This is a genomic window from Kitasatospora sp. NEAU-69 (genome assembly GCF_057158765.1).
Map to the genome: position 1 here is coordinate 82,452 of NZ_JBWXUE010000011.1, position 55,778 is coordinate 138,229.

Below are 55,778 nucleotides of genomic sequence, written 5' to 3' on the forward strand. Positions count from 1 at the left end.
CTTTCAGCAATCGGCCTCTCAACCGCCGAGAAGGTGGTTTGTTGTGTTGCCTCCGAACGGGGCCGCCCCCGCCGCGGACCCGCGCAGAGCGGGTCCGCGGCGGGGACCGGGATGGTGGCCTGGCGGCGGTCGGTGTCCATGGCCTTATTCTCCCTCGTCAGGCTCAGGCGCCGGTGGACCGGGCCGGTTGCTGGGCGGGCACCGACGCGTCCGCAGGGCGGCCGTCCGCCGGGGCGGCGCCGCCGGCACCGGCACCGGGAGCGCCGGGGGCGCCGGGGGCGGCGATCTTGCCGGGCAGGAAGAACCAGGCCAGCAGCGCACCGGCCAGCGTCACGCAAGCCGACAGTCCGGCGACCACGTGCATCGCGTGGATGAACGACTCGTACGCCGGCTGCACCAGCGCCGCGCCCTTCGGGCCGGCCTGGCCCGCGATGGCCAGGGTCGACTCCAGCGACTCGCCGGCCTTCTCGCCCAGGCCGTTCGGCAGCGCGGACAGCTTGTCGTGCATCCCGTTGCGGTAGACGGTCGAGAGCACCGCGCCGAGCACCGCGACCCCGAGCGAGCCGCCGACCTGGCGGAAGGTGTTGTTGATCGCCGAGCCCGCGCCGGCCTTCTCACGCGGCAGCGAACCCATGATCGCGACCGTGACCGGCGGCATCACGTGGGCCATGCCGGCGCCCATCACGAAGCCGATCACCTCCAGCACGATGATCGGGGTGTGCTGGCCGAGCAGCAGGTAGCCGGCGAAGGCGAGCGCGATCAGCAGCATGCCGCCGGCGCAGGTCGCCCGCACACCCAGCTTGTCCACCACGAGCCGGGCCCGCGGCGCGAAGAGCATCTGCGCCACGGCGAGCGGCAGCATCAGCGCGCCCGCGGCCAGCGCGCTGTAGCCGCGCACGCCCTGGGTGTAGAAGACGCCGAAGAACGAGACGCCCATCAGCGCGAAGAAGACCAGGCCGATCACCGAGACCGAGGTGGCGAAGACCTTGCTGCGGAACCAGGTGACGTCCAGCGCCGGGTGGCTGACCCGCTTCTCGTAGACCACGAACGCGGCCAGCGAGAGCACGCCGATCAGCACCGGCACCCAGGCCTCGGCGCTGCTGAAGTCGGCCAGCTCGCCGCCCTTGATGATGCCGTAGATGAGTGCGACCAGGCCGACGATCGAGAGCAGCACGCCAACGGGGTCGAGCTTGCCGGGCTTGGGATCCTTCGAGTCCGGGACCAGCAGGAACATCGCCACCAGCGCGACGGCCACGATCGGCACGTTGATCAGGAAGACCGAGCCCCACCAGAAGTGCTCGATCAGCAGGCCACCGGTGATCGGGCCGATCGCGATCGCCAGGCCGACCGCGCCGGCCCAGATGCCGATCGCCTTCGGCTGCTCGTGCCGCTCGAAGACGTTCATGATGATCGCCAGCGTCGCGGGCATCACGAACGCGCCGCCCAGGCCCATCACGGCCCGGAAGGTGATCAGCTGGCCGGGGCTGGACGCCAGCGCGGAGAGCAGCGAGCCGATGCCGAACACCACCATGCCGCCGAGCAGCGCCTTCTTGCGCCCGAACCGGTCGCCGAGCAGGCCGGAGGTGAAGAGCAGCCCGGCGAAGACCAGCGTGTAGGAGTTGATCGCCCACTCGAGGTCGCTCTGGGTGGCGCCGAGGCCGACCGGCGCCGGGGTCGCGATCGTCTTCATCGCGACGTTCAGGATCGAGTTGTCGAGGACGACGACGAGCAACGCCAGGATCAGCGTGCCGAGTATCGCCCAGCGGCGGCGGTGGATGGCTTCCGGCACGCGTGGCGCGGCGCCGGCGACTGCTGTGGTCATGCGAGTGTCCCCGTCCGTACAGAGGTGAGCTTCGTGCTGGCGGGAGCCCTCTAACGAGACGGAGTCGTCTCGTAACCCCCTCGGATCAATGTACCCCTTTTTTCGATACGAGACGTACTCGTATTTCGGCCCTCGGCCGACTGCGTGCACTCCAGCCATGCGTGCACTCCAGCCATGCGTGCACTCCAGCCAATCGTGTGCACCCCAGGCACATCCGCCCCCGACCCTTTGCGCCGCGTTCAGGCCGTGCAAGCATGGAGGCAATCCGGGGACGCCGTACGGCGCCACGAGACCACAACCCATCGGGAGCCTGTTCCATGAACGCTTCTCCGCTTTCGCCTGCCCAGACGCCAGCCGTGGCGCCGACCGGCGGGCGTTCCCTCTACGGCGGTGTCACCAACCGCCGTGTCACCGTCCGCGACCTGGCCGCGGCCAAGCAGCGCGGAGAGCGGTGGGCCATGCTCACCGCCTACGACGCCCTGACCGCCGGCACCTTCGACGAGGCCGGCATCCCGGTCCTGCTGGTCGGCGACTCGGCCGGCAACTGTGCGCTCGGGTACGAGACCACGGTGCCGGTGACCATGGACGAGATGGTCATGCTCTCCGCCGCGGTGGTGCGCGGCACCAAGCGCGCGATGGTCGTCGCCGACCTGCCGTTCGGCTCGTACCAGGAGTCCCCGGCCCAGGCGATGCGCAACGCGGCGCGGCTGATGAAGGAGGCCGGCGTCGGCGCGGTCAAGCTGGAGGGTGGCGAGCGCAGCGCCCGCACCATCGAGCTGCTGGTCGAGGCGGGTGTGCCGGTGATGGCGCACGTCGGCCTGACCCCGCAGTCGGTGCACGCGCTCGGCGGCTACCCGGTGCAGGGCCGCGGCGACGAGGCGGCGCACAAGCTGCAGCGCGACGCCAAGGCGGTGCAGCAGGCCGGCGCGTTCGCGGTGGTCCTGGAGGCGGTGCCGGCCGAGCTTGCCGCCCAGGTCACCGAGACGCTGACCGTGCCGACGGTGGGCATCGGGGCCGGGGTCGGCTGCGACGCCCAGGTGCTGGTCTGGACCGACATGGCCGGCATGTCCGCCGGCCGGGTGCCGAGCTTCGTCAAGCAGTACGCCAACCTGCGCAGCGTGCTCGGCGACGCGGCCCGCGAGTTCGCCGCCGAGGTGCGCGGCGGCAGCTTCCCGGCGCCGGAGCACACGTTCCACTGACGCAGGGATCCGAAGAACGGGCCGTCACCCCACCGGGTGGCGGCCCGTTCTCCGTGCCCCCGCTCGTGCGCTCCGATGGCGGTGACTGCGGGGCCGACAGCGGGCTGACAGTGGTGTGACAGCGGCGGTGGCCGCCCGACCGCGGCATGGCAGTGGGCCGACAGCGGCGGCGGACAACCTGGAGGCATGACAACGCAGATCGACACCGCCCCGACCGACCAGGGGCACCTCAGCGCAGTACCGGCCCACGCGGCACCGGCCCACAGGGCACCGGCCGGCGCCGGATCGGGCGCAGCGCCGGGCAGCCGGGCGGCGGCCATCGAAGTCCGCGGCATCGTCAAGCACTTCGGCACCACGAAGGCACTGGACGGCGTGGACCTGACGGTCCGCGAGGGCACCGTGCTCGGCGTGCTCGGCCCGAACGGCGCCGGCAAGACCACGCTGATCCGGGTGCTCTCCACGCTGATCAAGCCGGACGCCGGCACCGCCGTGGTCGGCGGCTACGACGTGGTGCGCCAGCCCCGGCAGCTGCGCCGCACGATCGGCCTGACCGGGCAGTACGCCTCGGTCGACGAGCTGCTCTCCGGCTACGAGAACCTCTACCTGATCGGCCGGCTGCTCGACCTCTCCCGCCGGGACGCCAAGGCCCGCGCGACCGAGCTGCTGGAGCGCTTCTCGCTCACCGAGGCCGCCAAGCGCGAGGCCAAGACCTACTCCGGCGGCATGCGCCGCCGGCTCGACCTGGCGGCGAGCATGATCGGCAACCCCCGGGTGCTCTACCTGGACGAGCCGACCACCGGCCTGGACCCGCGCACCCGCGGCGAGGTCTGGGACGAGGTGCAGCGGATGGTCGCCGAGGGCACCACCGTGCTGCTCACCACGCAGTACATGGAGGAGGCCGAGCAGCTGGCCTCCGACCTGACCGTGATCGACCGCGGCCGGGTGATCGCGAACGGCTCGGTCGAGGGCCTGAAGAACCAGGTCGGCGACCGGACGCTGCGGGTCCGGCCGACCCACCCGGGCGACCTGCCGCTGATGGCCCGCTGCCTGGCCGAGGCCGGCCTGCTGCCCGCCTCGATCGCGGCGCTGCCGGCCGACGCGGCGCTCGCCGCCGTCGCCACCGGGGACGGCCTGCTGAGCGTGCCGATCGGCAGCGAGGAGCAGCTGACCGCCGTGATCGGCATGCTCGGCGCCCGCGGCTTCGGCATCGCGGCCATCGACACCAAGTTGCCCAGCCTGGACGAGGTCTTCCTCGCCATCACCGGCAAGCCCGGCACCGCCGACACCACCAGCACCGAGCCCGCGACCGCGACCGCGACCGCCGAGGAGACCCAGCGATGAGCACCCTGACCGCCCCCGCACCCCCTGCCGCCCCGGCACCGGCCGCCACCGCCGCCGCCACCCGCCTCGCCGAGGACCGCCGGATCAGCCTGCGCGGCCACCTGCGCCACATCGGCGCACTGACCCGACGCAACCTGATGCGGATCAAGGCCGACCCGGAGTCGATGTTCGACGCCGTCCTGATGCCGATCATCTTCACGCTGCTCTTCGTCTACGTCTTCGGCGGCGCCGTCTCCGGCAACCAGCAGACCTACAAGCAGTACCTGATCCCCGGTCTGCTCGGCACCACCGGCATGAACCTCGCGATGGCGGTCGGCACCGGGCTGAACACCGACTTCAAGACCGGTGTGATGGACCGGTTCCGGACGCTGCCGATCGGCCGCTCCTCGGTGCTGATCGGCAAGCTGATGGCCGAGGCGTTCCGCTCGCTGGTCTCCTTCACCGTGCTGATCACCTTCGCGCTGATCCTCGGACTGCAGCTGAAGACCGGGCCGCTGGGCGTGCTCGGTGCGGTCGGGCTCTCCCTGCTCTTCGGCATGTCGCTGGTGTGGGTGTCGATGCTGCTGGGCCTGATGATGCGCAGTGCCCAGGCCGTCCAGGGCGTGACCATGCTGGTGCTGATGCCGCTGCAGTTCGGCAGCTCGATCTTCGCGCCGACCGGGACCATGCCGGGCTGGCTGCGCGCCTTCACCAAGTACAACCCGCTCTCCAGCCTGGCCGACGCCTGCCGCAGCCTGATCAACGGCGGGCCGCTGACCCACTCGGTGACCACGGTGCTGATCTGGTCGATCGGCCTGACGGCGGTGACGGCGCCGCTCGCGGTCGCCAAGTTCCGCAAGAAGGCCTGATCGAACGGGACGCGACGGTGCGTCAGTTCATCGCCGCGAGATGTTCCAGCAGGGCCGTGGTCTCCTCCACCGGGAGACCGCGGCCCTCGTCGCAGAGCAGCTCGAACTCGGCCCGGCCGAGCAGCTCGACCATCGTCTCCTCCCGCCTGGCCCGCTGCCAGCGCTCCAGGAACGAGCCCCGCAGGCCCAACCGCCCGCCGTACGAGCCGAACAGCCGGGCGCAGCCACGTGCGAGCTCGATGTCCCGGTCGTGCTCGGCGCGCAGCACCAGGATGCCGACCGCGACCGGGAGCATCAGCAGCCTGACGTGCTGGGCGAAGACCACGGCCGCCGGCGGGGTCTGGCCGAGCGAGCGCAGGCCGGCCCGCAGCAGCACCATCGCCTCGTCCAGCTCCCCGCAGTGGGCCAGCACCAGGCCCTCCGAGTACTGGACCATGCCGTCGAAGATCCCCGGCACGACCGTGCCGAGCTTCGCCTGCGCGATCCGCAGCAGCACCAGCTCCTGGCGCGCCGCGTCGTACTCGCCGCGCTGGACGTGCAGACCGCTCAGCAGCATGTGACCGAACATCACCGTCCCCTCGGCGTGCTGGCCGCTCTCCCCGGCGAGTTCGAGGCCCTGCCGGACCAGCCGCTCACCCTCCGCCTCGTCGCTCTCCATCAGCGCCTCGCCGAGCCGCACCTGGAGCATCGGGATCTCCTGCGGGGCACCGAGTTCCAGCGCGAGCTCGATCGCCCTGCGGTACGCGGCGACCGCGGCCGCCGCGTCGCCGGAGTTGCCGGCCGTCTCCGCCTGCGCCGCGAGCGCTTCGGACATGCCCCAGATGTGGCCGAGGCGCTCGTATATGGCCATCGCCTCGTCGCCGTCGCGACGGGCCTGCTCCAGGCTGTCGTACCGGTCGTTCAGCATCTTGGCCCGCAGTTGCAGCGACCAGGCCAGCTCGCTCTGCCTGCCGAACCGCCGGCAGCCGTCCACCGCCTGGTCCAGCAGGCCGAGCAGCGCGTCCGCCTCACCGGTCAGGAAGCTCGCGAAGATCCGCAGCAGCGGCGGGTAGGAGTACGCCTGCGGCAGGTCGGGGGTGTACGCGGCGAGGATCCGCGGGGCCCGAGCCAGCAGCTCGGGGTCGCCGATCACGTCCATGGTGCCCTCGAAGGTGGAGACCAGCTGGTAGATCCAGGCATGCCGACGGGCCTCCGCGAGCATCGCCGGCGGCCACGGCAACGGGTGCTGCAGCGGGCCGAGTTCGAGCGGCTCGGGCGGCGGGGCACCGGGGGCGAACGGGTCACCGGCCAGCGCGCAGACCTCCCCGATCCACTGCCGGGCCTCGGCGCGGTAGTCGCGCAGCAGCCAGAACCAGTGCATGCCGAGCACCAGCAGCAGCGCCTCCTGCTCGGCACCGGCGTCCAGCGCCCGGCGCGTGGCGGCCCGGATGTTGTCCTGCTCGTGCTCCAGCACGCCGAGCCACTCGACCTGCTCGGGCCCCTCCAGATGCCGGTCTACCTGCTGCACCAGGTCGCGGAAGCACGCCAGGTGACGGTCCAGCACCTGCGGCTCACCGGCCTCGGCGAGCCGCTCGGCGGCGTACTCGTGGATCGTCTCCAGCAGCCAGTAGCGCGGCGGGCCCTGCCGGTTGAGGCCGGCCACCACGAGCGACTTGTCGACCAGCGAGAAGAGCAGCTCGGCGACCTGCTCCGGGCGGACCGACTCGCCGTCGGCGCAGACCCGTTCGGCGTCCTCCAGGGTGCAGCCGCCGGCGAACGCGGAGAGCCGGCGCAGCACCGCCCGCTCGCGCTGGCCCAGCAGCTCCCAGCTCCAGTCGACCACCGCGCGCAGCGTCTGCTGCCGGGGCAGCAGCGTCCGGCTGCCGCCGGTGAGCAGCGCGAAGCGGCTGTCCAGCCGGTCGGCGAGCTGCCGGGGCGTCATGCTGCGCAGCCGGGCGGCGGCCAGTTCGATCGCCAGCGGCAGGCCGTCCAGCCGCCGGCAGACCTCGGCGCAGGCCGCCGGGTCCTGCTCCGGGTCGAAGCCGGGCCGGGCCGCCGCGCCGCGCTCGGCGAGCAGCCGGACGGCTATCGGGTCGGGCAGCGGCTCGACCGGCAGCAGCACCTCGCCGGGCACGCCGAGCGGCTCGCGACTGGTCGCCAGCACGGTCAGCCCCGGGCACTCGGCGAGCAGCTGGTCGGCCAGCTCGGCTGCGGCGGTGATCAGGTGCTCGCAGTTGTCCAGCACCAGCAGCATCCGGGAGCGGCCGCAGTGCTCGACGATCCGCCGGGTCGGATCGTCCACCCGGGTGGCTTCGGACATCGTGTGGAGCAGCTTGGTGCCGCGCAGGCCGAGCGCCGAGAGCACCGCGCCGGGGACGGCGGACGGGCTGTCCAGCGGCGCGAGCTCGGCCTGCCAGACGCCGTCCGGCCAGGCCGTGGCGGCCTGCGCGGAGCGGCCCGCCTCGACCGAGAGGCGGGTCTTGCCGGAGCCGCCGGGGCCGATCAGCGTGACCAGGCGGGCGGTGCCGAGCAGGCCGGCGAGCGTGTCGAGGTCCTGTTCGCGGCCGACGAAGCTGGTCAGCCGGGGGCGCAGGTTGCCGCGCGGGGCAGGGTCGGCGGCGCTGGGCGCGACGGGCGCGGGGGTGAGAGCGACGGCGGCGGTGGGCACGGGCGCGGGGGCAGGCAAGGCGGCCAGTGCCGGGCCGTCGGCGGCCGCGAGCAGTTCGCCGTGCAGTGCGCGCAGCTCCGCGCCCGGGTCGGCGCCGAGCCGGTCGGCGAGCGTGCGGCGCAGCTCCTCGTAGCGCTCCAGCGCCTCGGCGGTGCGCCCGGCCCGGTGCAGCGCGCGCAGGCGCAGCACGTGCAGCGGCTCGTCCAGCGGGTGGTCGGCGCAGAGCCCGGCGAGCTCGGCCAGCAGTTCGGCGGCCCGGCCGAGCTCCAGGTCGGCGGCGATCCGCTGCAGCCGCACCTCGGCCCGCTGCGCCTCCAGCCGCACCGCGCTGCCCGCCCGGTCGGGCAGGTCGGCCAGCGCAGGGCCGCGCCAGAGCGCGAGCGCCGCGTGCAGCTCGTCGGCGGCCGTCCGCGCGTCGCCAGCCGCGAGGGCCGCGCGGCCGCGCTCGGCCAGCTGCTGGAACCGGCCCAGGTCGGTGTCGCTGCCGGTCAGCCAGTAGCCACCGGGCCCCGAGCCGACCTCGTCCCGGCCGATGGTGCGCCGCAGCCGTCCGACCAGTGTCTGCAGCGCGGCGCTGGAGTCCTGCGGCGTCTCCGCGTCCCAGACCTCGTCCACCAGCAGCTCGGGCGGCACCGGGCGGCCCTGCCGCAGCACCAGTGCCGCGAGCAGCGCGCGCAGTCTGGCACCGCCGAGTGGCACGGGGGTGCCGTCGTTGTGATGGACCGTGGTGGTGCCGAGGATGCCATAGTGCACCCGACCATTCTGCGGCCTGCGCCGGGCGGCCCCGAGCGCGCGCCCCGGCCGGTGCGGGACGGGCCGCCGGACGAGCCGCCGGCCGGGCCGCGGAACGAGCCGCCGGCCGTGGACGTTCACCCGGCGTCGCTTGTCCGCGGCGCATCCCGCCCGGCATGATCGGACCCCAGCGCTCCCCCGTCCATCCCCCGTCCATCGGAGACCCGCCGCAATGAGCTTTGCCGACACGCGCCGCCCGAACAGCGAGGAGCGCCGGATCAGCCCGGTGTTCTGGGTGCTGCTGGCGATACTGGGCACCTCGGGATGGGCGGTGTGGACCGGTTACGGGACGTCCGGTTTCGGCGTCTTCCTCTTCGTGGTCGCGGGCTGGATGGTCTCGCTCTGCCTGCACGAGTACGCGCACGCCCGCACCGCGCTGCACGGCGGCGACATCACGGTCGGCGGCAAGGGCTACCTGACGCTCAACCCGTTCAAGTACACGAACGCGCTCTTCAGCTTCGTCCTGCCGGTGATCTTCGTGGTGCTCGGCGGCATCGGCCTGCCCGGCGGCGCGGTCTTCATCGAGCGGCACCGGATCCAGGGCCGGCTGAAGCACAGCCTGATCTCGGCCGCCGGACCGCTGGTCAACCTGCTCTTCGCGGCGGTGCTGCTGATCCCGGTCGGTGCGGGCTGGCTGGACAACCTGCCGGGCACCACCCAGATCGGATCGTTCGAGGTGAGCACGTTCCCGGCCGCGCTGGCCTTCCTGGGCCTGCTCCAGGTGAGCGCCGCGCTGCTCAACCTGCTCCCGATCCCCGGGCTGGACGGCTACGGGATCATCGAGCCCTGGCTGTCGCTGAAGACCCGGCGCGCGGTGGAGCCGTTCCGGCCGTACGGGATGCTCGCCGTCTTCGTGATCTTCTGGCAGTCCCAGGTCAACCAGTACTTCTTCGACCTGGTGCACTCGATCATGAACGGCTTCGGGGTCCAGGACGGCTACTCGGCGCTCGGGCAGTACCTGTTCCGCTTCTGGGACCACTGAGCCGCCGCTGGGCCGCCGGCTCGGGTCAGCCGTTCTCGGCGGCCTGGGCCAGCCGCTCCTTGCGCAGGTAGTACCAGGCGATGTTGCTGGACACGCCGGCCATCAGCACCCAGATCACCCCGAGCCAGTTGCCCTCGACGAAGGAGACCACCGCGGCGCAGACCGCGAGGACGAAGACGATCGAGGCGTACAGGGCGTTGCGGGGCATGGTGGCCGGCTCCAGGGGTCGGGACGGGTGAATCGGCCCCCATTCTCGCCGAAGGCCCGGGTCCCCCCGCAGTCGGGTGGACCCGGGCCTTGCGTGTCGTCACGCGGCGCCATCGGCCGTCACGTTGTGCAATGGTGCGTCACGCTGCGGGCGGGCCCGCCGGGCCGGCCGTCACACGTCGGTGATCCGCAGGCCGGCGTGCGCCTTGTACCGGCGGTTGACCGAGATCAGGTTGGCGACCAGCGACTCGACCTGGTGCGCGTTGCGCAGCCGGCCCGCGAAGATGCCGCGCATCCCCGGGATCCGCTCGGCCAGCGCCTGCACCGTTTCGGCGGCGGCGCGCTCGTCGCCGAGCACCATCACGTCGGTGTCGATGCTCTCGATCGCCGGGTCCTGCAGCAGCACGGCGGACAGGTGGTGGAAGGCCGCGGTGACCCGGGAGTCCGGCAGCAGCGCGGCGGCCTGCTGAGCGGCGCTGCCCTCGGCCGGCTTCAGCGCGTACGCGCCCTGCTTGTCGAAGCCCAGCGGGTTGACGCAGTCCACGACGATCTTGCCGACCAGCTCCTCGCGCAGCGCGGTGAGCGTCTCGCCGTGGCCGTCCCAGGGCACCGCGACGATCACGATGTCACTCTCCCGGGCGGTTTCGGCGTTGTCGGCGCCGCGCACGCCGAGTCCGAGTTCGGCGGCGGTCGCGGCCGCCCGCTCGGCGTTGCGCGAGCCGATGATCACCTGCTGCCCGGCCTTGGCCAGCCGGTAGGCGAGGCCGCGGCCCTGGTCGCCGGTGCCGCCGAGCACGCCGACCACCAGCTGGGAGACGTCGGGCAGGGTCTGCACTGCCGGTGTGGTCGCTGATTCGAGGGAAGTCATGCCCGAGATCCTGCCAAACCCCGGTGCCCGGCTCCATCCTGGGCCGCATGGACGCGATGAGAGTTTCCGCACTGCGCGAGGCGCTGGCCGGTTCGAGCGCCTCGGGCGTCCCGGCCGGCGCCGGACTGCTCGACGCCACCCGGGCGTTCGCCGGCGCGCTGCGCGGCGCCGTCACCCGTCGCTCGGCGCGCGGCCTGCTGCTGGTCGGTTCGGCTGGCTACGAGCCGTGGCACCTGGCCGCGCACCTGGACGAGGAGGCCCGCTGGTCGCGGCTGCCGCAGCTCTCCCCCGCGCTGATCCGGCATCAGCCGGTGCCCGGCGTACCGGCCCGCCCCGATCAGGACATGCAACGACTGACTGCCGTCGGCCGGGGCGAGACCGTCCTGGTGGTCACGCCGGTGGCGGTCGAGCCGGAGCTGCTGGAGCGGCTGCGCGGTGCCCGGCGCGCCGGTGCCACGCTGCTCACGCTGGCGACCGGCGACCGGGAGCTGGCCGAGCTGGCGCACGAGAGCCTCACCGTGGATCTCGCGGCGGGCGCCGAGCCCGGCCCCGGCGAGCCGGGCTTCGAGCTGGTCCAGCACCTGGTCAGCGCGGCGGCCGCGGAGCAACGGCGGGCCCGCTCGCGGTGCGGCGAGTCACGCTGGAGCCGGCTGCTCCGGCAGCTCACGGCGGAGCCGGTACAGCGCTGGTGACAGCGCGTCAGACCGCCGTGCCGCCGTGCCGCCGTGCCATCCTGCACCGGCTATCCGGCGGCCGGGCCGTCATCGTCCCCGGCCGGACGGTCGTGCCAGCGCGGGTCGTTCTGCCACTCGTCGTTGCGCTCGCGGGCCGTCTCCAGGGCGCGGCCGGCCTCCTCGCGGGTGGCGTACGGGCCGAGCCGGTCCTTCGCCGGGCACTCGGGGCCCTCCTCCACCTTGCCGTGCTTGAGGCAGTAGTACCACTCGCCCGGCTTGCCGAGCGTGTTCTTCTTGAACAGCGCCATGACGTCCTCCTGCTGCAACCGCCGCGACCGCCGCGACCGGCGGTTCGTCCCGGTGCTGATCTTTCCCGGTCGCACCTTCGTACACACAACCGGGAGCCCGGGGCCGGGCGATAGAATCGCGGCCATGGCTCACCTGGTACCCGGCACCCAGTCCCCCGTCCGCAAGGTCCCGGCGCACATCGCGCGGCCGGAGTACGTCGGCAAGCCGGCCCCGACGCCGTACACCGGGCCCGAGGTGCAAAGCGCGGAGACCGTCGAGAAGATGCGGATCGCCGGCCGGATCGCCGCCCAGGCGATGGAGGCCGCCGCGAAGCTGATCGCACCGGGCGTGACGACCGACGCGCTGGACGCGGTCGCGCACGAGTACATGTGCGACCACGGCGCCTACCCGTCCGACCTCGGCTACCGGGGCTTCCCGAAGTCGATCTGCACCTCGATCAACGAGGTGATCTGCCACGGCATCCCGGACTCGACGGTGCTGCAGGACGGCGACATCGTCAACATCGACGCGACCGCGTTCATCCACGGCGTGCACGGCGACCTGAACGCGACGTACCTGTGCGGCGACGTGGACGAGGAGTCCCGGCTGCTGGTCGAGCGGACCCGGGAGTCACTCAACCGGGCGATCAAGGCGGTCAAGCCGGGCCGCCAGGTGAACGTGATCGGCCGGGTGATCGAGTCCTACGCCAAGCGCTTCGACTACGGCGTCGTGCGCGACTTCACCGGGCACGGGATCAACACCTCGTTCCACTCCGGCCTGATCATTCCGCACTACGACAGTGAGCGGGCCACCGAGGTGATCAAGCCCGGCATGACCTTCACCATCGAGCCGATGCTGACGCTGGGCACCTACGACTACGAGATCTGGGCGGACGGCTGGACGGTCGTCACGAAGGACCGCAAGCGCACCGCGCAGTTCGAGCACACGCTGCTGGTCACGGCGGACGGCGCGGAGATCCTCACGCTGCCGTAAGCCGCTGCGGCATGGCACGACGGCCCGGTCGGCCCAGCCGACCGGGCCGTGCCATGCCGATCAGCCGATCAGCCACTGCTCCTCGGCGACCGCACCGACCTCGGTGCAGGCGTCGGTGAGCACGTCCAGCACCCGCAGCGGGTCCGGCAGCGGCTGCTCGGGCCCGCGCAGCCAGCGCACCTCGGAGCCGTCCGGCAGCGCGGCGGGCGGCAGCAGCGTGTACGAGCCGCGGCAGTGCCAGCGCAGGCCCGGGTGCTCGGACATGGTGTCCGGGTCGGTGTCCAGCGCGCTGGACCACCACTCGTCCTCGTCCTCGGGCGTGCCGCGGGAGGTGGTGAAGAAGAGGTAGCGCTCCTCGCCGACGGCGGCGACCGGGCCTTCCACCCCCTGCTCGGTCAGCCGCGCGAGCGCCAGCCGGCCGGCCTCGGCGGGCACGTCCAGGACGTCGTGGGCCCGGCCGGTCGCCGTGATGAAGTTCGCCTGCGGGTCCCGGGCGAGCCAGCGGGCGAGCTGCTCGGCGTCGATGGTGGCCTGGGACTGCCAGGCGAAGGAGACCGGGTGCTGCGCGGGCGCCGGACAGCCGACCCGGTCACAGGAACAGCGATGGCCCGCCGGGTGCGCGGCCGGGGCGAGTGGGAAGCCCGCCCGGACGGCGGCGAGCAGCAGGTCGAGCCGGACCGCGGGGGAGCTCGCGCCGCCCGGCGCATCGCCGGTGCGCTGACCACCCAACCGCTGCCACCACGCCGTCCACCTGCTGCTGCTGGCTTCCATCGGGCCCCTTCCGCACCTGCTGTGGCTGGTTGTCACAGCGTTCGACGTAACAACCGACGCAACGCCGGGCACCGCCCGCTGCTTCCCGGGGCGCCTGGTCGTTCGCCGGGTGGCCGGTCCCGGAGTAACGGGTGGCCGACGCCGCTGGTCCGCGGTACGGAGTCCGGGTCCGCGACTCTCCCGGCTCGCTCTGCCGCGCTAGGGCGTACAGAGCAGGATAAGGGAGCAGCGGGCTCTTCCGGACCGGGGGGTTCGGCGGGGGTTCGGCCGGGACGCCGTAAGGCCGGGATGCCGTGATGGCGTTTGGGCCGGAGCGCGCGAGGTGCGAAGCTGGGCGGATGAGGAGCAGCAGCTGATGCGCAGCGCAGACACACCGTTCGTCGGCGGGCCGCTGGACGGCCGGATGATGCCGATCATGGTGAGCCTGTTCAACGCCGTGCCGAAGACCTACCGCGTGCCGGTCCCCGCGTACGGGGACGAGCCGGCCCGGACGCTGGTGTACGTCCGGGCCAAGGAGTACGACGCCAAGGGGCGGATGCGCTGGCGGTACGAGTACCAGCAGCCCACCGAGGACCGGCAGCCCGAGGCGTAGCCCCCTCCCCCCGCCTGTCCGACTCCCAGCCGCTCACGCCTCTTCGGCGAGGATCAGGTACAGCTTCTTCTTCGCCTCGGTGAGGACCGCCAGGCCCTTGGTCCGCTGCTCCTCGGTACCGGTCGCCATCACCTGGCGCACCGCGTGGTCCACCGAGGCCAGCGCCTGACCGACCTCCTGGACCGCCTCCCAGTCCACCCCCTGACCGGCCTCCCGCCAGGGCTCCGCCTGTCCGGCCTCGGCCTCGCTGCGCCCGCTCGCGGTGAGCGTGAACAGCCGCTTGCCGCCCGTCTCCTGAGCCTCGATCAGACCCTCCTCCTCCAGCAGCTGGAGGGTCGGGTAGACCGAGCCCGGGCTGGGACGCCAGGCACCCGAGGTCCGCTCACCGATCTCGGTGATCATCTCGTAGCCGTGCATCGGCCGCTCCCTGAGCAGCGCCAGCAGCGAGGCACGGACGTCCCCGCGCCGGGCCCGGCCACCGTGGCCACGGCCGCGCCCCCGGCCACCGTGCCCGCCGAACGGCCCCCGGAACGGCCCGAGCCCGCCGAACGGCCCACCCCCGAACGGCCCGCCCGGCCCCCCGCCCGGCCCGAACGCGGGACGGCCCTCGTTGAACTCGCCCACCGGGAACTCGCCACCGGGGAATCCGCCCGGCCCACGCCGACGGCCGCGGTCATGACGGCCATATGACTTTTCCGTACGCATGATGCGCACCTCCACTCTCTGTTCGAGACAGGCTCACGATCGGTTCGCGAGCGGTTGTCGTACTGTCTCGATGCTTCGACGATATATCGCTAACTATCGCTCGTCAACGGTTTACCGATACAGCGCGTCGGGCGGGCCGCTGATCCGATGACCTTCCTCCAGGCTCTTCTCGGGCCCGGTGCCGGAGAGTAAGAATGCGGGCATGCGCACTCGGGGGGATGCACAGCCGCGCCTGGGGGCGTTCGCAGCCGGGCCGGTCGGGGGGATCGCGGCCGCTGCCGCGGCGTTGCTGATCGCACTGTCGGGCCGCTACGGCTTTCACCGCGACGAGCTGTACTTCCTGCTCGCCGGTCGCCACCTCGCCTGGGGCTATCCGGACCAGCCGCCGCTCACCCCGCTGCTGGCCCGGCTCGGGGCGGAGCTGTTCGGCGCCACCCCGACCGGGGTACGGATCCTGCCCGCGCTGCTCGCCGCGGCCTCGATCACGCTCACCGCGCTGATCGCCCGTGAGCTGGGCGCCGGACGGGCCGGGCAGGTACTCGCGGCAGGAGCCGCGGCTTGCTCGGGATACGTGCTGGGCAACGGCCACCTGCTCTCCACCGCGACCTTCGACCTGACCGCCTGGCTGACGGTCATTCTGTTGACGCTCCGCCTGTCGCGCACCGGCGAACTCCGCTGGTGGCCGCTGCTCGGTGTGGCGGCCGGGATCGCGCTGCTGAACAAGCTGCTGGTGCTCGGGCTGCTCGCGGCGCTGGCGGCGGGCGCTCTGACGGCCAGGCCGCGCGGCCTTCTCGTGCCCCGACCCCGCACCCTGCTCGGACCGCTGTTCGCGCTGCTTGCCGCGCTCCCGTTCGCGCTGCCCGTCCTCGGGTGGCAGGCCACGCACGGCTGGCCCGAGCTGACGGTCGCCCACGGGATCAGCGCCGCCGGCGGAGCGGGCGGGCGGCTGCTGGTCGTCCCGATGCAGGCACTCCAGCTCTCCCCGCTGCTGGCGCCCCTGTGGCTGACCGGGCTGAGCCGGCTGCTGCGCCGGCCGGAGCTGCGCTGGGCCCGACCGGTCGCGGTGGCCTGGGTGGTGCTCTGCCTGCTGGTGATGGCGGGCGGCGGCAAGGCCTACTACCCGAGTCCGCTGCTGTACGCGCTCACTGCGGCCGGCTGCGAACCGTACGCCCACTGGGCCCGCGACCACCGCGCCAAGCTGGCCGCCGGGCTGCTCGCGACCCTGCTCACCAGCGCGCTGGCCGCCCTGCCGGTGCTGCCGGCCTCGGCACTGGCCGTGCCGATGAAGGTCGACCCCGACATCGGCGAGGAGGTCGGCTGGCCGGAGCTCGCACACGCCACCGCCACCGGCTGGGCGGCCATCCCCACCGAGCAGCGGGCCACCGCCGTGCTGCTGACCGCGAACTACGGCGAGGCCGGAGCCCTCGCGCAGTACGGGCCCGCCCTCGGCCTGCCATCCCCGTACTCCGGCCACATGGGCCTGTACGCCTGGGGCCCGCCACCGGCGACCGCCACGGGGCCGGTGCTGCTCGTCCACCCGGCGGGCTACACCGACCTGGAGGACCACTTCACCGCCTGCCGCACGGTCGCGCGCGTCGACAACGGACACGGCACGGCGAACATGGAGCAGCACGCGGCCGTCGCGCTCTGCGCGGGACCGGACCGCCCGTGGGCGGCCCTGTGGCCACTACTGCGCCGGTACTGATCAGCTCACCCGGGCACGCAGCCGCCGCACCCCCAGCCACCGCACCGCTCAACACCCGCCGCCGACCGCCTTCCGCTTCGGTGGCAAGCGATCAAGGTTCGATGTCAGAGGACACCCGTGGTCTGGTTCGCCGGTGTCTGGGTGGTCGGTCAGGGTCGCGCTCGGGGTTCGGCCCGGGGCCGGGTCCGCCGCTGTGACGACGCCGGGTGCGGCGGTCGGTTCCTAACGTCGGTGGCATGACTCGCATCCGTCGCACCGCCGTAGCCGTCGCCCTCGCGCTCGTCCTGCCGCTGCCGATCGTCGGAGCAGGTACGGCGTTAGCCGCCTCGCCGCAGGTCCCCACCCCCGCCACCACCGCCGCCACCGCGCCCGCGCCCGCCGGGCAGGGCGTCCAGCTGGCGCTGCCCCGCCCGACCGGGCCGTACCCGGTCGGGGTCAACACGCTGCACCTGGTCGACCAGGACCGCCCGGACCCGTGGGTGCCGAGCGCGGGACCACGGCAGCTGATGGTGTCGATGTACTACCCCGCCCGGTCCGGCACCGGCCGGCCGGCTCCCTACATGACCACCGGCGAGGCCACGGCCTTCCTGGACATGGAGGGCCTCGGCAACGCCTTCCCGGCGCAGACGCTCGCCGACGCCCGTACCTACGCGGCCACCGACGCCCGGCCCGAGCACGGCAGGTACCCGCTGGTGGTGCTCTCCCCCGGCTTCGAACTGCCGCGCCAGACGCTCACCGGCCTCGCGGTGGACCTGGCCAGCCGCGGCTACGTCGTCGCGCTCGTCAACCACACCTACGAGGACTCCGGGACGAGCTTCCCCGACGGGCAGACACTCGGCTGCACCACCTGCGGCCCGAACGGCCCGGCGCCCGACAAGGTCGAGCAGAGCCGGGCCGAGGACGTCTCGTTCGTGCTGGACCAGCTGACTGACCGCCATCCAGCCTGGCAGTACGCGCAGTTGATCGACCGCAAGCGGATCGGCATGGCCGGCCACTCGCTCGGCGGCGCCGCCGTCGTCCCGACCATGGCGGCCGACCAGCGGGTGCGGGCCGGCGCCGATCTGGACGGCAGGCTCTTCGTCCCGGTGCCGGCCGGCGGTCTCGGCGGCCGGCCGGTGCTGTTGCTCGGCAACCCGGTGAACCACGCCGTCGGCGGCGACGAGTCGAGCTGGGCGGACGACTGGCCGAACCTCGACGGCTGGAAGCGCTGGCTGACCGTCACCGGGTCCGACCACGTCAGCTTCACCGACGTGCCGGTGCTCGCCGACGAGGCGGGCATCACCGGCGTGGACGGCTCGATCCCGTCGGTGCGGGCCGAGCAGCTCACCCGCAGCTACGTCGGGGCCTTCTTCGACGAGCAGCTCAAGGGGATCCCGCAGCCACTGCTCGACGGCCCGTCACCGGCCGATCCGGAGGTCGTCTTCCAGCAGCGGCCCTGACACCATGCCAGAACGCCCCGCTCGGGTCGGCCCCGAACACGCCCGTGTCGGCGCAGGTCAGGGCGGGGCGGGCCGCTACGGTGGCGGGCATGCCCGGTGAAACCGATCTCCAGAAGCTGCTCGCCGACATGCGTCCCGTGCTCAACCCGGGCCGGTACGTGTACTGCACGTTCCCGGGGCGGGTCCCGACGGGGCTGCGCCCGGTGGCCACGGTCGCCGAGCCGGAGGGCCTGACCGCGGTGCTGGACCAGGAGGAGGCCGACTCGCTCGGCCTGCAGTACGACTACGTGGCCGCCTGGATCACGCTGCGGATCCACTCCGCGCTGGCCGCCGTCGGTCTCACGGCAGCGGTCGCCGCGCGGCTCACGAAGCACGGCATCAGCTGCAACGTGGTGGCCGGCTTCCACCACGACCACCTCTTCGTCCCGGTCGGCGAGGCCGAGCGGGCGGTCAAGGCGCTGGAACGGCTGGCGGCGGAGAACACCTGAGGGCGGGCGCCGCGCGTTGTCGCGCGGCGCCCGCCCTCGGCCGTCCCGTCCAGACCCGTCCCGTCCCGCCTACTGGCGGTGCAGGACCACCACCTGCTCCTGGTTGAAGACGACCGTGTAGGACGTGCCCGGGTGCAGCGCGGTGGCGTAGCCGGGCAGGTCGGTCGGCCCGCCCGTCCAGCCGGCCAGATCGACCATCAGGTACTCCGGCGGGGTCGGCTTGCTGCCGCCGAGCCAGAACGCGTCGTCCTTCGCCGCCAGCTGGGCCAGCGGCGCCATCGAGGCCTCGATCGTGACGTTCGGCGGCACCTGGGCGATCGCCGCCCGCAGCGCCTGCGCGTGCCGGCCGCCGCTCCAGGCGGACGGGTCGCCGAGGGCGCCGAGGCCGACCGGCAGGCTGACCAGGCAGGCCGCCGCGATCGCCGGCGCGGCCGGGATCATGCCCTCGGCGAAGCCCTTGAAGCTCACCGCCCAGCGGTGCTCGGACTCCCGGATCCGGCGCACGGCGTCCACCAGGGCCAGGAAGAGGATCGGCATCAGCGTCGCGTTGTAGTGCCAGTCCGGGCCCCAGAACATCGAGTTGGAGCTGCCGAAGCGCCAGGCCAGGGTCGGCAGCGCGAGCACCACCAGCGGTGAGCGCAGCGCGATGAACCCGACGATGCCGAACAGCCAGCCGGTCGTCTTCCAGACCGTCAGGCGGGTGAACGGCCCGCTGACCACCTGCCACAGGTGCGGGTGGCTGCCGCCGGGCAGCTTGGTCCAGTAGTCGAAGTGGTGCTGCGGGTTGAAGTGCGGGATCAGCACCCCGATCGTCAGCGCCGTGAACACCACGCCGAAGACCGCCAGCACCGCGCCGGTGTACCAGCGCCGCCCCGAGAGCGCGAGCAGCACGCCGACCGCCGCCACGGTCAGGCCCATGTCCTCCTTGACCAGCACCAGCGGCAGCGCCCACCAGGCGGCCCGCTCCCAGCGGCCGAGCAGCAGCTGGCGGCAGACCACGGCGAGCAGCGGGACGGCGAACGCGATCTCGTGGAACTCCGCGTCGATCGCGCGCTGCAGGCCCCAGGAGAGGCCGTACGCGGTGCCGATCAGCAGGCCGTGGTCGAGCTTCTTGAGCACCCGCGCGGCGGTGTCCGAGACCACGCCGACCGACCAGGCGAACAGCGCGGCCTGGGCGACCAGCAGGGTGGCGGCCGAGGGGAACAGCCGGAAGAACGGCGCGAGCAGCGCGAGGATCGGCGACCAGTGGTCACCGAGGGCGTTGAAGCCGGGCCCCTTTATCGAGACGATCGGCGCGCTCAGGTGCGCGTAGCCCCGGACCACCTCGGTGAAGATGCCCAGGTCCCAGGAGGGCGAGCCGAAGCGCTCGTAGCGGACCAGCGCGAGCACGCTGAACGCGGCCAGGAATATCACGGCGAGACCAATGTGCGGCCCGACCCGCAGCACCCGCTCGGAGTTGCCGACCCGGGCCACCCGACCCCAGGCAGGAGTGCGTTGGACCGGGATCGCGTTCTCCCGTGTCTCAGCCATGCCGCTGTGCCCCCTTGACGGTCCGCGGCCGCTTCATGAGCGCATGAGCGCGGTGCGATTGCTGGACGAAACGAATGCCGTACGAAAGGTGCACGCTACCGCGAGCGCGCTCGAACGCCACAGGCCGCCCCGAGCGGCCGTTCCGCTTCTCCCGGATGGCGGACGCCCTATCGTGGTGTCATGCCGTCCGCAGAGCTGATCAGGATCGTCTCGCGTTCCTCGCCCATGGCACTGGCCCAGGTGGCCCGGGTCCAGGCCGAACTCACCACGCTGCACCCGGGGATCCGGACCGAGGTGGTTCCGGTCACCACCTCCGGCGACCGATGGCCCGGCGCGCTCTCCGAGCTCGGTGGCAAGGGCGCGTTCACCAAGGAGGTGGACGCGGCGCTGCTGGCCGGCGAGGCCGACCTGGCCGTCCACTGCGTCAAGGACGTGCCCGCCGACCGCCCGCTGCCGGCCGGCACCGTCTTCGCCGCGTTCCTGCGCCGCGACGACGTGCGCGACGCGCTGGTGCACCCCGGCGGCCTGACCCTCGACGAGCTGCCGGCCGGCACCCGGATCGGCACCTCCTCGGTGCGCCGGGTCGCGCAGCTGGCCGTCACCCACCCGCAGCTGGAGTGCGTGCCGATGCGCGGCAACGCGAACCGGCGGCTGGAGAAGCTCGCCGCCGGCGAGGCCGACGCGCTGCTGCTGGCCGCCTCCGGCCTGGAGCGGATCGGCGAGCAGGCCCGGATCAGCGAGATCCTGAGCGTGGCGGTGATGTGCCCGCCGATCGGCGCCGGGGTGCTGGCACTCCAGTGCCGCGAGCACGACACGGCCACCATCGAGGCGGTCAGCGCGCTGAACGACACCGACGCCTGGCGCGAGACCACCGCCGAGCGGATGTTCCTGCACGTCCTCCAGGGCCACTGCAACAGCCCGATCGCGGGCTACGCGCGCGCCGAGCGGGACGGCCGGCTCTCGCTGCGCGGCCGGGTCTTCTCACCGGACGGCAAGACCGTGCTGGACGCCCACGAGTGGGCCGGCCCGCTCGACCCGGCCACCCTCGGCACCTCGGTCGCGGTCGCCCTGCTGCGCCAGGGCGCCCGGGAGCTGATCGACGGGATCGCGCACTAGGGCAATGTCCGCTTTACTCCCCCTCGCGCCGGTGCTCCTCCGCCGTCTCCGCCACGCCGGCCTCGTGGCCGGCGGCGTAGACGCGCCGGACGAAGTCGGCGGCCTGCTCCTGGCTCAGGTCTTCCGTGAGGGTCATCAGCTCGTCGGTGAATCGGATCAACCAGTGCTGTCGGTGCGCCATGCATCCATGACACCCCGTCAGCCGCGCGCCCGCCCCCGGAGCGGACCCGTTCGGGCGTACGGCCCGTACCGTCCGCACCGCTTGCACCCGAGCGGCGGGCTGTGTCACGCTCCCGACAGCACCACCCGTGCGTCAACTCCCCAGCGGGGCCCGGCCGTCCTCGGCCGGGCCCCGCTGCGTTCCCCAGGAGCAGCCATGCGCATCACCGCCAGCCGCGGCGACCACACCGTGACGACCGAGACTGAAAGGGCCACCCCCGCCCTGCTCCGCCAGGCCGAGGCGACCGCACTGCGCCTGCTCGGCACGCCCGCGCCGAAGACGAGAAAACCGGCCCTGGGTTTCGCCGCGCCCGCCGACCGCTCGCTCAGTGCGCGGGGCACTCCTCGCCGTTCTTGACCACGTCCAGCGTGATCGTCGTCGCACCGGAGGCCTTCGTCCCCGCCGCCGGCAGCTCGGCGCAGACGATCCAGTGCTTCTCCTCGATCACCGCGCGGACATGCGTCGTGCCGCCCACGTCGATGGAGCCGACTTTCGGAAACCCGGCCTTGCCCGCGGCGGCCTTCGCCAGGTCCAGCTGCCGACCGATCAGGTCGGGCACCGGCGTGCCGTCGGGCGCGGGGCTGTAACTGGTACCGCAGGCCGCTACGGTCACGAGCAGCGGGGCGGCGAGGACTACTGTCAGATATCGATATCGGGTACGCACGGCGGAAAGATCTACCAGATCCGTGCAGGCGGCGGACGAGTCGGCCTGTACGCCGGGTTCTGTCTCCCAGGTCGCTTGCGCGGCCAGGGGAGGCGGCCATCCATCTAGGGCTGCCGTTGCCGACAGCCTCGTGCGGTCTACCCGCGGACTCGGGCGAGCAGCCCTCGAACATCCGCGCACGGTGCCCGAGGGCACCGATCCTGACCTTGCTCCGAGTGGGGTTTACCGAGCCGGCCGAGTCACCTCGGTCGCTGGTGGTCTCTTACACCACCGTTTCACCCTTACCTGCCGAGGCAGGCGGTCTGTTTTCTGTGGCACTGTCCCGCGGGTCACCCCGGGTGGGCGTTACCCACCACCCTGCTCTGTGGAGCCCGGACGTTCCTCGGCGGGTCCTGATGGACCCGACGCGGCCGCCCGGCCGGCTCGTCCGCCGTACCGGTCATCCTAGCCGGTCGGAGGGGGTCGGCCGGACGGTGGGCCGGGCCGGGGGCGCGGCGGCGGGGTCGAGCAGTGCGGCGACACGGTCGGCGCTGGCGCGGGCCCGGGCGGTGGTGGTGGCCAGGCCGAGCAGCAGGACGGTCGCGCCGAGGCCGGTGAGGATCCACCAGCCGGCGTGGCTGGCCGGGGCGAAGCCGGTGGCGACCGGGCCGACGACGGCGGAGGTCACCACGGTGCCGATCACCGCGACGCCGAGCGACTGGCCGACCTGGCGGCTGGTCGAGGCGACGGCGGCGGCCACGCCCGCCTGGGCGCGCGGCATGCCGGAGACCGCGGCGTTCGTGATCGGGGCGTTGACCAGGCCGAAGCCGAGGCCGAACAGCGCGTACGCGGCGAGTAGCAGGGCCGCCGGGGAGTCGGCGGTCAGCCGGGTGAGCAGCAGTCCGCTGGCGGCCAGGGCGGCGCCGGAGACGACCAGCGGCAGGCGCGGGCCGCGGGCGCCGACGATCCGGCCGGAGAGCGGGGCGCAGACCAGCGTGAGCGCCGCCATCGGCAGCGTCCACAGGCCGGCCTCGACCGGGCTGTAGTGGCGGACCTCCTGGAGGTACAGCGTGTTGCAGAAGAGGAACCCACCGAGCGAGGCGAACGCGCACACCGCCGTGACGGTGGCCCCGGTGAACGGCACGCTGCGGAAGAACCGCAGGTCGATCAGCGGTTCGGCGCGGCTGCGCTCCCAGAGCGGGAACGCGATGAGGGCGAGCAGCGCGAGCACGCAGAGCCCGAGGATGACCGGCGAGGTCCAGCCGTGCCGCGGGCCCTCGATGATCGCGGCGGTGCCCGCGCCGAGCGCGACGATCGCGAGCAGCTGGCCGACCGGGTCCAGCCGGCGCGGTCGCGGCGCCCGCGACTCGGGGACGTAGCGGGCGGCCAGCACGATCGCGATCAGGCCGATCGGCACGTTGATCAGGAAGATCGACGGCCAGCCGGCGCCGTCCACCAGGAACCCGCCGAGCAGCGGGCCGAGCGCCATGCTGATGCCGACCACCCCGCCCCAGACGCCGATCGCCTGGGCCCGCTCGCGCGGGTCGGTGAAGACGTTGGTGATGATCGACATCGCGACCGGGTTGAGCATCGAGCCGCCGATCGCCTGCAGCGCGCGGAACGCGATCAGCCAGCCGAGGCTGGGCGCGAAGCTGCACAGCAGCGAGCCGAGGACGAAGAGCAGCAGGCCGAGCTGGAAGATCCGGCGGCGGCCGATCCGGTCGGCGACCGAGCCGGAGAGGATCAGCAGCGAGGCCAGCACGAGCGTGTAGGCGTCGATGATCCACTGGAGGCCGGAGGCGGGTGCGTGCAGGTCCCGCTGGATGCTGGGCAGCGCGACGTTCACGATCGTGTTGTCGAGCCCCACGATCAGCAGGCTCAGGCAGCAGATCGCGAGGACCAGGAGCCGCCTGGCGCGGGTGAGTTCATCGGTCGCTTCGGCCACCCGGCCATTGTGACATTGGTGGGATGAATCCGGGAAAAGCCGATCAACGCGTGAGACCAGAGCGTGAGGTCGGCAGGCGAACTGCTCCGGGACGGCTGAACTGCTCCGGGACGGCTTGGCTGCGGCGGGTGGCTTGCTACAAACTGTTGGATACCGCCCCCGCTCCACCGAGGAGAACCCGCACATGCCGTTCCTGGTCCTGCTGCCGCCGTCCGAGGGCAAGGCCACCGCGCCGGAGGGTGCGCCGCTGGACCTCGCGGCCCTCTCGCTGCCCGGCCTGACCGCGGCGCGGACCCGGGTGCTGGACGCCCTGGTCGAGCTCTGCCACGGCGACCAGGACACGGCCGCAACCGTGCTCGGGCTGAGCCAGGGCCTGCGCGGCGAGATCGCGCGCAACGCGGCGCTGCGCACGGCCGGCGCGCTGCCGGCCGGCGAGCTGTACACCGGCGTGCTGTTCGACGCGCTCGGGCTCGGCAAGCTGGACGAGGCGGCCTACGCCCGCGCCGAACGCTCGCTGCTGGTCTTCTCCGGCCTCTGGGGCGCGGTGCGGATCGGCGACCGGATCCCGCCCTACCGCTGCTCGGGCGGCGTGAAACTGCCGCCGCTGGGAGCGCTCGGGGCGTACTGGCGGCGCGAGACGGCGGACGTGCTGCCGGCCGAGGCGGACGGGCTGGTGCTGGACCTGCGCAGCGCGGCGTACGCGGCCTCCTGGAAGCCGGCCGGCGAGCTGGTCGCCCGCACCGCGACGGTCCGGGTGCTCCAGGAGAAGGACGGCAAGCGCTCCGTGGTCAGCCACTTCAACAAGGCCACCAAGGGCCGGCTGGTCCGCGACCTGCTGAACTCCGGCGCCGAGCCGGCCACGCCGGGCGAGCTGCTGGACGTGCTGCGCGGCTTCGGCTACACGGTGGAGGTCGCCGCCCAGGGGACGGCCCGCAAGCCGTGGCAGCTGGACGTGGTCGTGACGGAGATCCACTGAGCGGATCGTGACGGGGCGGCGCCCCGTCACGAACACGCTCAGCGCAGGTGGCTGGTGTCGTTGAGCAGCCGCAGCGAGGCGTTGCCGTCGCTGTAGTACTGCACGGCGCAGATCGAGGCGGCCGACAGCTCCATCCGGTACACCGAGTCCGGCGGCGCGCCGAGCGCGAGGCGGGCCAGCGTCTTGATCGGGCTGACGTGCGAGACCACCAGGACGGTCTTGCCGGCGTAGCGGGCGAGGATCTTGTCCCGGGCCACCCCGACCCGCTGGGTCAGCGTGGCGAAGCTCTCGGTGCTGCCGGTCGGCTTCGCCTTCGTCGAGGCGAGCCAGGCGGTCACGTCGTCCGGGTACTGCTCCTGCGCCTCGGCGAAGGTCAGACCCTCCCAGGCGCCGAAGTCCAGCTCGCGCAGGCCCTCCTCGATCCGCACCTCGAGGCCGAGCCGGATCGCGACCGCCTCGGCGGTCTGCCGGGTGCGCAGCATCGGTGAGCTGACCACGGCCTGGACGGTGCCGCGCTCGGCCAGCGCCTCGGCGGCCCGCTGGGCCTGCCACAGCCCGCGCTCGGAGAGCTCGGGGTCGCTGCCGGTGCTGCCGGAGAACCGCTTCTGCGGGGTGAGCGCCGTCTCGCCGTGCCGGAGCAGGACGAAGGTGGTGGCGGGGCCCAGGTCGGCGGCGGCCGCCCAGCCGGCCTTGGGGGCGGCCGGCTCGGGCAGCGGCTCCTCGGCCGGGAGCGAGACGGAGACCACGGGGGCGGCAGGAACCGGAGCAACGGACCGGGCTCTGGGCTCCCACTGGCGGCCGGCCTTGCCCGCGTCCATCGCCTCGTTGGCGAGCCGGTCGGCGTCCTTGTTCCGCTCGCGCGGGATCCAGGAGTAGTCGACCTGCCCGCGCGGGAAGACGGTGCGGGCCTCGGCGGCCAGCGGCTGCATGTCGGGGTGCTTGATCTTCCAGCGCCCGGACATCTGCTCGACCACCAGCTTGGAGTCCATCCGGACGTCCACGGTGGCCGCCGGGTCGAGCGCGTGGGCGGCCCGCAGACCGGCGATCAGGCCCTTGTACTCGGCGACGTTGTTGGTCGCCCGGCCGATGTACTCGGCCGCCTCGGCGATGATCTGCCCGGTGTCGCCGTCGCGCACCACGGCGCCGTAACCGGCCGGCCCCGGGTTGCCCCGGGACCCGCCGTCCGCCTCGACGATGAACCTGCGAGCCGCCATCGGACTCAGATGCCCGAGTCCGCGGTGCGGACCAGGATCCGGCCGCAGTTGTCGCAGCGGACCACGGCGTCCTTCGGCTCGGCCTTGATCGCGTTCAGGTCGGAGACCGCGAACTCGACCCGGCAGCCCTCGCAGCGGCGCTGGAAGAGCCGGGCCGCGCCGACGCCGCCCTGCTGCTCGCGCAGCCGGGTGTAGAGCTTCAGCAGGTCGGCGGGGATCACCTGGGCCACCGTCTCGCGGTCCCGGGTGACCTTGGCGGCCTCGGCGTCGATCTCGGCGAAGGCGGCGTCGCGGCGGCCGGTGGCCTCGGCGAGCACCACGGAGGAGTGCTCCAGGCGGGCGGTCAGCTCGGTGACCCGGGTCTGCGCGGCCTCCAGGCGCTCCATCACCTCCAGCACGACGTCCTCCAGGTCGGACTGGCGCTTGGCCAGCGAGCCGATCTCGTGCTGGAGGTTCTCCAGGTCCTTGGCGGAGCCGACGGCGCCGGAGTCCATCCGCTGCTGGTTGCGGGCGGCCCGGCTGCGGACCTGCTCGACGTCGCCCTCGGCCTTGGTCAGCTCGCGGGTGGTGTCACCGTGCTGGGCCTGGGCGGCGATCACCAGGTCCTTCAGCGCGGCGTGGTCGGCGTTGGCCTTGTCGATCTCGGCGTGCTCGGGCAGGGTGCGGCGCCGGTGGGCCAGCTGGTCGAGCTTGGAGTCGATGGCCTGGAGGTCGAGGAGGCGGATCTGGTCGGCGGGCGCGGCGTTCAAGCGGGGGGCTCCTGTGGTGACGAGGTCGAGCGGGAATCGGAAGAGTCAGCCGGCGGTGGTCGCCGGGGCGGCAGCGGCTGCCGCGGAGGTGGTGGTGGCCGGGGCGTAGGGCATCGGCGCGTGCGCGGTCCACGGGTCGGTGACCCGGCTGGAGACCCGGGTCTCCAGTGCCAGACCGCGCTCGGCGGCGGCCGCCGTCAGCTCGCGGGCGGCGAGGGTGAGCCAGGGCCACTCGGTGGCCCAGTGCGCGGCGTCCACCAGGGCGACCGGGGCCGCCTCGGTGGCCTCCGACGCCGGGTGGTGCCGCAGGTCGGCGGTGAGGTAGGCGTCCACGCCGGACTGCCGGACGGCCTCGAAGAAGCTGTCGCCGGAGCCGCCGCAGACCGCGACCCGGTGGATCGGCCGGTCCGGGTCGCCGGAGACCCGCACGCCGGTCGCGGTCGCGGGCAGCCCCGCGGCGACCTGGGCGGCGAAGGCGGACAGCGGCAGCGGCTCGGGCAGCTCGCCGATCCGGCCGGTGCCGCGACGGCCCTCGGGGTCGGTCGGGTCCGGCACCAGCGGGCCGGTGACCGTCAGGCCGACCGCCTCGGCCAGTGCGTCGGAGACGCCGGGGGCGGCGTGGTCGGCATTGGTGTGCGCGACGTGCAGCGCGATCCCGGCACGGATCAGCGAGTGCACCACCCGGCCCTTGAACCCGGTCGCGGCCACGCTGGTGGTGCCGCGCAGGTAGAGCGGGTGGTGCGTGACGATCAGGTCGGCGCCCCACTCGACGGCCTCTTCGACCACCGTCTGCACGGGGTCGACGGCGAACAGCACCCGGCGCACCTCGTCGGCGGGGTCGCCGCAGACCAGGCCGACGGCATCCCAGGACTCCGCCCACCTCGGCGGGTAGCGCTCCTCGAGCAGGCTGATGACGTCGGACAGTTTCGGCACCCGTTGAGACTACCGCTTGACGGCCGGTGGCCGGGGCCGCGGGCCCGCGCGCCCCACCGCGGCCGGGGCCCGGAGCAGGCCCGGGCGGGGCCGGGCCGGGCTGCGAACCGAAAGTGTGGCCTGCGCACCAGGACATGGGCATGCGGCGCCGCGCGTCAACCGGCGTGCACCGGCGCACGGAAGCCGGCCGGGCGGACCGGCGGGCCCGCGATGCGCGGCCCGCCCAGCGCACCCCGGTCACACCAGGGCGGGTGCGCGGGGGCGAAAGCGACTCCGGATCACCCTTAAGAGTGAAGTGACCCCGTAGCCGTTGAGCGACCCGGGCGGCGAAAGTAACTTCTGTGGTGCAGAAGCGAGTTGCCTCGGCCGGGGGGTCGATACCAGGCCCGCAGTCCACGCTCCGCCGCAGGCGGCGGCGGGTTTCGGGAGCGGACCGAGCCGGGCGACTGCGCCATCTCACTGCGCCATCTCCGAGGGCCGATCGGCTCTGCGGACACCGGGGCCGTCACGGCCGAATCCGAAGGGGTGTGAAGCGGGTATGGGGGCGGACACACCGCTGCGTTCGGCCGAACCAACGGTGCCGGCACCGATACCGGTGCCGGTGCCGGACACGTGGCGATCCGGGGCACCTGCGGACGACACGCTGGTGGAGGTGGCACGGGCGGCCGTGACCGGCACCGGGGCACCGGGTGGGGGTGCCGGGGGCGACTGGGCGGCCGCCTTCGACAGCTTCTGGTGCACGGTCCGGCCGCCCGAGGTGCTCGCCGATCCGGGCCTCCTGCCGCGGCAGGGCTGGAAGATCCACGTCAGCGCGGCCGGCACGGTGGCCGTCGAGGTGCTCTCGGCTGTGGCCGGGGTGCTCGCGGCGGACCGCTGCGTCTTCAAGTTCGCGGCCGACCGGGACCGGCTGCACCAGCTGAACTCGCGCAACAGCGAACGCGGTTCGGCCGGCAAGTTCATCACCGTCTATCCGCTGGACGACGCGCAGTTCCTGCGCCTGCTGGACGAGCTGCACCGGGCCACCGAGGGCATGCCCGGGCCGGTGGTGCTCTCCGACCGGCCGTTCGCGCCCGGCAGCCTGGTGCACTACCGCTACGGCGTCCTCACCGGCCGCGCCGAGCTGGGCAACGACGGCAGCTACCGCTCGATGCTGCACGGCCCGGCCGGCGAGGCGGTCGAGGACGTGCGGGCGGCGAGCTACCGCCGTCCGCCGTGGGTGGCCGACCCCGTCGAGGGGAGGGGGTCGGCACCGGGCGCGGCGCCACGGCCCGGCGGCGGCCGGCGCGCGGCCGGCGGCGTGCTGATCGCCGGCCGGTACGCGCTCACCGCGGCCGTCCGGCACGGCACCAAGGGCGGCGTCTTCCTCGGCACCGACACCCACACCGGCGAGTCCGTCGTGGTCAAGCAGGCCCGCGCGCACATCGAGGTGGACCGGGCCGGCACCGACGCCCGTGCCGCGCTGCGGCACGAGGCCATGATGCTGGCCGAGCTGGCACCGCTCGGCCTGACCGCCCGACCGCTCGACCTGGTCGAGCAGCAGGACTCGGTGCTGCTGGTCCAGGAGCGGATCCCCGGCCAGCCGCTGGGCAGTTGGGTGCACGCCCGGCTCTCCGGCGACGGCGCGCCGGACGTGCCCTGGGCGCAGGCCCGGCCGATCGCGCTGGGCCTGATCGAGCTGCTGGAGCAGGTGCACGGCGCCGGCCTGGTGCTGCGCGACCTGTCGCCCGGCAACGTGATGGTCCGCCCCGACGGCTCGCTGCGCCTGATCGATCTCGAACTCGCCTGCCGGGCCGGTGCGGTGGCCGGTGCGGCCGGCACCCCCGGCTACCGGGCGCCGGAGCAGACACCCGGCCCGCAGGAGATCTCGGCGCTGCGGGTCAGCCTGCGCGCCGAGCCGGCGGCCGACCTGTTCGCGCTCGGCGGCCTCTTCTTCCTCCTCTCCACCGGACACGACCCGCTGCTGCCGGAGGACCTGCCACGGGCCCGCCCGGTGCCCGCGCGGCTCGGCCGCTGGCTGGCGCTGGCCGCCCGCGAGGGGCTGACGGCCCGCCGGCTGGCCCCGGCGGTGCTCGGGCTGCGCGCCGAACTCCCCACCGATCGCTGGACCCTGGCGCAGGCCAGGGAGGCCCTCGGCACCGACTGGTCACCGACCGGCGCATCGGCCGGCGCTGCGACGGGCGCCGCGGTCGTGGTGCTGCCGCAGCCGCTGGAGCGGGTACTGACCGACGGGCTGCGCCACCTGGTCGCCACCGCGACCCCGCAACGGCGGGACCGGCTCTGGCCGGTCGTCCCCGCCGCACAGCTGAGCGACCCGTGCAACGTGCAGCACGGCGCGGCCGGTGTGCTGGCGGTGCTGGCCCGCGCGCTCGCCGTCCCCACCATGAACCACGAGCTGCACGAGCGGATCGCGACCACCGCCCGGCAGGCGGCCGAGTGGATCGAACGGCGCTGCGCCGCCGAGCCCGTCGTCCTGCCCGGCCTGCACTTCGGCCGCTCCGGCCCGGTCTGGGCGCTGCTGGACGCCGCCGAGGTGCTCGGCGACCAGGCGCTCGCCGAACGGGCCCGCCGGCTCGCGACCCGGATCCCGGTGCGCTGGCCCAACCCCGACATCTGCCACGGCGCGGCCGGCGCCGGCTTCCTGCGCCTGCGGCTCGGCGAGCACGCCGCGGCGCTGGAGGGCGCCCACGCGCTGCTGGCCGCCGCCGAGGAGGAGCCGTACGGCACGGTCTGGCCGGTGCCGAAGGGCTTCGACTCCGAGCTGGCCGGCATCACCCACCTCGGCTTCGGCCACGGCGTGGCCGGGGTCGGCGCGTTCCTGCTCGCCACCCACCGCGCGACCGGCGATCCGGCGCTGCTGGCCGGTGCCGAACGGGCTGCCGCGACGCTGGCCGCCACCGTGCGCCGACACGGCGACGCGGCCTGGTGGCCGCAGAGCGCCGCCGACCCGGAGGCGGTCCGGCTCGCGCACTGGTGCAGCGGCTCCTCCGGCGCGGGCAGCTTCCTGCTGCGGCTCTGGCAGACCACCGGCGATCCGGCGGTGCGCGAGCTGGCCGAGGCAGCCGGCCGAGCGGTGCTGGACGGCCGCTGGCACTGCGGCACCAGCGCCTGCCACGGGCTGGCGGGCAACGGCGAGTACCTGCTCGACCTGGCCGAGGCCACCGGGCAGGAACGATTCCGCAGTGGCGCCCGGGAGCTGGCCGACCTGATCACCGCCCGCGCCGCACTGCGCGACGGCCTGCTGGTGGTGCCGGACGAGACCGGCACCGGCTGCGCGGCCGGCTACGGCACTGGCACCGCCGGACCGCTCGGATTCCTGCTGCGGCTGCTGCACGGCGGCCCGCGGCTCTGGCTGGACCCGGTCTCCCCCGTGGCGGTGACCGCATGAACGACGTCACGGACACCGTGCTGCGCACCGCGGCCCCGGCGCTGCGCCGGCTGAGCTTCACCTTCGCCGCCGACGGCTCGCACGCCGCCTGCCTGGCGGCCGGCTCGGACGGCGGCTGGTACGCCGAGAGCTGGCGGCTGGCCGGCCCGGGGCCGGCGGTCCCGACCGCGCTGCGGCCGGCCGGCGGCCGCTCGGAGAGCCTGCGCTCCCAGCTCGTCGCGCTGCCCGACGGCCGGGTGCTGGTCTGCCGGCACGACGGCGACCGGCACGACCTGGTGCTGCTCGCGTCAGCCCCGGCGACCCCAGCGGAGCAGCCGGTCGCCACGCCGGTCGCCACGCTGCGGATGTCCGGACTGCGCCTGCTGCCGACACCCGTGCCACCCGAAGGGCTCGCCCCCGACGCGCCGGTCGCCGTCGCGCTCGGCAGTGACACCCTCCCGAGCACCACCGCCTGGCTGGTCTACGGCGACGGCCGGGCGCCGTTACGGGTCGCCGAGCTCGCCGGCCTGCACGGCGGCGGGGTCTGGCTGGACCGGACCGGACGGCTGCTCGCGCTGGACCGGGTGCGCGACGGCAAGGTCCGCAGCGTCGCACTGGACCTGCGGCTCGGCACCGTGACCCCACTGCTGGAGATCTCCGAGGGCAGCAACGACCGGCTGGTGCTCTTCGACCCGGACACCCGGTTCCTGCTGCTGCGCAGCGACGCGCCGGGCGACGACCGGCTCGGCTGGGGCGTGCTGGGCGGCGCGGCGCCGGTGCGGTTCCCGGACTGCCTGCACGTGCCAGGGCGGTTCCTGCGGCCGGTGGCGCTGGAGACGGGCGGCAGCGATCCCGGGCAGCAGCGCGATCCCGCACAGCAGCGGGTGGCCGTGCAGATCGACCACGGCGCCTCCTCGGCGCTCGCCCTGTGGCGGCCGAGCGAGGGGCGGCTGACACCGCTGCCGGTGCCGGCCGGCCGGCTCGGCGCGGTCGGCCACTGGTCGGCGAGCGGGCTGCGGATGCCGTACTCCGCGCCCGACCACCCGCCGGGACTGGCCGCGCTGGCGGTGGACGTCCTGCTCGACACCGCCGCGCTCGACGCCGCCACGCCCGACAGCATGGCGGCGGCCACCGACACGCCGTCCGTCAGCACGCCGTCGGCCGATCGGCGGGTCCCGGCCGGGCCACCGCCCGGCTGGCGGCTGGACGGCAGCGCCGGGCCGACCGACGGACCGCGCTGGCACCCCGCGCAGCCGGTGCAGCTGGCCGGCCCGGCCGGGCCGATCGAGGCCGTGGTCTACGGCGGCGCGGCCTGGCTGACCAGCCCGCAGCTGGTCCTCGCCCTGCACGGCGGCCCCGCCGACGCCTGGCGGCTGGAGTTCGATCCGGTGCTCCAGCGGATGGCGGCCGAGGGCCTGGCCGTCCTCGCGCCCAACCAGCGCGGCAGCACGGGCTACGGCCTCGGCTACGCGATGGCGATCCGCGGTGCCTGGGGCGGCCCGGACCTGGCGGACGTACTGACGCTGCTCGACGGCATCGCCGGCCGGCGGGCCGCGCTCGGCCTCGAACCGCCCTCGCTCTTCGGGGTCAGCTACGGCGCGTTCCTGGCGCTGCTGACCGCCGCGCACGCCGCTGCCGACCAGGTCGCGCGGTGCGCCGTGGTCGCGCCGTTCCTGTCCGGGGCCCGGTTGCTCGCCGAGGCCTCGCCACCGGTCCGCACGCTCACCAGCCGGCTCGGCGGCGAGCAGCCGGTCGAGGACGAACGCGGGCCGCGCGACGTGCTGCACCTGGCCGGCCGGCTCACCGCGCCGCTGCTGCTCGTGCACGGCGACCGGGACGAGGTCGTGCCGGTCGGCCAGTCCCGCGCACTGCGGCAGGAGCTGCTGAGGATCGGCCGCACCGAGGGCAGCGACTTCCGCTACGTGGAGGCGGCCGGCGCCGGGCACGAGGTGCTGGCCGAGGAGGGCGGGGCCGTGCTGCACGAGCTGCTCGCCGGCTTCCTGCGCACCGGCCGCACCGGGTAGCACCGGCTGACACCGAGCCGCCGAGCGGCTCGCCCACCAGATTTCCCGCGGTCCGCAACGCCGTTGCGGCGGGCGGCGGGAGCCAGACCTGCGGCCGTACCGGCCGCAGTCGGTGCCACCGAGGAGCGGTGGCACCGCCGAGGACCGCGCGACGCGAACGGCGCTGCGCGGCAACAAGGGGAGGACCCACCATGGAGACCACCTTCGAGACCGACCTGGCCGCGCTGCAGGAGCTGCCGGAGACCGAGTCGGTCGAGCTCAACGGCGGGAACGGCTGCCAGTTCACCTGTCTGCTGCTGACCTGCCTGGTTTTCACCATCTCCTAGTAGGAGCCGGGCTGCGGCCGCCCGCGCTGCGCGGCGGCCCGCGCCCGATCCACCGGTGGCCCGGGGCCCTGTGCCCCGGGCCACCGGCCTGTCCGCTCCCCGCGACCACCCCGCTCCGCAGCCCACAGCCCGTGCCGCGCCGCGCTCGCTGCCGCGCCGCCGCCCCGGATGCCGCCAGGGAGGCCGCCATGCCGTTCGAGATGCCGCAGTCCGGCGCCGGACGGGCCGGAGCGCCGTCCGGCCGTCCCCGCCTGTGACCGCATCGGTACCCTTACTGTCCCACCCGCCCGTTAGGGTGGCGGATCGAACGGGGAGATCGACTCGGCGCGCCGCGGACAGCCGCGGGACGCCGGGGCGAGGCCTTCCCGTGCCCGGCCGCGTTCCGAACCCCCGGTTCCGAACTCCCGGCCGACGGTGCCGTGCGGCACCACAGACCTGCACCCTCGCACGGAGAAGACGAAACTGATGTCCGAACACCTCACCGACACCATCGACCGCGGCGCCGACGAGGCCACCTCGGAGGACTCCGCCCACGGCCGTCACCGCGGCCTGACCGCTCCCGACGACAACCCCGGGACCGACCCGCACGGCCGCCACCGGATGGACGCGGCCGCCGCACGCTGAGACCTCTCGGCCCGGCCCACCCGGCTGGGGCCTGAGCCTGCGTCTTCGGGCCCGGTGCGCCACCGCGCACCGGGCCCGCGCCATGCCTGCCGCCTACCGGCGGGTAACCGGTGCGGGCGATCGAGTAGGGTCCGGGCAGCAGAGCCGACCAGCAGGACGAGCAGGGAGCAGCCAGGATGACCGAGACCCGGGAGCAGACCGTCCCCGCACCCGACGTGCTCGCGGCCTTCACCGAGGCCGACGGCTTCATGCCGCTCGACGAGGGCTTGGCGCTCTACGCGGCGGCCGTCGACGCGGCCACCCGGACCGGGCTGCCGGTGCTGGAGATCGGCACCTACTGCGGCCGCTCGGCGATCCTGCTGGCCGACGCGGCCCGCCGCACCGGCACGGTCGCGCTGACCGTCGACCACCACCGCGGCTCCGAGGAGCAGCAGCCCGGCTGGGAGTACCACGACAGCACGCTGGTCGACCCCGAGCTCGGCCTGATGGACACGCTGCCGCGGTTCCGCCGCACGCTGCACCGGGCCGGCCTGGAGCAGCACGTGATCGCGCTGGTCGGCCGCTCGCCGCAGATCGCGGCGGTCTGGGGCGGGCGGCTCGCGCTGGTCTTCATCGACGGCGGGCACACCGAGGAGCACGCGCACGGCGACTACGACGGCTGGGTCCCGCACCTGGCCGCGGACGGCCTGCTGGTCGTGCACGACGTCTTCCCGGACCCGGCCGACGGCGGCCAGGCCCCGTACCGGGTGTACCTGCGGGCGCTCGCGGACGGCTTCGAGGAGATCTCGGTCACCGGCTCGCTGCGCGTCCTGCGCCGCCGCGCGAGCTGACCGACCGGTCACCCACCGGGCGAGGCGGCCACTCGCCGACCGGCGCTCCGACCGGGCAGCCCCGCGCAGATCCGACAACGCACCGCAATCCGGGCGCCGCCACCCCTACGGGCCTGCCCGGCGGGTACGGTACTTCGGACACCTGCGGCACCCGGTGCGTGCCCCACGGATCTTGCAGGCCGCGACACCCGCGGCCGGCGCCGCGCACGGGCGGGCGCTCTCCCGGTCTCCGGCCGGGCGGCGCCCGCGCGGCGTCTCGCCGTCCGCCCGACAAGATCCCGGAGGACCCGCCCCGGCACGGTCGCGAGCACGCGGAGTCACAGCACCGACGTCCGAGACCGAGTACGCACGGCGAGACCTGAAGGCGGGCCACACCATGACGGACCAGGGCGACATGCCACCGGCGGTCTGGGACCCCTCGGCGCGCGGTGGCGCGGGCGGCTGGGTCCGCCGGCCGGTGCCCGGTCCGGAGAGCAACCCCGCCACGCCACGCACGCCGGCTGCGGGTGGTACCACCGGTGCGGCCGCCGACGAGCAGGGCCCGCCGCTGGTCGCGCGACCGTACCTGCCGAGCTCGATCGACAGCACCGAGGTGCTTCCGAGGATCCCCGCGGGCCCGCCGACCGAGCTGCCGCCGACCGCGCCGCCGCGCCCGACGGCCCCGCCCCCGGCCCCCGCGCCGCCCGGTTACGGCTACCCCCCGGCCTCCGACACGCCGCCCGGCGGGCCGACTCCTGGCGCGTTCGGCCCCGCCTACGGCTACCCGCAGCAACCGGCCGCACCGCCCGTCGCACCGCAGGCCGCGCCGCCGGTCGCGCCGGGCGGGTTCCCCGAGCACGTCTTCCGCCCGACCCCGCCGCCCGCCGCCCCCGGCGCGTCCCCGTACGCCGGTCCGCCGCCCATCGCGCCCCCGGGCGGCTCCGGCTACGGCCACCCGAGCCCGCCGCAGCCGGGCTACCAGCCGTCCCAGCCACTGCCCGGCTACCAGCAGCCCACCTATCAGCAGCCGGGCTACCAGTCGCCGGACTACCAGCAGTCGGACTACCAGCGGTCTGACTACCAGCAGCCGGCCGGCGCGGACCTGCCCGGCCGGTTCGAGGAGGACGACGAGCCGGACGAGGGCGGCTCGCGCGGCCGCTCCCGGCTGCTGATCGGCGCCGGCCTGGTCCTGCTCTTCGCGATCGGCGGCGGCACCGTCTTCGCCCTGCAGAACTCCGGCACCAAGAATCCGCCCGCCAAGCTGTCCGCACCGCCGGCCGGTACGGCGGCGCCCAGCGGCGTCCAGCAGACCACCGGCGGCGCGGCGCCGACCAGCCCGGCGGCCGCGAGCCCGAGCGCGGCCGCCAGCCCGTCGGCCTCGGCGAGCCCCAGCACCAACCCGAAGGCGCAGACCGAGGCGGCGGCGCTGGACGCCCTGCTGACCCGCGGCGAACAGGCGAAGGCGCCGATCGGCAGCGCGGTCGCCCAGGTGGACAGCTGCCCCGCCAAGGCCGATGTGGACAACGCCGCGCAGACCTTCGACTCCGGCGCGAGCCAGCGCGACCAGTTGCTCAGCGACCTCTCCCAGCTGAACCTCGCCGACCTGCCCGGCGGCGCGGACGCGGCGGCCACCCTGAAGACGGCGTGGCAGCAGTCCGGCGACATCGACCGGGCCTACGCCGCCTGGGCCCGTACTGTCAGCGCACAGGGCTGCGGCGGCTCGCAGACCGCGCCGAACACGGCGGACAAGCAGAAGGCCGACGCCCTCAACCCGCAGGCCACCCAGTCCAAGAAGGACTTCGTGGCGAAGTGGAACGCCATGGCCGGCACGTACGGCCTGGCCAGCCGCACCTGGGACAGGATCTGAACCGACCGTGAACCGCACCACCGCTCACACCACCGCCCGCACCACCACTCACACGCCCCGCCGCACCCCGCTGCGCTCGCCGTACCTGCGGCTGCTGCTCTGCGCCCCGCTCGGCCTGGCCGGCCTGCTCGGCTGCGGTGCGAGCGGCGGCGTCGCCCGTACGGCGGCGGCCGCGCCGCCCCCGGCCGGCTCGGCCGCGGCCGCCTCGCCAGGAGACACCAGCCTGCCGCTCCCGGGGGTGGTGGCCACCGGGTCCGCCTCGGCATCCCCGTCCACCTCCACATCCACCTCCACGACCGCGGCCACCGGCGGTAGCGGCACGCCGTCGCCCTCGGGCAGTGCCACCGGCAAGCCGCTGGCCGGAAAGACCGTGGTGCTCGACCCCGGGCACAACCCGAACAACTTCTCGCACCCCACCGAGATCAACCAGCAGGTGGACGTCGGCAACGGCGAGAAGGAGTGCGACACCACCGGCACCGAGACGAACGCCGGCTACACCGAGGCCGCGTACACGCTCGACGTCTCGCACCGGATCCGCGACCTGCTCCAGGCGCTCGGCGCCACCGTGCTGCTCACCCAGGACGGCGACAAGCCGTGGGGTCCGTGCGTCACCGACCGCGCCGCGTTCGGCAACGCCGCGCACGCGGACGCCGTGATCTCGGTGCACGGCGACGGCGCGGGGGCCGGCGACAGCGGGTTCCACGTGATCCTGCCCGCGCTGGTGGTCGCCGGGAAGGCCGACACCACCGCGATCACCGGGCCGTCCAAGCGGCTCGGGGTGCTGATCCGGGACAAGTTCCAGGCGGCCACCGGCGAGCCCTACGCCGACTACATCGGCAACCAGGGGCTGGACACCCGCAGTGACCTCGGCGGCCTCAACCTCTCGACGGTGCCGAAGGTCTTCATCGAGTGCGGGAACATGCGCAACGCGGGCGACGCGCAGCGGATGACCGATCCGCAGTGGCGCCAGAAGGCCGCCCAGGGCATCGCCGACGGCTTCACCGCGTTCCTGACCAGCGGCGGCTGACCGGACCCCCGGCCCGGCACCGGCCCGGCACCGACCCGTCACCGACCGGTCACCGCCCGACCACCCGACCGGCCCCTTGCGGAACCCGCCGTACCGGTGCACACCGTGTGCCCCTAGGCTCATGGTCCGGCCAGGCGTGCGAAGGATCAGTAGAATCACTCCCGGTCACGCCGTCACCACACATCAGCACATCAGCGAGGGGACCGATTAGTGAATCTGCGCGCTCTCACCAGGGGAGATGCCGCCGTTGCAGGTGCGGCCGTGCTCCTGCTCATCTCATCGTTCCTCCCGTACTGGTCGGTCAACTGCAGCCAGTCGGCCTGCTCCTCCAGCGCCTGGAACAGTGACCTGTTCCCGGTCCTGCCGTCGGTCTACCTGCTGGGCATCGCGGCCGCCGCGCTGATCCTGCTGCAGCGGTTCCAGGGCGAGAAGGCGAAGAACCGCCAGATCCTGGGCCTGCGGCTGGACCAGTGGGGCAACTCGTTCGCGGTGGTCGCCCTCTGGACGGCGGTCTGGTCGCTCGGCCGCTCGACGAACTTCCCCGGCTGGGGCCACTCCTGGGGTGCGTACCTGGGCGTGCTCGCGGTGCTGGTGCTCGCCGTCGCCGCGCTCGGCGGCCCGCTGGTGCCGGCGCTGCAGGCGCCGCTGCTGACCGAGAAGAAGCCGGCCGCGCCCGTGCAGCCGCAGCAGCAGTCCTTCCCCGGCGCGCTCGGCGGCTACCCGGGTGCGACGCAGGGGCAGGCACCGGGCCAGCCGTCGTTCGGCGGCGGCCAGCCGCAGGCGGGTGGCTACGGCTACCCGGGCATGGGCCAGCCCGGCATGGGCCAGCAGCCCGGCCTGGGTCAGCCCGGTCTCGCTCAGCAGCCCGGTCTCGGTCAACCCAGCATGGGCCAGCCGGGTGCGGGCCAGCCGGGTGTCGGCCAGCCGGGCATGGCGCAGCACCCGTTCGGCGGCCAGCCGCAGCCGCAGCCGGGCGGCTACGGCTTCCCGCCCGCAGGCACCGGCGCGGGTGCCGGTGCCGGGCTCGGCCAGGATCAGCAGTCGTTCGGCCAGTCCGTGCCGGGCTTCGGCCCGGGTGCGCAGCCGGCGCCGGGTGCCGGCCACCCGCAGGACCAGGGCTTCGGCCGACCGGCCCCCGCCGCCGCGCAGCCGCCGGTGCACCAGGACAGCGCCGCCGAGGCGACCGCCCTGCTGCCCCCCATCACCGATGACAGCCCGGCGCCGGCTCCCGCCCCGGTGCCGACCCCGGCCCCCGCTCCCACGCCCGCTCCGGCCGCCGCCATGCCGGCACCGGCGCCTGCGCAGGCGTTCGCACCGTTCTGGTTCGCCGTCCCGGCGCCCCGCCGGCTCGCCCCGAAGGACGGCTCGGCCGGCCCGCCGGTCGGCGAGCTGGTGCCCGGCACCTGGTACCTCGCGGTGGACCAGCGCGGTCCCGCTCTGGTCGCCCAGCTCCAGGACGGCAGCCAGGGCGTGCTGCACGACGTCGCCGGCATCCAGCGCGGCTGACGTTCCGAGCTGACCCGAAGGGCCCGGTGGGAGTGATCCCCACCGGGCCCTTCGCATGGGCCTTGGGCCCTCAGCAGCAGCCCTGCGCCGCCAGCCCCTCCGGCAGGCCGTCCGCGCCGAAGACCGCGACCGTGGCCGGGTCGCCGCCCAGCGCGGCGACCGCGAGCAGCAGCGCGCCCGCGGTCCAGGTGGTGCGCTCCTCGGGCCAGATCGCGTCGTCCTCGAAGACGTAGCCGGTCCAGTACGAGCCGTCGGTGTGGCGCAGGTGCTGGATCCAGCGCAGGATCTCCACCGCGCGGTCGGACTCGCCGATCGCCCAGAGCGCGAGGGCGAGCTCGGCGCTCTCGCCGCCGGTCACCCAGGGCCGGTCGCTGACGCAGCGCACGCCGAGTCCGGGCACCACGAAGCGGTCCCAGTCCGCCTCGATCCGGGCCCGGGCGGCCGGTCCGCGCAGCGCGCTGCCGAGCACCGGGTAGTACCAGTCCATCGAGTAGCGGTTCTTGTCGAGGAACCGCTCGGGGTGCGCGGCCACCGCGTGCTGCAGCCGCCCGGTGGCGAGCTCCCAGTCGGGCTGCGGCTCCTCGCGGTAGTCCGCGATGGCGAGCCCGCAGCGCAGCGCGTGCAGGATGCTGGCCGAGCCGGTGAGCAGCGCCTCCTGCACCGGCGTGCCGTCCTCGTCGAGGCGCCAGGCGATCGGGCCGCCGGGCAGCTGGAGGCCGACGGTGAAGTCGAGGGCCCGGCGCACCACCGGCCACATCAGGTCGAGGAACGCGTCGTCCCCGCAGGAGAGGTGGTGGTGCCAGACGCCGACCGCGAGGTAGGCGCAGAAGTTCGTCTCCACCGCCGCGTTGCTGACGCCGCTCGCGCCGTCGCCGAAGTAGCCCGCGTACCAGGAGCCGTCCGGGTTCTGCTGCTCGGCCAGCCAGCGGTAGGCGCGCTCGGCGGCGGCGTACTCGCCGGCCGCGTCCAGCGCCATCGCGGCCTCGGTGTGGTCCCAGGGGTCGAGGTGACCGCCGGTGAACCACGGTATGGCGCCGTCCGGCCGCTGCTCGGCGAGGATGCTGCGCACGGTCGCCGCCGCCTGCTCGGCGTCCAGCACGCCCGGCAGCAGCAGGGTCTGGGGTGCCGGGATGGTCATGCGCCGACCCGGTTCGGCTTGCTGGCGTAGGCGACGAAGCTCTTGCCGATCACCGGGTTGAGCGCGGCCTCGGCGGCCTTGGTGATCTTGCTGATCACCGGGGTGCCGACGATGTCCCAGACCAGCAGCTGGTGGTAGGCCTTGACCGGCAGCGCCTTGTCGTTGTTGACGCCGACCGCGCACTTGATCCACCAGTACGGCGAGTGCAGCGCGTGCGCGTGGTGCGTGCCGTAGGGGTTGAGACCGGCCTCGCGCAGTCGGTCCAGCAGCTCGTCACCGCGGTAGATCCGGATGTGGCCGCCCTCGACCTCGTGGTACTCGTCGGAGAGCGCCCAGCAGATCTTCTCCGGCAGCCAGCGCGGCACCGTGACCGCGAGCAGCCCGCCCGGCTTGAGCACGCGGAACATCTCGGCCAGCACGCCCTTGTCGTCCGGGATGTGCTCCATCACCTCGGAGATGATGATCTTGTCGAAGGAGTCGTCCTCGAACGGCAGCGCGAGCGCGTTGCCCTCCATCGCGACGGCCGAGGCGCCGGCCGGGGCCTCGCCGGCCGCGGCCATCGCGTCGAACCACTTCTTGACCTCGGCGATCTCCTCGCCGTTCTGGTCCAGGGCGACCACGTTGGCACCGCGGCGGTAGCACTCGAACGCGTGCCGGCCCCCGCCGCACCCCAGGTCGAGCACCCGATCGCCGGGGGCGAGCGGGAAGCGGGAGAAGTCGACGGTCAGCACTGCGTGGCTCCCATGGTGAAAGAGGGTGGCGGAACTTCAGGTGACAGGCGGTCGGACGATCGGACGGTCTGGCAGTCGGACGGTCAGGCGGTCGGACGTTCTGGCGGTCGGACGATCGGACACTCAGGCGACGTAGCGCCAGCCCGCCCCCGAGCGGGCGCGCTGCCCGACCCCGGTGGCGATGGCCGCGCGGTAGCGGTCGGCGGTCAGCTCGGCGGCGCGTTCCCAGGTGAACCCGGCCAGCACCCGCTCCCGGCCCGCGGCGCCGAGCCGGGCCCGCAGCTCCGGGTCGTCCAGCAGCCGGCCGAGCGCGGCGGCCAGCGCACCCGCGTCACCCGGCGGCACCGCCAGGCAGGTCTCGCCGTCCGGGCCCGCCACCTCCGGGATCGCCCCGCCGGTGCTGGCGACCAGCGCCGTGCCGGTGGCCATCGCCTCGGCGGCGGGCAGCGAGAAGCCCTCGTAGAGCGAGGGCACGCAGGCCACCTCGGCCGAGCGGTAGAGGTCCACCAGCTCCTGGTCGGTCAGGCCGGTGCGGAACTCGATGTGCGGCTCCAGGCCGAACCGCCGCACCGCGTCGGCGACCGGGCCCTCACCCTGCTTCTTGCAGACCACGACGAGGTGGGCCTCCCGCTCGGTGCGCAGCTTCGCCAGCGCCTCGACCAGGTGGACCAGGCCCTTGAGCGGCACGTCCGCGCTGGAGGTGGTGACGATCCGTCCGGGCACCACCGCGACCTCGGCCGACGGCGACCAGAGCCGGGTGTCCGCGCCGATCGGGACCACCGAGATCGCGGCCGGGTCGGCGCCCAGCTGCTCCGCTATCTCGGTGCTGGAGCTGCCGGAGACCGTGATGATGTGGTCGAGCCGCGCGGCCACCCGGCGCTGCATCCGGGTGAAGGCGTACCAGCGGCGCAGCGAGAGGCGCTTGAACCGGGTCGGCGCGGCGTCCAGCTCCAACTGCCGGTCCACGGTGATCGGGTGGTGCACCGTGGTGACCAGCGGGAACCCGTGCCGGGCCAGGCCGAGCAGGCCGTAGCCGAGCGTCTGGTTGTCGTGCACCACGTCGTAGCGGCCCTTGTGCGCGGCCAGGTACTGCCGGGCCCGCAGCGAGAAGGTGAGCGGCTCGGGGAACCCGCCGGTCCACATGGTGGCGACCTCCAGCAGATCCACCGGGCCGCGGTACTCGGGCAGCTTCGGGGTGCGGAACGGGTCGTCGGCGCGGTAGAGATCAAGGCTCGGCAGCTCGACCAGCCGGACCGAGCCGGGGCCGGTCACCTCGTCGAGCACGGGGTACGGCTGCGAGCCGATCACGTCCACGTGGTGGCCGAGCCGGGCCAGCTCGCGGGAGAGGTGGCGGACGTAGACGCCCTGGCCGCCGCAGAACGGGTCACCGCGGTAGGAGAGCAGTGCGATCCGCAGTGGGCGGTGCGGACGTCGGTCGGCCGTGGAGGGTGGCTGCCCCGTCATGGTCGGCCCCTTCTGCCCACTTCCGCCGGGCCGGGCCGGCCTCGGCGGTCAAGTAGATCACGTTGCGCGGTGAGGTGGAGTTTTTCGTCATTGCGTCAGGTGAACAATGAGAGATCTCGAAGATACCGGCCCGTAGCTTGTGCATCGGAAGCAGGGATGGTGATTCACGCCACGCTGCCCGACCAGCGCGCTTGCGGTTGCGTTCGACTGCCGACGCGGCGGGCCGCGACGGCCTTCGCGCCCCCGCCGCACCGGCTGCCGGCGCCCCGGCGCGGGGTGTCGCCGGGACACCGGCGGTCACCCGAGCACCCCCCTGCGCCGCCAGCCCGGTCGGCCCGCACCCGTTAGAGTCGACGACTCCGTGCCGTGTGCCTGGGCCCCCGTGCCGGGCGGCGTGGCGCGGCCAGACCCGTCGCCCTTCGAAAGGCCGCTCCGCATGCTCTCCGCCGCCCGTACCGGCGCCGCCGTCCTGACCGCCGTGCTGCTGGGCGGCCTGGCCGCCGGCCCCGCGCTGGCCGACGCCGCGTCGCCGTCGCCGTCCCCCGTCCCGGCGCCGGCCGAGCTGTACGGGAAGAGCGACCCGACGTACGACGGCGTCTGGCGCCAGTCGCTCGCGCTCACCGCGCTCGCCGGCGCCAAGGTCAAGGCATCCGACCAGGCGCTCCAGTGGCTGACCGGCCAGCAGTGCGCGGACGGCGGCTGGCCGTCGTTCCGGGCGAGCACCGCGGCCGCCTGCGTGCCGGCGAGCGAGGACAGCAACGCGACGGCCGCCGCGATCCAGGCCCTGGTGGCCGTCGGCGGCCACCAGGACGCGGTCGACAAGGGCGTGCAGTGGCTGAAGACCGTGCAGAACGCGGACGGCAGCTGGTCCTACAACCCGGGCAGCCCCGGTGACGCGAACTCCACCGGGCTGGCCGTCAGCGCACTGCGCGCCGCGAAGGCCGACCCGGCCGGCGTGGCGAAGAACGGCAAGAGCGGCCTGGACGCGCTGACCGCGCTCCAGCTCGGCTGCGCGACGACCGCGGCCGACCAGCGCGGCGGCTTCGCCTACCAGCCGCCCGCGAGCGGCCCGCTGGCCGCGAACCCGCTGGCCACCGCGCAGGCCACGCTGGCGGTCGCCGGCGGCTCGCTGCCGGTCAGCGCCGGCGCCCCGACCGGGCCCGCGCCCAAGGCGCTGAACTGCGCCGACGGCGGATCGGCGATCCCTGCCGGGCAGTCCGCCGAGGCGGCGGCCGGCTACCTCGCCGGGCAGCTCGCGACGGGCGGGCAGCACCTGATGCTGGCCATGCCGGGCGCCACGCCCACCCCCGACTACAGCGCCACCGCGTGGGCGGCGCTCAGCCTGGTCCGGGCCGGACACCCGCAGCAGGCCGCGCCCGCCGTCGACTGGCTGGCCGCGAACGCGGGCTCCTGGGCCAAGGGCGCGGCCGGCACCGACGCCTCCGCGACCGCGACGCTGCTGCTCACCGCCGAGGCCACCGGCCGCGACCCGCACTCCTTCGGCGGCACCGACCTGGTCAAGCAGCTGGCCGACGCCGGACCCACGCTGCCGAAGGCCGCCGCGGCGAAGAGCGGCGGCGCCTCCTCCCCGCTCTGGCTGGGCGGCGTCGGCCTGCTCGCGGGCATCGGCGGCGGCCTGTTCATCAGCATGAACCGCAAGCGCGGCAACCAGGGCGGCAAGTGATCCACCCCGCACCGCCGGGCGGCGCGGGGGCAGGCAGCACGGCCGGGGGCCGCCGTCCCCGCCCCCGGCGGGCTGCCGCCCGGCCGACCGCCGTGCTCGGCGTGCTGCTCGCCGCCCTGCTCGGCTCGGCACTGGCCGCCGCCCCGGCGCAGGCGGCCGCCTACCGCTACTGGTCGTTCTGGCACTGGTCCGCGACCGGCTGGGCCTACCAGCAGCAGGGCCCGGCGATCTACGTGCCCGCCGACGGCTCGGTGGACGGCTGGCGGTTCGCGCTCAGCCCGGACGGCGGACAGCAGGCCGTCCACCCCACCGGCAGCGGCGAGTTCGCCGCGCTCTGCGCCAACACGCCTGCGCAGCCGGGCCACAAGCGGGTCGGCTATCTGATCGACTTCGGCACGCAGGCTGACGCATCGTCAACCACGGCTCCCCCCAAGGAACTTTCCGGCTGCGCACTGCTGCCTGTGGCGGCGAGCTCGGCCGAGCTGGTGGCCGCCGTCGCACCGCCGCTGCGCTACGACAGCGCGGGGGTGCTCTGCGCGATCGCCGGCTACCCCACCGTCGGCTGCGGCGAGGTGGTCAGCAGCGGCTCGTCCGGCGCCACCGGCTCGACCGCCACCGCGGCCGTCCACCGCACGCCCGGACCGACGCTCGGCCTGACGAGCGGCGCCGCGCTGGTCGCACTGCTCGGCGCGGGGGCGTTCTGGCAGGCCCGGCGCCGCTCCCGAGGCAGCGCCCGATGACCGCACACCCCCGCTCAACCAACGACTCCCGCCCGCCCATGGGCTCCCGCCCGGCCGCCGACTCCCGCCCGGACGGCCGCCGCCGGCGCGTCGGGCGCCCGCTGCACCCCGTCGCCTGGTGGCTCTGGGCGCTCGGCCTGGCCACCGCCGCCACCCGGACCACCAACCCGCTGCTCCTGCTGCTGCTGATCGCGGTGGCCGGCTACGTGGTCGCCGCGCGCCGCACCGAGGCGCCGTGGGCCCGCTCCTACGGCAGCTTCCTGCGCCTCGGCCTGGCCGTGCTGCTCCTGCGACTGCTCTTCACGGTGCTGCTCGGCTCACCCGTCGCCGGCACCCACACGCTCGTCAGCCTTCCCCAACTACCGCTCCCCAGCTGGGCGCAGGGCGTGCGGATCGGCGGCCGGGTGACGCTCGAAGCGCTGCTCTTCACGTTCTACGACGGCCTGCGGCTGGCCGCGCTGCTGATCTGCGTCGGCGCGGCGAACGCGCTCGCCTCGCCCGCCCGGCTGCTGCGGATCCTGCCCGGCGCGCTCTACGAGGCAGGCGTGGCCGTGGTGGTGGCGATGTCCTTCGCGCCGAACCTGGTCGCCGACGTGCAGCGGCTGCGCGCCGCCCGCCGACTGCGCGGCCGGCCCGACCGCGGCGTTCGCTCGGTGCTGAGCGTCGGACTCCCGGTGCTGGAGAGCGCGTTGGAGCGCTCGATCGCGCTGGCCGCCGCGATGGAGACCCGCGGCTTCGGCCGCACCGCACCGGTCTCGCGCACGCTCTCCCGGGCCACCACCGCGACCACGCTGCTCGGCCTGCTGGGCCTGTGCGCGGCCGCGTTCGGCCTGCTCGGCGCGGGCAGCCCGGCCTGGGCACTGCCGGTGCTGCTCGCCGGTCTGGCCCTGACCGCCACCGGGCTCGCGCTCGGCAGCCGACGCGCGGTGCGGACCCGCTACCGGCCGGACCCGTGGGCGCTGCCCGAGTGGCTCACCGCCGGCTCCGGCATCGCCGTCGCGGTGGCCGTGAGCTGGCTCGGCAGCCGCGACCCGAGCGCGTTCGCGCCGTCCGTCGTGCCACCGACCGCGCCCGCACTGCCGCTGCTCGCGGCACTCGCCGCCCTGCTCGGGCTGCTGCCCGCCGTCGCGGCGCCCGACCCGCTGGGCGGCTCGTCCGGGCCCCGGCCCGCAAGCCCCAGCGCACTCGACTCCCGGAAGGCGCACCGCCCGTGATCACCTTCGAGCAGGTCTCGGTGCACTACCAGGGCGCCGCGACACCGGCCCTGACCGGCCTCGACCTGACCGTCCCCGAAGGCGAACTCTGCCTGCTGGTCGGCCCGTCCGGCTCCGGCAAGTCCACCCTGCTCGGCACCGTCAGCGGCCTGGTCCCGCACTTCACCGGGGGCGTGCTCGGCGGCCGGGTGACGGTCGCCGGCCGGGACACCCGCACCCACCGCCCGCGCGAACTCGCCGACCTGGTCGGCACGGTGGGCCAGGACCCGCGCGCGCACTTCGTGACCGACACGGTCGAGGACGAACTCGCCTACGGCATGGAGTCGCTGGGCCTGGCACCGGCGGTGATGCGGCGCCGGGTCGAGGAGACGCTGGACCTGCTCGGCCTGGCCGAGCTGCGCGGGCGCCCACTCGCCACGCTCTCCGGCGGGCAGCAGCAGCGGGTCGCGATCGGCTCGGTGCTGACCGTCCACCCGAAGGTGCTGGTGCTGGACGAGCCGACCTCCGCGCTCGACCCCGGCGCCGCCGAGGAGGTGCTGGCGGTCGTCCAGCGTCTGGTGCACGACCTCGGCACCACCGTGCTGATGGCCGAGCACCGGCTGGAGCGGGTGGTGCAGTACGCGGACCGGGTGCTGCTACTGCCCGGCGGCGGGCAGCCGGCCGTGCTCGGCGAACCGGCCGAGGTGCTGGCGCACTCGCCCGTCCACCCGCCGGTGGTGGGCCTGGGCCGGGCCGCCGGCTGGTCGCCGTTGCCGCTCTCGGTCCGCGACGCCCGGCGCCGCGCGGCCCCGCTGCGGGCCCGGCTCGCCGACCACGTCCCACCGCCGCGCGGCGCGCAGGACGACGGCCCGGTGGTCGCCACGGCCACCCGGCTCACGCTGCACCGCGGTCCGGTCCCGGCGCTGCGCGGCGTCACGCTGGCGCTGCACGCGGGCCAGGTCACCGCGCTGATGGGCCGCAACGGCGCCGGCAAGTCCTCGCTGCTCGGCGCGCTGGCCGGGCTGCACGCGCCGAGCGGCGGCGCGGTCGCGGCCGGCGGTCTGACCCCGCACAAGGCGCGGCCCAGGGACCTGGTGCGCCAGGTCGGCCTGGTGCCGCAGGACCCGCGCGACCTGCTCTACGCGGAGAGCGTCGCCGCCGAGTGCGCCGCCGCCGACCAGGACGCCGGCGCCGACCCCGGCACCAGCCGCGCGCTGCTGGCCGCCCTGCTGCCCGGCGTCGCCGACGACACGCACCCGCGCGACCTCTCCGAGGGTCAGCGGCTCACCCTCGCACTCGCCGTCGTGCTCACCGCACGCCCGGCGCTGCTGCTGCTCGACGAGCCCACCCGCGGCCTGGACTACGCGGCCAAGGCCCGGCTGGTGGAGATCCTCAACCAGCTGGCGGCCGACGGCCAGGCGATCCTGCTGGCCACCCACGACGTCGAGCTCGCCGCCGAACTCGCGCACCGCACAGTGGTGCTGGCGGACGGCGAGATCGTCGCCGACGGGCCGTCGGCCGAGGTCGTGCTCGCCTCGCCGGTGTACGCGCCGCAGGTGGCGAAGGTGCTCGCGCCGCAGCCGTGGCTGACGGTGCGCCAGGTCGCGGCCGCACTGGAGGAGCTGTGAGCCCCCGCTTCCGCACCCCTGTCCGCACCGCTGTGCTGCCTCGTCCTGCCCTGGCTCGTCCTGCCCTGGCTCGTCCTGTCCTCCCTCGTCCCGTCCCGCTCGGCCCGCGCTCGATCGCCGTCCTCGCGCTGACCTCGATCGTCGGCCTGGGCGCCTTCGGCTGGCCGCTGCTCGCCTCGCCGTCCTCCGCACTGGTCGGCCACTCCGCCGACGCGCCATGGCTCTTCGCCCTGCTGCTGCCGCTGCTGCTCGCCGTGCTGGTCGCCCAGCTCTCCGAGTCCGGCCTGGACCCGAAGGCGGTCGCGCTGCTCGGCGTGCTGGCGGCGGCGGGCGCCGCGCTGCGCCCGCTCGGCGCCGGGACGGCCGGCCTGGAGCCGATGTTCTTCCTGATCGTGCTGGCCGGCCGGGCGCTCGGCCCGGGCACCGGCTTCGTGCTCGGCGCGGTCACCATGTTCGCCTCGGCGCTGCTGACCGGCGGGGTCGGGCCCTGGCTGCCGTTCCAGATGCTCGCGATGGGCTGGGTCTGCCTCGGCGCCGGCCTGCTGCCCGGCGCGGCCACGCTGCGCGGCCGCCGCGAACTCCTCCTGCTGGCGGGCTACGGAGCGGTCGCCGCGGTGCTGTACGGCACGATCATGAACCTGCAGGGCTGGCCCTACATCGGCGGACTGAGCAGCTCGGTCGCGTTCGTCCCCGGCGACCCGCTGAGCGCCAACCTGCCCCGGTTCGCCGTCTACTGCCTCACCACCTCGCTCGGCTGGGACCTGCCCCGCGCCGCGCTCACCGCCGTGCTGTGCCTGACGGTCGGCACCCCCACCCTGCGCGCACTGCGCCGCGCCACCCGCCGCGCCGCCTTCGACGCCCCGGTCGCCTTCACCCCACCGCCAGATAAATCATCTGCTCCCACAATCACAAACCCCTATGATCACGAACCATGACCGCCTCGGAGCCCACGATCCTCGCCACCTCCGGTGGCCACCGCCCAGGCCACCGCACCATGGTGGCCTTCGACTCCCTCGTCCACCACGCGGTGGAGCTCTCCGGCGCGCACGGCCGCCGGCCCAAGGTGATGTTCGTCGGCACGGCCGTCGGTGACTCCGAGCACTTCAGCTACCGGATGACCGAGGCCGGCCGGGTCGCCGGCTTCGACCTGACCACGCTTCAGCTCTTCCCGATGCCCAACCACGAGGACATCGAGGCCACCGTCCTCGAACAGGACGTGGTCTGGGTGATGGGCGGCTCGGCCGCCAACCTGCTCGCCGTCTGGCGCGTCCACGGCCTGGACACCGTCTTCCGCCGCGCCTGGCAGTCCGGCGTCGTGCTCAGCGGCGTCAGCGCCGGCTCGCTCTGCTGGTTCCAGGGCGGCACGACCGACTCCTTCGGCCCCGAACTGCGCCCGCTGACCAACGGCCTGGGCTTCCTGCCGTACGGCAACGGCGTGCACTACGACACCGACAAGGGCCGCCGCCCGCTCGTCCACCGCCTGGTCGCGGACGGCACCCTGCCCGAGACCCACTGCACCGACGACGGCGTCGGCCTGGTCTACCGCGGCACCGAACTGGTCGAGGCCGTCACCGAGACCACCGGCAAGGGCGCCTACCTGGTCCACCGCGACGGCGACAAGGCCATCGAGGAGCGGATCGAGCCCCGCCGCCTGCCCTGACGTCGCCCCGGCAACGAGCCCCGACCACCCAGGCCCAGTCCAGCCCTGCTTCGGCCCGGTCGTCAGGGGGTGAGCCCGGACGCGCTCACCACAAGACGCCCGGGCTCAAGGACGCGGCCGGTCGCCAGGTAGCACCCGACCGCGCCCAGCTCAGCGCGGGTCAGGCAAGGTGGCCCGGTCGCCGTACGGCAACTGCTCTTCCTTGCCCGGTGCCGTCGGCGCACCCGCTGAGGCCGGATGGATCCGTAGTTCGTTGGACGCTCCGCCGACCCTGAAAGGCATCACCCAGACCCCGAACCGCTCAAAGCTCTCTGCCGCGACGAGTGCCGTTTCGGGGCCGGTCAGCATGCACTCCAACCAGCGACGCTCGATCCCGGTCAGTGGGAGTATCTGAACGGCCCGCCACGTGGCAGCCAACGCGTCCGGCAGGCGCGCGAACGACGCAGGCTTCGTGATACCAGGCAGTTCCACCGTCACCGGGCTGCTCCACTCACGCATCGTCACGTCAGCACCCAACACGGGCCGGTGGAATGACAGCCCAGACGATCTTGCCGATACCGGGCGTTCGCGGGCCGCACCCCCACTGCTGCGACAACGACATCACCAGGTGCAGCCCCCGACCACTCTCACCGAGGGCATCGAGCTCCTGGATCACGGGCGGCACGCTGCTGGCGTCGTGCACCTCGACCCGCAGTCGCAGCGCGCTCGCATACAGGCGTACAAAGACCTGCTGATCGCGCCGGGATCCGTGCCGTACCGCGTTGCTCACCAGTTCCGACAGGACCAGCGACCCCGCGTCGGCAAAACGCTCACCGCCCCCCACCTCCGACAGCAGCCGCGACAGCCGCTGTCGGGCCCGACCCGGCGAACTGGGATGGCCCGGCAACCAGAATTCGCCGCCTCGTTCCAGCACGGCCGGTCTCCCCGCCAGATCGGTCCCGGAGATAGCCATACCCGCTCCCTCCACAAAGGCCACCAGGCATCAGCTCGTGCCATGCCTGCACCGAGAAGGCTCCTCTGCGAGGATCGGAAGTTCTTCCCCAGCGAGGGGGTACCCATGGTGGGTACACTCGTGGTCAGCAGATCGCCACAGAACGTCACTCCAGCTCGCGGGGTCCCGGATGACTGGCCAAGGCTCACTGACAGCACTGCCAGCACACGTGCTGGAGCGCGTGGACATGCGCGCAGCCCTGGCAGCACACGACTTCGGCACCGTCTTCGCACTGGCACGCAAGTGGGCCGGTATCAGCTACTCGAAGATCGCCGACGCCTGCGACATCAAGCCCGAACGCGTGGGAAGGCTCGCGCGGGGCGACGGCAGCATCACCACGTACGACAAGATCACCCAGATCGCCGACGCTCTCCGCGTCCCCGGGCACCTACTCGGGCTCGCACCCCGCCCATGGGAATCAACGTCACCGCGCCAGACACCACCGGCACTTCCCGTCGGATACTCTCTGGAACCCACCCGCACCGCCCCTGATCCGAACGGAGACGGACCAGTGCTGCGCAGAGACTTCGTCCGAACTTCCCTTGTCGGCGTGGGACTTGCCGCCCTCGATGAAATCACCACGCTTCCCCGGGGCAGACGAGTCGGATCCGAACTGCCACGACAGCTTCGCGAGCGGACAGCCCGACTTCGGCGCCTTGACGACCTGCTGGGCGGCGGAGATACATACCGCGTCTACTCGGACGAGTACCAAGCAACACAAAACCTGCTGCGCGCGGCCAGTTACTCGGAATCGACTGGCCGGGCCCTGCTGTCGGTGCTGTCCGAGCAAGCCCAGCAGGCCGGGTGGGCCGCTTTCGACGCCGGTTACAGCGAGCAGGCCACGCAGCTCTACGAGACCAGCCACCAGGCCGCCACCGAATCCGGAGACTCCTCGCTCGCCGGGAACGCGCTGGCCTTCCTCGCCTACCAACGGATCAGCGGCGACCGCAGGGCTGCCGTGGAAACGGCTGCCGCATCATGCCGAACCGCAGGCAGTGAAGCCCCGGCCGGGGTGCGCGCGCTGCTGTATGAACGCCTCGCGTGGGCCCACGCCGTAACGGGCAATGCAGCCGAGACAGAGAACGCCCTGGGTATCGCGGAAGGCGCACTCACGGAAGCCGACGGCACGCCACAGCCTGACTGGGTCAGCTGGGTCGACCGAAGCGAGCTCCAGATCATGAGCGGCCGCTGCTGGACCGAGCTCCGCAGGCCGCTGCGCGCGGTCCCCGTGCTTGAGCAGGTCCTGGCCGATTTCGACGACACCTGCGCCCGTGACAAGGCGCTCTACCTCTCCTGGCTCGCGGACTCCTACCTGACTGCCGGAGAAGTCGAGCAGGCCGCTGCGGTGACCAGCCGAGCATTGGAACTCTCCGCCGGCGTGGCATCCGTTCGCCCCCGCCAGCGGATCAACTCCATCATCCGGCGGCTCGAAGCTCACGCCGAGAATCCCGCAGTGGCCGAAGCCTTGGAGCTGGCCCGGGGGTGATTCCGACTCAGTCGTTCTCCGTAGCGGTCACGGCCTCGCGAAGCCAGCTCAGGCACGCCTGTGAGCCGGCCACGATCGGCACCGCCACGATCTCGGGCTTGTCCCAGGGGTGCTGCTCCAGCAGATGAGCCTCAAGCAGCGGGTATCTCTCGGCGGTCGTCTTGAAAAGCAACTGCCACTCCTCCCCTGTGCCGAACTCACCCAGGTGCCAGAAGACGGAGCCCACCGGCCCGATGATCTGGGCGTTGCCCGCAAGCCGAGCTCGCACCGCCGATTCCGCCAGCGCCTCGGCCTCCTCACGAGTCGCCGTCGCAGTGGACACCTGGAGGTAGTCAGCCATGTCCCGATGGTAGCCGTACCGATCTTCAGACCGTCAACCCTCAGCGACCACGCGCCAATTGCTTCGCACGACGCGCCCAGCCGGCCGGTCGGATACGTGTCCGTCGATGAGCGGGTCGGGCCGAACCGGCCGTCCTTACGCCGCCCCGGCCCGTTCCGCCACCGGATACTCAGCCCTGCTTCGGCCCGGTCGACTGCACGACCTCGAACGACCACAACGTCGACCCGGCAGCCGCCGGCCGCTGCGGCGCCTCCCCGGCAGCCGCAGCCGGCCGGTGCGCCGACTGCATCGGCCCCGACATCCACGCCTGGAACGCCTCCTCGGTCGCCCACCGCGTGTACACGAGGTACTGGTCGGTCCCCTCCACCGGCCGCAGCAGCTCGAACCACTCGAACCCGTCCGACCCCTCCACCGCACCGGCCCGCGAGGCGAACCGCTGCTCCAGCACCTCCCGCTGCTCCGCAGGGACAGTCAGCACATTGATCTTTACAACAGACATGCCCCCATCCTGCCGCACCCACCACACCAGCCACCGCGCGGCACACCCCACCCAGCCCACCGGCCCGGCCGCGCCGGTGACTGCTGCGGCCGGTTTCCTGTTCTCTCAACTGCCGCACCTTGACCCCGCTGTCACGGCTTCGGGAGCATCGAACGGGACACAGCCGATCAGGAGGGGACCAGCGGTGAAGCTGACACGCCTTGCAGGTGAGTGTGAGAACGGCACGTGTCCGACGGTGTACAGCGTGGACCGTACGGGAACCTGATCGTCCAAGGCTACGTTGTGGACGACACGGAAGCGCTGGAGATGATCCAGCTACCGGCCGGAGAGACGGCCGTCGGTATCCCCTCCTCACTAATTCGGAGGATTTCCAGTGGGTATCTCGGGCGAAGAGTCCGAAAATCTGTTCTCGGACTTCCGGCGAGAAGCGTTCAGGCTGGAGACTCTAGACGACTACACCGGTTCATCGAGCACTGATAACATCCGAACGTTCCTCGCTGGCGAGCGCTAGCCAGCCGACTAAAATCAGGAACAGGCCGACAAGGTTCGCGAGAGCGTCCAAAATGGCATGCAAATGCATCGATCACATGTCCTGTCACGCCCGCTGACTCCTCATCTCCGATTTGAGCCCGGATGGGCATACGAGAAGGACGCTATCGCCAGCGAAGAGTTCTTCATCCTCGACATCACGGGTAGGCCAAACCCCCTCGCCGGGGTTCCAGATTTCTGAGCATTCAATGAGTCCACGATAGTCGCGACGTTGCAATACGGAGCTGGCGGAACATTCATCGACGCCGAGTCGCAGCCAAGCCCGACTGAATGACTGGAGTGCCGGGACGCTGCACTCAGCCATTCCGTCCCTTTTGCCGAATAGTAGGAGCGATACGGTGGCGAGTGAACAGCATTGATCTGGGAAAAGAACTGCGGGAGCTGCGCAAGGCCAGAGGAAAGGAGGCCAAAGCGGTTGCCCGAAGTGCTGCCATGTCTCCAAGCAAGCTGAGCAAGATCGAGAACGGCCATCTTGCGCCGAGCGTCATCGATGTGCAGCGCATCCTCACAGCCCTGGAGGTTCCCGCAGATGTCAACGCGCAGCTGACCGAGGCGGCCCGAGTGGTGACCACCGAGGCCACAGTGTGGAGCATCCACCGCCGCACCGGACTGCATAAGCATCAGGAAGAGATCAGGGCAATAGAGGCACAGACTCGCCGATTGCGCGTCTTCCAGGCGTCATGCGTTCCCGGGTTGCTCCAGTCACCGGAATACGTCCGGGCAGTCCAGCAAAATTCTGAGCTGACAGACGAAGCACTGGAGAAGATGATCGGCGCTCGAATGCGTCGGCAAGAAGTCCTCCATGACCGGCAGCGGACGTTCTATTTTCTGATCACCGAGTCCGTTCTCAGATGGGAACTGGTCCAGCCATCGATGATGGCGGCGCAGCTGGACAAGATTGTCACCATGTCGAGACTGCCGAACATCACCATTGGCATTGCGCCTCAGGCGGGACCCAAGTCGCAGCTTCCTACCTGCTCATTCGTCGCATTTGATGCGCGGCTTGTCATCGTGGAGATTCCACATGCCGAAATTACTGTCAGTGAGCCAAAAGACGTGGAGCAGTATCTGAAAAGATTTGAAGAATTTGAGCGGGAAGCCGTCACCGGCAGCGATATGCGAGCCATGCTGGACGGCATCCGGGACGATTTCTTGCGAGAACAGGAAATCGGCTAGGGGCAACGATACTTCTCGTCTAGCTTGATAGCTCGCCAAGCAGATGCCTACGCGATGGGGAGCCAGCCATGCCCGCAGCGAGAACCTATGACGAGACCGTGCCCGAGGCGCCGACCCCCCGTGCTCGCTGCGCGGTGTGCGATGCGCTGGACGCGAAGCGGGATGAGCTCTATGCGACGGAACGCGCGCTCGCTGAGCAGGAGCAGCGAAGGCCGGTCTTCGACCAGTCGGCCCTTACGGATCTGCGGGTGCTCAGGAATAACCACCGTATGGCCGAGCCGTGTGCCCGGTTCCCCGACCGGGACGCCCAAGAACAGCCCGTGGCACCCCAGTTGGAGCTCGCCGTATCCCCGACACTGGCGGAGCTGTACGAGGCCCGTGCCGAACTCGACCAGCAGATTGCCAAGTTGGGCCTCGGTCGGGACTGGCGGTGATCTTCGACGCGCGTCATCGCGACGTATGGCGTTCGGGAGATCCCCCGCGCTTGGCTGCGGCAGCGGGCCCCCGGCGACTGTGGCAGGCCGTCGAGCGAGCGCTTGCGTGGTGGGCGGAGCAGGGCAGGCCGGAGCTGTCGCGCTTCGGGCTGACCGTGGCGGACGGTCGCCACACGGCATGGCTGGACGTCCCGGAGAACCCGGTGCCGTAGACCCCCGTCACCCCGAGGCGGGCCAGGCGGCGACCGGGTTGCCGAGCCAGCGGGTGTCGGGCGGGAGTTCCTCGCCGCGCATCACCAGGGACGCCGCGCCGACCGAGCTGCCTGCGCCGAGCAGGGCTCCGGGCAGGGCGATGGAGTGCGGGCCGAGGGTGGCGCCGGCGCCGATGTGGACGGTGTCCAGGCGCATCACGCGGTCGTGGAAGAGGTGGGTCTGCACGACCGTGCCACGGTTGACGCTGGCGCCGTCGTCGAGCCGGATCAGGTCGGTCTCCGGCAGCCAGTGGGACTCGCACCAGACACCGCGCCCGATCCGGACGCCGAGGCTGCGCAGCCAGAGGTTGAGGAACGGCGTGCCGGTCAGCGTCTGGCCGAGCCAGGGCATCGCGAGCTCCTCGACGAACGTGTCGTACAGCTCGTTGCGCCACACGAAGCTCGACCAGAGCGGGTGCTCGGCCGCGCGGAAGCGGCCGACCAGCAGCCACTTCGCCAGGGTCGTGACGAGGCAGGCCGCGATGCCGGCGCCGATCAGGATCGGCCCGCCGAAGGCCACGGCCGCGGCCAGGCCGTCGTGGTCGAGGACGGCCTGCACCGAGCCGAAGACCAGGTCGCC

52 protein-coding genes, 1 other RNA gene and 1 pseudogene (1 of these 54 only partly in view) are annotated in these 55,778 nt (G+C 73.5%); 31 read left to right on the plus strand and 23 right to left on the minus strand.

The genetic code is table 11. The features are described from left to right. Positions 1-163: 163 nt before the first annotated feature. On the minus strand, positions 164-1,822 hold the full coding sequence (locus AC060L_RS14980; protein ID WP_483799214.1) for an MFS transporter: 1,659 nt from the start codon (positions 1,820-1,822) through the stop codon (positions 164-166). A gap of 317 nt (positions 1,823-2,139) precedes the next feature. On the opposite strand from AC060L_RS14980, the gene panB reads away from it, so the two are divergent. The 3 genes from panB (at position 2,140) to AC060L_RS14995 (ending at position 5,210) form a co-directional block, all read left to right on the plus strand. After that, on the plus strand, positions 2,140-3,021 hold the full coding sequence (panB, locus tag AC060L_RS14985) for a 3-methyl-2-oxobutanoate hydroxymethyltransferase (protein ID WP_483799215.1): 882 nt from the start codon (positions 2,140-2,142) through the stop codon (positions 3,019-3,021). Positions 3,022-3,207: 186 nt separating this feature from the next. After that, a complete protein-coding gene (locus tag AC060L_RS14990; protein ID WP_483799216.1) occupies positions 3,208-4,362 on the plus strand; it encodes an ATP-binding cassette domain-containing protein in 1,155 nt (384 codons plus the stop codon). After that, positions 4,359-5,210, plus strand: coding sequence for an ABC transporter permease (locus AC060L_RS14995; RefSeq protein ID WP_483799217.1), 852 nt, complete (start codon positions 4,359-4,361; stop codon positions 5,208-5,210). Before AC060L_RS14990 ends, AC060L_RS14995 begins: the two co-directional genes overlap by 4 nt. Positions 5,211-5,232: 22 nt before the next feature. On the opposite strand, the gene AC060L_RS15000 is transcribed toward AC060L_RS14995, so the two are convergent. After that, entirely contained in the window at positions 5,233-8,610 is a 3,378-nt protein-coding gene (locus tag AC060L_RS15000; protein WP_483799218.1) for an AfsR/SARP family transcriptional regulator, read from the minus strand. A 211-nt stretch (positions 8,611-8,821) separates the two neighbouring features. Between AC060L_RS15000 and AC060L_RS15005 the strand changes: the two genes are divergently transcribed. Beyond that, a complete protein-coding gene (locus AC060L_RS15005) occupies positions 8,822-9,631 on the plus strand; it encodes a site-2 protease family protein (protein WP_483799219.1) in 810 nt (269 codons plus the stop codon). A gap of 25 nt (positions 9,632-9,656) precedes the next feature. On the opposite strand, the gene AC060L_RS15010 is transcribed toward AC060L_RS15005, so the two are convergent. After that, the gene (locus AC060L_RS15010) at positions 9,657-9,839 is read right to left on the minus strand and encodes a hypothetical protein (RefSeq protein ID WP_483799220.1); all 183 of its coding nucleotides are present in this window, start codon (positions 9,837-9,839) and stop codon (positions 9,657-9,659) included. A 171-nt stretch (positions 9,840-10,010) separates the two neighbouring features. Then, complete coding sequence (npdG, locus tag AC060L_RS15015) at positions 10,011-10,706, minus strand: NADPH-dependent F420 reductase (protein ID WP_483799221.1); 696 nt, start codon at positions 10,704-10,706, stop codon at positions 10,011-10,013. A gap of 47 nt (positions 10,707-10,753) precedes the next feature. On the opposite strand from npdG, the gene AC060L_RS15020 reads away from it, so the two are divergent. Then, positions 10,754-11,398 (plus strand): hypothetical protein, encoded by a 645-nt coding sequence (locus AC060L_RS15020; RefSeq protein ID WP_483799222.1) that lies wholly within the window; start codon positions 10,754-10,756, stop codon positions 11,396-11,398. 50 nt (positions 11,399-11,448) lie between these two features. On the opposite strand, the gene AC060L_RS15025 is transcribed toward AC060L_RS15020, so the two are convergent. Then, a complete protein-coding gene (locus AC060L_RS15025; RefSeq protein WP_483799223.1) occupies positions 11,449-11,688 on the minus strand; it encodes a hypothetical protein in 240 nt (79 codons plus the stop codon). A 124-nt stretch (positions 11,689-11,812) separates the two neighbouring features. On the opposite strand from AC060L_RS15025, the gene map reads away from it, so the two are divergent. Next, entirely contained in the window at positions 11,813-12,661 is an 849-nt protein-coding gene (gene map / locus AC060L_RS15030; RefSeq protein ID WP_483799224.1) for a type I methionyl aminopeptidase, read from the plus strand. A gap of 60 nt (positions 12,662-12,721) precedes the next feature. Here the strand turns inward: map and AC060L_RS15035 are convergent, their stop codons facing one another. Next, positions 12,722-13,432 carry a bifunctional DNA primase/polymerase gene (locus AC060L_RS15035; protein ID WP_483799225.1) on the minus strand — a complete coding sequence of 237 codons (711 nt, stop codon included), beginning with the start codon at positions 13,430-13,432 and terminating at the stop codon, positions 12,722-12,724. 355 nt (positions 13,433-13,787) lie between these two features. Here AC060L_RS15035 and AC060L_RS15040 point away from each other — a divergent pair, with 355 nt between their 5' ends. Next, positions 13,788-14,024 carry a hypothetical protein gene (locus AC060L_RS15040; protein ID WP_483799226.1) on the plus strand — a complete coding sequence of 79 codons (237 nt, stop codon included), beginning with the start codon at positions 13,788-13,790 and terminating at the stop codon, positions 14,022-14,024. 33 nt (positions 14,025-14,057) lie between these two features. Here the strand turns inward: AC060L_RS15040 and AC060L_RS15045 are convergent, their stop codons facing one another. Next, a complete protein-coding gene (locus tag AC060L_RS15045; protein WP_483799227.1) occupies positions 14,058-14,729 on the minus strand; it encodes a PadR family transcriptional regulator in 672 nt (223 codons plus the stop codon). A 202-nt stretch (positions 14,730-14,931) separates the two neighbouring features. Between AC060L_RS15045 and AC060L_RS15050 the strand changes: the two genes are divergently transcribed. From AC060L_RS15050 to AC060L_RS15060, 3 genes are all read left to right on the plus strand, one after another. Continuing rightward, the gene (locus AC060L_RS15050) at positions 14,932-16,434 is read left to right on the plus strand and encodes an ArnT family glycosyltransferase (RefSeq protein WP_483799228.1); all 1,503 of its coding nucleotides are present in this window, start codon (positions 14,932-14,934) and stop codon (positions 16,432-16,434) included. A gap of 236 nt (positions 16,435-16,670) precedes the next feature. Continuing rightward, positions 16,671-17,873 carry an alpha/beta hydrolase family protein gene (locus tag AC060L_RS15055; protein WP_483799229.1) on the plus strand — a complete coding sequence of 401 codons (1,203 nt, stop codon included), beginning with the start codon at positions 16,671-16,673 and terminating at the stop codon, positions 17,871-17,873. Positions 17,874-17,962: 89 nt separating this feature from the next. Beyond that, positions 17,963-18,361 carry an ACT domain-containing protein gene (locus AC060L_RS15060; protein WP_483799230.1) on the plus strand — a complete coding sequence of 133 codons (399 nt, stop codon included), beginning with the start codon at positions 17,963-17,965 and terminating at the stop codon, positions 18,359-18,361. A 69-nt stretch (positions 18,362-18,430) separates the two neighbouring features. Here AC060L_RS15060 and AC060L_RS15065 read toward each other — a convergent pair whose 3' ends face one another. Next, positions 18,431-19,891: a DUF2079 domain-containing protein gene (locus AC060L_RS15065; protein ID WP_483799231.1), complete on the minus strand. Its 1,461-nt coding sequence runs from the start codon at positions 19,889-19,891 to the stop codon at positions 18,431-18,433. A 180-nt stretch (positions 19,892-20,071) separates the two neighbouring features. On the opposite strand from AC060L_RS15065, the gene hemC reads away from it, so the two are divergent. Next, complete coding sequence (gene hemC, locus AC060L_RS15070) at positions 20,072-21,007, plus strand: hydroxymethylbilane synthase (RefSeq protein WP_483799232.1); 936 nt, start codon at positions 20,072-20,074, stop codon at positions 21,005-21,007. A gap of 13 nt (positions 21,008-21,020) precedes the next feature. Here the strand turns inward: hemC and AC060L_RS15075 are convergent, their stop codons facing one another. Continuing rightward, positions 21,021-21,188 (minus strand): hypothetical protein, encoded by a 168-nt coding sequence (locus AC060L_RS15075; RefSeq protein WP_483799233.1) that lies wholly within the window; start codon positions 21,186-21,188, stop codon positions 21,021-21,023. Between the two features lie 195 nt (positions 21,189-21,383). On the opposite strand from AC060L_RS15075, the gene AC060L_RS15080 reads away from it, so the two are divergent. Continuing rightward, complete coding sequence (locus tag AC060L_RS15080; RefSeq protein ID WP_483799234.1) at positions 21,384-21,584, plus strand: hypothetical protein; 201 nt, start codon at positions 21,384-21,386, stop codon at positions 21,582-21,584. On the opposite strand, the gene AC060L_RS15085 is transcribed toward AC060L_RS15080, so the two are convergent. The 3 genes from AC060L_RS15085 to AC060L_RS15095 form a co-directional block, all read right to left on the minus strand. Next, a complete protein-coding gene (locus AC060L_RS15085) occupies positions 21,553-21,891 on the minus strand; it encodes a hypothetical protein (protein WP_483799235.1) in 339 nt (112 codons plus the stop codon). The two genes, AC060L_RS15080 and AC060L_RS15085, sit on opposite strands and share 32 nt — an antisense overlap. Positions 21,892-21,923: 32 nt before the next feature. Continuing rightward, positions 21,924-22,317: RNase P RNA component class A (gene rnpB / locus AC060L_RS15090), an RNA gene on the minus strand. A 13-nt stretch (positions 22,318-22,330) separates the two neighbouring features. Next, positions 22,331-23,815, minus strand: a complete 1,485-nt coding sequence (locus AC060L_RS15095) for a DHA2 family efflux MFS transporter permease subunit (RefSeq protein WP_483799236.1) — start codon at positions 23,813-23,815, stop codon at positions 22,331-22,333. Between the two features lie 184 nt (positions 23,816-23,999). Here AC060L_RS15095 and yaaA point away from each other — a divergent pair, with 184 nt between their 5' ends. After that, positions 24,000-24,791, plus strand: a complete 792-nt coding sequence (gene yaaA / locus AC060L_RS15100; RefSeq protein WP_483799237.1) for a peroxide stress protein YaaA — start codon at positions 24,000-24,002, stop codon at positions 24,789-24,791. 38 nt (positions 24,792-24,829) lie between these two features. On the opposite strand, the gene AC060L_RS15105 is transcribed toward yaaA, so the two are convergent. From AC060L_RS15105 to AC060L_RS15115, 3 genes are read right to left on the minus strand one after another with little or no spacing between them, the layout of a single operon-like run. Beyond that, on the minus strand, positions 24,830-26,005 hold the full coding sequence (locus AC060L_RS15105; protein ID WP_483799238.1) for a bifunctional RNase H/acid phosphatase: 1,176 nt from the start codon (positions 26,003-26,005) through the stop codon (positions 24,830-24,832). A gap of 5 nt (positions 26,006-26,010) precedes the next feature. Next, positions 26,011-26,754, minus strand: coding sequence for a zinc ribbon domain-containing protein (locus tag AC060L_RS15110; protein ID WP_483799239.1), 744 nt, complete (start codon positions 26,752-26,754; stop codon positions 26,011-26,013). Positions 26,755-26,799: 45 nt separating this feature from the next. Then, positions 26,800-27,687, minus strand: coding sequence for a Nif3-like dinuclear metal center hexameric protein (locus AC060L_RS15115; protein WP_483799240.1), 888 nt, complete (start codon positions 27,685-27,687; stop codon positions 26,800-26,802). A 652-nt stretch (positions 27,688-28,339) separates the two neighbouring features. Here AC060L_RS15115 and lanL point away from each other — a divergent pair. The 8 genes from lanL (at position 28,340) to AC060L_RS15155 (ending at position 39,234) form a co-directional block, all read left to right on the plus strand. Next, complete coding sequence (gene lanL / locus AC060L_RS15120) at positions 28,340-31,072, plus strand: class IV lanthionine synthetase LanL (protein WP_483799241.1); 2,733 nt, start codon at positions 28,340-28,342, stop codon at positions 31,070-31,072. Further along, positions 31,069-33,075: a S9 family peptidase gene (locus AC060L_RS15125; RefSeq protein ID WP_483799242.1), complete on the plus strand. Its 2,007-nt coding sequence runs from the start codon at positions 31,069-31,071 to the stop codon at positions 33,073-33,075. Before lanL ends, AC060L_RS15125 begins: the two co-directional genes overlap by 4 nt. Positions 33,076-33,266: 191 nt before the next feature. Further along, a complete protein-coding gene (locus AC060L_RS15130; protein ID WP_483799243.1) occupies positions 33,267-33,401 on the plus strand; it encodes a VenA family class IV lanthipeptide in 135 nt (44 codons plus the stop codon). 465 nt (positions 33,402-33,866) lie between these two features. After that, the gene (locus AC060L_RS15135; protein WP_483799244.1) at positions 33,867-34,025 is read left to right on the plus strand and encodes a hypothetical protein; all 159 of its coding nucleotides are present in this window, start codon (positions 33,867-33,869) and stop codon (positions 34,023-34,025) included. Between the two features lie 176 nt (positions 34,026-34,201). Continuing rightward, positions 34,202-34,855 carry a class I SAM-dependent methyltransferase gene (locus AC060L_RS15140; protein WP_483799245.1) on the plus strand — a complete coding sequence of 218 codons (654 nt, stop codon included), beginning with the start codon at positions 34,202-34,204 and terminating at the stop codon, positions 34,853-34,855. Positions 34,856-35,231: 376 nt separating this feature from the next. Next, complete coding sequence (locus tag AC060L_RS15145; RefSeq protein WP_483799246.1) at positions 35,232-36,701, plus strand: hypothetical protein; 1,470 nt, start codon at positions 35,232-35,234, stop codon at positions 36,699-36,701. Positions 36,702-36,708: 7 nt separating this feature from the next. Further along, positions 36,709-37,728, plus strand: a complete 1,020-nt coding sequence (locus AC060L_RS15150; RefSeq protein ID WP_483799247.1) for an N-acetylmuramoyl-L-alanine amidase — start codon at positions 36,709-36,711, stop codon at positions 37,726-37,728. Between the two features lie 261 nt (positions 37,729-37,989). Further along, entirely contained in the window at positions 37,990-39,234 is a 1,245-nt protein-coding gene (locus tag AC060L_RS15155) for a hypothetical protein (protein WP_483799248.1), read from the plus strand. Between the two features lie 70 nt (positions 39,235-39,304). Here the strand turns inward: AC060L_RS15155 and AC060L_RS15160 are convergent, their stop codons facing one another. The 3 genes from AC060L_RS15160 to AC060L_RS15170 all read right to left on the minus strand — a co-directional run bounded on the left by AC060L_RS15160 (position 39,305) and on the right by AC060L_RS15170 (position 42,567). Then, the gene (locus tag AC060L_RS15160) at positions 39,305-40,372 is read right to left on the minus strand and encodes a prenyltransferase (protein WP_483799249.1); all 1,068 of its coding nucleotides are present in this window, start codon (positions 40,370-40,372) and stop codon (positions 39,305-39,307) included. Then, positions 40,369-41,103: a class I SAM-dependent methyltransferase gene (locus AC060L_RS15165; protein ID WP_483799250.1), complete on the minus strand. Its 735-nt coding sequence runs from the start codon at positions 41,101-41,103 to the stop codon at positions 40,369-40,371. Before AC060L_RS15165 ends, AC060L_RS15160 begins: the two co-directional genes overlap by 4 nt. Positions 41,104-41,226: 123 nt before the next feature. After that, entirely contained in the window at positions 41,227-42,567 is a 1,341-nt protein-coding gene (locus AC060L_RS15170; protein WP_483799251.1) for a glycosyltransferase family 4 protein, read from the minus strand. A gap of 436 nt (positions 42,568-43,003) precedes the next feature. Here AC060L_RS15170 and AC060L_RS15175 point away from each other — a divergent pair, with 436 nt between their 5' ends. The 6 genes from AC060L_RS15175 to AC060L_RS15200 are packed head-to-tail and all read left to right on the plus strand — an operon-like array spanning position 43,004 to position 49,472. After that, on the plus strand, positions 43,004-44,251 hold the full coding sequence (locus AC060L_RS15175; RefSeq protein WP_483799252.1) for an SCO2321 family membrane protein: 1,248 nt from the start codon (positions 43,004-43,006) through the stop codon (positions 44,249-44,251). Continuing rightward, positions 44,248-44,991 (plus strand): SCO2322 family protein, encoded by a 744-nt coding sequence (locus tag AC060L_RS15180; RefSeq protein WP_483799253.1) that lies wholly within the window; start codon positions 44,248-44,250, stop codon positions 44,989-44,991. The genes AC060L_RS15175 and AC060L_RS15180 overlap by 4 nt, the downstream gene beginning before the upstream one ends. After that, positions 44,988-46,205 carry an energy-coupling factor transporter transmembrane component T family protein gene (locus AC060L_RS15185; protein WP_483799254.1) on the plus strand — a complete coding sequence of 406 codons (1,218 nt, stop codon included), beginning with the start codon at positions 44,988-44,990 and terminating at the stop codon, positions 46,203-46,205. Before AC060L_RS15180 ends, AC060L_RS15185 begins: the two co-directional genes overlap by 4 nt. Then, a complete protein-coding gene (locus AC060L_RS15190) occupies positions 46,202-47,812 on the plus strand; it encodes an ABC transporter ATP-binding protein (RefSeq protein WP_483799255.1) in 1,611 nt (536 codons plus the stop codon). The genes AC060L_RS15185 and AC060L_RS15190 overlap by 4 nt, the downstream gene beginning before the upstream one ends. A gap of 50 nt (positions 47,813-47,862) precedes the next feature. Beyond that, positions 47,863-48,747: an ECF transporter S component gene (locus AC060L_RS15195; protein WP_483799339.1), complete on the plus strand. Its 885-nt coding sequence runs from the start codon at positions 47,863-47,865 to the stop codon at positions 48,745-48,747. Then, positions 48,744-49,472: a Type 1 glutamine amidotransferase-like domain-containing protein gene (locus tag AC060L_RS15200; protein ID WP_483799256.1), complete on the plus strand. Its 729-nt coding sequence runs from the start codon at positions 48,744-48,746 to the stop codon at positions 49,470-49,472. The genes AC060L_RS15195 and AC060L_RS15200 overlap by 4 nt, the downstream gene beginning before the upstream one ends. A 150-nt stretch (positions 49,473-49,622) precedes the next feature. Here AC060L_RS15200 and AC060L_RS15205 read toward each other — a convergent pair whose 3' ends face one another. Together AC060L_RS15205 and AC060L_RS15210 are read right to left on the minus strand one after the other, a co-directional pair. Further along, on the minus strand, positions 49,623-49,976 hold the full coding sequence (locus AC060L_RS15205; protein WP_483799257.1) for a hypothetical protein: 354 nt from the start codon (positions 49,974-49,976) through the stop codon (positions 49,623-49,625). A 1-nt stretch (position 49,977) separates the two neighbouring features. Continuing rightward, the gene (locus tag AC060L_RS15210) at positions 49,978-50,424 is read right to left on the minus strand and encodes an ATP-binding protein (RefSeq protein WP_483799258.1); all 447 of its coding nucleotides are present in this window, start codon (positions 50,422-50,424) and stop codon (positions 49,978-49,980) included. A gap of 226 nt (positions 50,425-50,650) precedes the next feature. Between AC060L_RS15210 and AC060L_RS15215 the strand changes: the two genes are divergently transcribed. Next, positions 50,651-51,949 (plus strand): helix-turn-helix domain-containing protein, encoded by a 1,299-nt coding sequence (locus tag AC060L_RS15215; RefSeq protein ID WP_483799259.1) that lies wholly within the window; start codon positions 50,651-50,653, stop codon positions 51,947-51,949. 7 nt (positions 51,950-51,956) lie between these two features. On the opposite strand, the gene cutA is transcribed toward AC060L_RS15215, so the two are convergent. Next, on the minus strand, positions 51,957-52,289 hold the full coding sequence (gene cutA / locus AC060L_RS15220; RefSeq protein WP_483799260.1) for a divalent-cation tolerance protein CutA: 333 nt from the start codon (positions 52,287-52,289) through the stop codon (positions 51,957-51,959). Positions 52,290-52,458: 169 nt separating this feature from the next. Further along, the gene (locus tag AC060L_RS15225; RefSeq protein WP_483799261.1) at positions 52,459-52,788 is read right to left on the minus strand and encodes an antibiotic biosynthesis monooxygenase family protein; all 330 of its coding nucleotides are present in this window, start codon (positions 52,786-52,788) and stop codon (positions 52,459-52,461) included. Between the two features lie 373 nt (positions 52,789-53,161). On the opposite strand from AC060L_RS15225, the pseudogene AC060L_RS15230 reads away from it, so the two are divergent. The 3 genes and pseudogenes from AC060L_RS15230 to AC060L_RS15240 all read left to right on the plus strand — a co-directional run bounded on the left by AC060L_RS15230 (position 53,162) and on the right by AC060L_RS15240 (position 54,947). After that, positions 53,162-53,518: pseudogene (locus tag AC060L_RS15230) on the plus strand (DUF6879 family protein). Between the two features lie 164 nt (positions 53,519-53,682). Then, a complete protein-coding gene (locus AC060L_RS15235) occupies positions 53,683-54,513 on the plus strand; it encodes a helix-turn-helix domain-containing protein (RefSeq protein WP_483799262.1) in 831 nt (276 codons plus the stop codon). 68 nt (positions 54,514-54,581) lie between these two features. Next, complete coding sequence (locus AC060L_RS15240) at positions 54,582-54,947, plus strand: hypothetical protein (RefSeq protein ID WP_483799263.1); 366 nt, start codon at positions 54,582-54,584, stop codon at positions 54,945-54,947. A 219-nt stretch (positions 54,948-55,166) separates the two neighbouring features. Here AC060L_RS15240 and AC060L_RS15245 read toward each other — a convergent pair whose 3' ends face one another. Next, positions 55,167-55,778, minus strand: partial view of a Pls/PosA family non-ribosomal peptide synthetase gene (locus AC060L_RS15245; RefSeq protein ID WP_483799264.1) — the 3' end only. It continues 3,231 nt past the right edge of the window; the window shows 612 of its 3,843 coding nt (coding positions 3,232-3,843); its start codon lies beyond the right edge, outside the window — the gene reads right to left on this strand; the stop codon is at positions 55,167-55,169.

What these genes read in the sequence shown, in the direction of transcription:
- AC060L_RS15145 (WP_483799246.1), top strand. Translation starts at nt 35,232, where the DNA reads ATGACGGACCAGGGCGACATGCCACCGGCGGTCTGGGACCCCTCGGCG.
- hemC (WP_483799232.1), top strand. Translation starts at nt 20,072, where the DNA reads ATGCCGTCCGCAGAGCTGATCAGGATCGTCTCGCGTTCCTCGCCCATG.
- AC060L_RS15185 (WP_483799254.1), top strand. Translation starts at nt 44,988, where the DNA reads ATGACCGCACACCCCCGCTCAACCAACGACTCCCGCCCGCCCATGGGC.
- AC060L_RS15175 (WP_483799252.1), top strand. Translation starts at nt 43,004, where the DNA reads ATGCTCTCCGCCGCCCGTACCGGCGCCGCCGTCCTGACCGCCGTGCTG.
- AC060L_RS15225 (WP_483799261.1), bottom strand. Translation starts at nt 52,788, where the DNA reads ATGTCTGTTGTAAAGATCAATGTGCTGACTGTCCCTGCGGAGCAGCGG.
- AC060L_RS15025 (WP_483799223.1), bottom strand. Translation starts at nt 11,688, where the DNA reads ATGGCGCTGTTCAAGAAGAACACGCTCGGCAAGCCGGGCGAGTGGTAC.
- AC060L_RS15050 (WP_483799228.1), top strand. Translation starts at nt 14,932, where the DNA reads ATGCGCACTCGGGGGGATGCACAGCCGCGCCTGGGGGCGTTCGCAGCC.
- AC060L_RS15215 (WP_483799259.1), top strand. Translation starts at nt 50,651, where the DNA reads ATGCGCGCAGCCCTGGCAGCACACGACTTCGGCACCGTCTTCGCACTG.
- AC060L_RS15080 (WP_483799234.1), top strand. Translation starts at nt 21,384, where the DNA reads ATGCGCATCACCGCCAGCCGCGGCGACCACACCGTGACGACCGAGACT.
- AC060L_RS15060 (WP_483799230.1), top strand. Translation starts at nt 17,963, where the DNA reads ATGCCCGGTGAAACCGATCTCCAGAAGCTGCTCGCCGACATGCGTCCC.
- AC060L_RS15140 (WP_483799245.1), top strand. Translation starts at nt 34,202, where the DNA reads ATGACCGAGACCCGGGAGCAGACCGTCCCCGCACCCGACGTGCTCGCG.
- AC060L_RS15045 (WP_483799227.1), bottom strand. Translation starts at nt 14,729, where the DNA reads ATGCGTACGGAAAAGTCATATGGCCGTCATGACCGCGGCCGTCGGCGT.
- AC060L_RS15065 (WP_483799231.1), bottom strand. Translation starts at nt 19,891, where the DNA reads ATGGCTGAGACACGGGAGAACGCGATCCCGGTCCAACGCACTCCTGCC.
- cutA (WP_483799260.1), bottom strand. Translation starts at nt 52,289, where the DNA reads ATGGCTGACTACCTCCAGGTGTCCACTGCGACGGCGACTCGTGAGGAG.
- AC060L_RS15210 (WP_483799258.1), bottom strand. Translation starts at nt 50,424, where the DNA reads ATGGCTATCTCCGGGACCGATCTGGCGGGGAGACCGGCCGTGCTGGAA.
- map (WP_483799224.1), top strand. Translation starts at nt 11,813, where the DNA reads ATGGCTCACCTGGTACCCGGCACCCAGTCCCCCGTCCGCAAGGTCCCG.
- AC060L_RS15200 (WP_483799256.1), top strand. Translation starts at nt 48,744, where the DNA reads ATGACCGCCTCGGAGCCCACGATCCTCGCCACCTCCGGTGGCCACCGC.
- AC060L_RS15035 (WP_483799225.1), bottom strand. Translation starts at nt 13,432, where the DNA reads ATGGAAGCCAGCAGCAGCAGGTGGACGGCGTGGTGGCAGCGGTTGGGT.
- AC060L_RS15075 (WP_483799233.1), bottom strand. Translation starts at nt 21,188, where the DNA reads ATGGCGCACCGACAGCACTGGTTGATCCGATTCACCGACGAGCTGATG.
- AC060L_RS15105 (WP_483799238.1), bottom strand. Translation starts at nt 26,005, where the DNA reads ATGGCGGCTCGCAGGTTCATCGTCGAGGCGGACGGCGGGTCCCGGGGC.
- AC060L_RS14980 (WP_483799214.1), bottom strand. Translation starts at nt 1,822, where the DNA reads ATGACCACAGCAGTCGCCGGCGCCGCGCCACGCGTGCCGGAAGCCATC.
- AC060L_RS15135 (WP_483799244.1), top strand. Translation starts at nt 33,867, where the DNA reads ATGTCCGAACACCTCACCGACACCATCGACCGCGGCGCCGACGAGGCC.
- AC060L_RS15125 (WP_483799242.1), top strand. Translation starts at nt 31,069, where the DNA reads ATGAACGACGTCACGGACACCGTGCTGCGCACCGCGGCCCCGGCGCTG.
- AC060L_RS15170 (WP_483799251.1), bottom strand. Translation starts at nt 42,567, where the DNA reads ATGACGGGGCAGCCACCCTCCACGGCCGACCGACGTCCGCACCGCCCA.
- AC060L_RS14990 (WP_483799216.1), top strand. Translation starts at nt 3,208, where the DNA reads ATGACAACGCAGATCGACACCGCCCCGACCGACCAGGGGCACCTCAGC.
- AC060L_RS15240 (WP_483799263.1), top strand. Translation starts at nt 54,582, where the DNA reads ATGCCCGCAGCGAGAACCTATGACGAGACCGTGCCCGAGGCGCCGACC.
- AC060L_RS15055 (WP_483799229.1), top strand. Translation starts at nt 16,671, where the DNA reads ATGACTCGCATCCGTCGCACCGCCGTAGCCGTCGCCCTCGCGCTCGTC.
- AC060L_RS14995 (WP_483799217.1), top strand. Translation starts at nt 4,359, where the DNA reads ATGAGCACCCTGACCGCCCCCGCACCCCCTGCCGCCCCGGCACCGGCC.
- panB (WP_483799215.1), top strand. Translation starts at nt 2,140, where the DNA reads ATGAACGCTTCTCCGCTTTCGCCTGCCCAGACGCCAGCCGTGGCGCCG.
- AC060L_RS15010 (WP_483799220.1), bottom strand. Translation starts at nt 9,839, where the DNA reads ATGCCCCGCAACGCCCTGTACGCCTCGATCGTCTTCGTCCTCGCGGTC.
- yaaA (WP_483799237.1), top strand. Translation starts at nt 24,000, where the DNA reads ATGCCGTTCCTGGTCCTGCTGCCGCCGTCCGAGGGCAAGGCCACCGCG.
- AC060L_RS15130 (WP_483799243.1), top strand. Translation starts at nt 33,267, where the DNA reads ATGGAGACCACCTTCGAGACCGACCTGGCCGCGCTGCAGGAGCTGCCG.
- AC060L_RS15040 (WP_483799226.1), top strand. Translation starts at nt 13,788, where the DNA reads ATGCGCAGCGCAGACACACCGTTCGTCGGCGGGCCGCTGGACGGCCGG.
- AC060L_RS15005 (WP_483799219.1), top strand. Translation starts at nt 8,822, where the DNA reads ATGAGCTTTGCCGACACGCGCCGCCCGAACAGCGAGGAGCGCCGGATC.
- AC060L_RS15160 (WP_483799249.1), bottom strand. Translation starts at nt 40,372, where the DNA reads ATGACCATCCCGGCACCCCAGACCCTGCTGCTGCCGGGCGTGCTGGAC.
- AC060L_RS15020 (WP_483799222.1), top strand. Translation starts at nt 10,754, where the DNA reads ATGGACGCGATGAGAGTTTCCGCACTGCGCGAGGCGCTGGCCGGTTCG.
- npdG (WP_483799221.1), bottom strand. Translation starts at nt 10,706, where the DNA reads ATGACTTCCCTCGAATCAGCGACCACACCGGCAGTGCAGACCCTGCCC.